This is a genomic window from Gallibacter intestinalis (assembly GCF_014982745.1).
In the GTDB taxonomy this organism is placed as follows: Bacteria; Bacillota; Clostridia; order Peptostreptococcales; family Anaerovoracaceae; genus Gallibacter; species Gallibacter intestinalis.
This window is the reverse complement of sequence record NZ_JADCKA010000010.1, coordinates 1-57,671: the sequence shown is the minus strand read 5'-3', so window position 1 is coordinate 57,671 and position 57,671 is coordinate 1. Positions and strand designations below refer to the sequence as shown.

The following is a 57,671-nucleotide window of genomic DNA, read 5'->3' as shown; positions in this document are numbered from 1 at the left end:
CATTCCATTGTTATACTAAAAAAAACAGGCACTCGCCTGTCTTTTTTACTATGGCGGAGGACAACGTTCGCTTAGCTCTCTCCGACTCGTGCTGTCGCACTCCCTGCTGTCGCATTTCGTTGCAGCTCTAACTCCTATCGTCGTTTTCGCTGACGAAATCCGCATGGGACTTTCTCTCCCACTCCGTGGGTTCTCGCCCCATCCCATTGTTATACTAAAAAAGACAGGCTTATCACCTGTCTTTTTTACTATGGCGGAGGACATGGGACTCGAACCCACGGGGCTGTTACACCTTACTCCCTTTCCAGGGGAGCTCCTTAGCCACTCGGTCAATCCTCCGTATCGCTATCTGTTTAGCATATTCACTTTTGCTGAACAAATGATAATATACCATAAAAATCGTCACTTCTCAAGGGGAAATTATGTATTTGCCCTCTGTTTTTTTGCAGTAAGGCGCTTCCATCTCCATCTGGTCATAACGCTAACTCGTATATCTCTTTTCTGGCCTATGAGCTCCGAATATGCACCTTCCACAGTAGTCCTGTATTTAAAGCCGCATTTTTCTTGGACTCTGGCTGACTTTGCATTTCCGGTAAAAGAGCCGCACCATATCTTTTTAAGGCCAAGATTTTCAAAGCCATAGCGAAGCATTTCCTCGACCGCTTCAGGTATAAGGCCATGTCCCCAATAAGGCACACCTATCCAGTAGCCGATTTCCGCTTCAGTTTCTGGAATACGAAAATTGCTGCGTGAGCCTATCATAAGACCGATGCTTCCCACAGGTTCGCCCGTTTCTTTAAGCACTACGGCGTAGGTTTCCGGCGCGGAAAGCACATCCTTTATTATTTCTCTACTGTTTTCTACGCTGGTATGGGGAGGCCAATCGGCTATTGGCCCCACATCCGGACTTTTAGCGTACTTGTACAGCGTTGGAGCATCCTCTTCATTCCAAGGTCTCAGTATAAGTCGTTTTGTTTCTAATTGTCTTTGCTTTTTATATTCCATATCATTTCTCACTTAAATTTTCGATTGTTTCTTCTTTGGTTTTCAGTCTTCCCAGGAAAGGGATTATCAGACTCAAAGCTACTATCATGGCGCCTAGGTCTGCAATAGGAGTTGCCCACACTATACCCTTCACTCCTGCCAGATGATTAAGCAGGAACATAAACGGAATATCCAGTCCGCCTTTTCTCAGCAGCGACAATATGCCAGGCTCAAGCTTTTTACCAACCGCCTGAAACATCGTAATCGACAGCATTGTTACTGCGATACACGGGCCTGTAATGCATATTATCCTCTGAAACAGCCTTCCGTATTCCACGGTCTGCGGATCGTTTATAAATGCCTGAACAATCGGGCCTGCGCAGGTAAACAGCAGCACTGATGTAATTATTGCCACAACAAAACTCAGCACGAAGTCCACCTTAAAGGCAGCCTTCATGCGCTTATAATTTCCCGCAGAATAGTTATAGGCTATCAGCGGCAGCACGCCCTGGGACATGCCCGTGGAAATGGCAAAGGTCATCATATCTATCTTCTTTGCAACGCCTATGCCTGCCAGTGCGGTATTTGCGTATTCTGCCATCAGCTTGTTTATAACAACATTTGAAAGAACTCCCATGAGGTTCATCAGACAGCTTGGTAAACCCACCAAAAGCACTTCCTTTGGTATACCCCTTGCTAAGGAATAATTTTTAGGATTAAAGGATATATCTGTTCCTTTACCTTTAAAGCAGATAAATACTATAAAATACATGGTAGCGATAACATTGGAAAGCATTGTAGCTACCGCTGCTCCGGCAATCTCCATTCCAAGAGGAAAGATAAATATCGGGTCCAAAATTATATTTAAAACTCCACCTAAAGCGACACCGAAGCTAGCTTGAGCCGAATGGCCCTCTGCCCTCACCAGATGCGCCAGCGTCTGATTTAAAACCGTCGGGACAGCTCCCACAACGATTGTCCAAAACAGATACTTTCGGCAAAACTCATAGGTCTGAGCATCCGCCCCTGCAACAGGAAGCAGCACTGACTCGGATAAAGCCAATATTATGCCATATACAAAGGCTGTAGCTGCAGCTGTCCAGATGCTGAATGCTGCTGTTTTCCTAGCTTTTTCTACATTTCCTACGCCCAGACTTCTTGCCATAAGGCTGGAACCACCTATACCAAAGAGGTTTGCCATGCCTGTCAGGAATATGAACATCGGCATACACAAAGAAACAGCCGCCACCTGATTTGGGTCTCCTATCTGACCGATAAAAAAGGTGTCTGCCATATTGTATATTACCGTAATCAGCTGGCTTATAACCGTCGGAACAACAAGAGACAGTACTGCACGGCTGACCGGAGCTTCTTCAAACAGGTATTCCTCTCTGGTTTTCAATTTCATCGCCTCCCCAAACGATGTCTTTATTTAATTCTATGCCTGACACAATCCCCTGTCAAACCTCGCCCACAGCAAAATAAAAACCGGGCAAAAACGTTTTCGTATCTGCCCGATTATATGCTTCTAAAAGGCTTTAATATTATCTCGATTATCTTGCCTATGAGCCTACAGACAATCCTTTACGGCCTGAGCCATCTGATCTATGTCAAGAACTCCCGTATGGAGCACAGGCTTTTTATCAAGATCCTTAAGTCCTGAAGGTACAGGTACTCCTGTCGCCTCGTTTACTTCCCTTACATATTCAAAGCCGTCCTTGCACTCTGCTAGGCCTATAGCCTTCGCCACGCTATCAGCAAACTTATATGGGCTTGCTGTGGAAGCGATTACTGCAGGAATTTTGTCTCCGGTGGCATTTTTGTAATCCTCATAAACCTTATATGCTACTGCCGTATGGGTATCCATCAGATAGCCGGCTTCCTTATATACCTTTCCGATGGTTTCGTTTGTTTCCTCCACTGTGGCAAATCCGCCGTAGAACACCTTGAGACCTTCCTTAATCTTATCGCTAACCTCATAGACCTTCTTGCCGTCAAGGTCTTCCATAAGAGCCTTTATCTGCTCTCCGTCATCGCCACTCAGATGGTAGAGCAGCCTTTCCAGATTGCTGGAAATAAGTATGTCCATGGAAGGAGAATTTGTCAGATGGAATTCCCTTCTTATATCGTAAACTCCTGTGTTGATAAAGTCTGTCAGCACTTTGTTTTCATTTGAAGCGCATATAAATCTGTTTACAGGTATTCCCATTTTATACGCGTAATACGCCGCCAGAATATTGCCGAAGTTTCCTGTAGGCACCACTACATTCATCGGCTCGCCGTTTTTAATGGCTCCTCTTTCCACCAACTTTATATATGCATATACATAGTAGGCAACCTGCGGCACAAGTCTTCCGATATTTATGGAATTAGCGCTAGAAAGCTTAACCCCCTTTGCTGCCAGCTCCTCTGCGATTTTATCGTCGTTAAATATAGCCTTAACTCCGCTCTGGGCGTTATCGAAGTTGCCATTAATGGCAAATACATGGGTGTTGGCGCCTTCCTGGCTGACCATCTGTCTTTCCTGAACCTCCGAAACACCTTCGTTAGGATAAAAGACTATTATTTCAGTTCCTTCCACATCTGCAAAGCCCTCCAGTGCAGCCTTGCCTGTATCGCCGGAAGTGGCTGTAAGAATGCAAATTTTATGGTCTTCCTTTTCCTTTTTAATCGCAGTCGTAAGCAGATATGGCAGGATTGAAAGGGCCATATCCTTAAATGCTGCCGTTCTGCCGTGATAAAGTTCTAGGAAATGTGTGTCCGCTGCATCAACTAGAGGCACAACATCCTCTGCCTCGAACTTTCCGTCATAGGCTCCGTCAACGCAATGTTTCATTTCCGTATCGGTATAATCAGGGAAAAAGGCTTTCATAACCCGAAAGGCAATCTCTTTATATGTCTTTCCCTGCATGTCCTCTATCTTAAAAGGCAGCTGCGGAAAGCTATCAGGAACATAAAGGCCCTTGTCTTCGGCCAGTCCTGCTATTATTGCCTCAGGCGCTGTCTTTGTATATATGCTTCCTCTTGTGCTCTTATACTTCATTTTGCTTCTCCATATTAACATTTGCTGTATCTTTCAGAATATTTTTATTATATCAACAGCCCCTGTATTCCGTCAATGTAGGTAACCGGACTTTTATCCCATTCATTAAATTTACTTTTCCCTTATACCGTTATATACTTTAAGCAGATAGCATATGGAGGTATAAAAAATGGAATATAAAAGAATAGATAACACTATCATTGCCCGCATCGACAGAGATGAAAGCATAGCCGAAAAGATACAGAAAATAGCTACGGCAGAAAACATTAAAACTGCGCAGGTGTCCGGTATCGGTGCTGCCAGTCATCTTGAAATTGGTTGTTATCAGGTTTCTGAAAAGCAGTATATTAAGCATGTCTACGACGGTGATTTTGAAATCACATCGTTATTAGGCAATATATCTCAAAAGGACGGAGAATTCTATTTACATCTTCACATAAATGCCGCAGACGAAAAAGGCACCGCCTATGCCGGTCACTTTAATGAAGGCATAATTGGCGGTACCTGCGAACTGTTTATAAATATTATAGATACTACCGTTGAAAGGCAGTATGATGATGAAACGGGACTAAATGTATTCAAATTTTAAAAGGGAGCCTTTATCAACTCCCTCTTTTTTTACATATCTTTTTGAACTTCCTTTATCGCCTGCTGCAGCTGCGCATCATTTGTATCCTCTGCACTCGTCCTTGTATCTTCTACAGTTACATCAGGCTCAATACCCTTCTCATGAATTTCTCGATCCTTCGGCGAAAAATATTCAGAAACCGTCAGCTTCACTCCGCTTCCATCAGACAGTGGGAAGAGCTGCTGAACAATACCTTTGCCAAAAGTCTTTGTGCCCACTATGCTGCCCAAATCATAATCCTGGATGGCTGCGGTAAAGATTTCCGACGCGCTGGCGGTATATCCATTGACTAGCAATGCTAGCGGCTTGTCGAAATAATGCTCGGCATCGGAGTCTTCCTCTTTGACATTGCCATTTTTATCCTTGGTGTAAACAATCTTACCTTCTGGAAGCAGCTGATCCAATATCTCACAGGTAGTTGTCACTACTCCGCCAGTATTGTCTCTAAGGTCTATTACAAGGCCTTCCATGCCCTGCTTTTCAAGTTTTTTAAACACCTCTTCAAACTGATTGTAAGTTTCATTGGTAAATTCGCTTATTTTAATATATGCGATACCGTCGCTCATCATCTTACCTGTAACAGTCTGAACTGTTATCTTTTCTCTTTTTACGGATTTAGTGTATTCCTCTCCGTTTTCTCCTTTAGTGAAAGTGAGCTTAACTTCTGTACCTTCCTCGCCTTTTATATTGGATGTTACGGCATTGAGATCTTTACCACTGACTTCTTCGCCGTTGACTTTAACCAGTATATCTCCCTGGGATATACCTGCCTTTTCCGCCGGAGAATCCTCATATACATTATTTACACTTATCTGCCCCGTATTCATATCCTGTGTGAACACCACACCGATACCGTAAAACTCACCGCTGATTGTGCTGTCCTGAAATGCGGCAAATTCCTCCGGAGTATAATAAACGGAATATTTATCTCCCAGTCCTGAGATATATCCTTTGTATGTTCCTTCCAAGAGATTATCCTCGTCCACATCGTCGGCATAGAGGAACTGACTTTCCACCAGGTTTTCCAGAGCATTCATCTTACTGTCCTCATCCATTCCAGAAGGCCAGAAATGTATACCTCCTGCCACAAGAGCAGTTGCTACAATGCCTAGAACAAACCCTTTCCAGAAGTTTTTATTGCGTGGCTTTTTCTCTTCCATAATCCTATCCTTTAATTAAAATTTCGTAATATCATATGGTGTATTCTGATATACGTAATAGTTAAGCCAGTTGGCAAAGAGCAGGCTGCCGCAGCCTCTCCATGTTATAACGGGCTCTTTTTCCGGATTATCATCCGGGAAGTAATTTTTTGGAATTGCAATATCGATGCCCTTGTTTACATCACGAAAATACTCCTGAGCCAAGGTATCTCTGTCGTATTCGTGATGACCCATAACATAGATTTCCCTGCCGTTTTCCGTGGAAATGATATGAGGTCCAACTTCATCGGATTCTGCTAAAATACGCAGTTCAGGGCACTTTAAGATTTCCTCCTTCGGAACCTCTGTATTTCTGCTGTGTGGTGCGTAAAACACTTCGTCAAAGCCTCTCATAAGCGGATTGTGAGGTCTTGTAACATTCATTGGAAATACTCCAAAAACCTTGTGGTCGAGAATCTTCTTCTGCAGCCCATGGTTGTAATAAAGTCCCGCCTGAGCGCCCCAGCAGATGAACATACGGCTATATACATTTTCTTTGCTGTATTCCATCAGCTCCTTAAATTCATCCCAATAGTCCACTTCCTCAAACTCAAAAAACTCCACTGGCGCTCCGGTAATTATCATGCCGTCAAATCTCTTCTTTTTTATCTCCTCAAGGGTCGTATAAAATGACTCCATGTGATCTTCAGACACATGCTGAGATTCGTGGCTTTCCATGCGCACCAAAGTCAGGTTAACCTGCAAAGGCGTATTTGACAACGCCCTTGCAAGCTGGGTTTCTGTGGCTATTTTTGTCGGCATCAGATTCACTATGGCGATTTCCAGAGGACGAATATCCTGAGTTACCGCCCTGCCTTCTTTCATAGTGAATATGTTTTCCTCCTGCAGTTTTTCGGCCGCAGGCAGTCCGTTAGGTATTATTACCGGCATTTTTTGCTCCTTCTTTTACTCAAATTTATCTAACTCAAATATTCTGTGTATATCCTATTTTACTTTTTCCAAAGCCTGTGCAAAGTCAGCTTCAATATCTTCGTAGCTTTCGCATCCCACGGAAACTCTTATAAGCTCAGGTCTTATGCCTCCTTTAATCTGGTCTTCTTCGCTGAGCTGTCTGTGAGTTGTGCTGGCAGGATGCAGAACGCTTGTCCTGATGTCTCCCACATGAACTACGATGCTGGCAAGCTCAAGGTTTTCCAAAAATTCCTCGCCGGCTTTTCTGCCGCCCTTAACGCCAAAGGAAAGTACACCGCTGGCACCCTTTGGAAGGTACTTTTTAGCCAGTTCATAATGCTTGTTTCCTTCAAGACCCGGATAGATCACCCAGTCAACTTTAGGATGGTTTTCCAGGAATTTTGCCAGCTTGTATGCATTTTCACTGTGTCTTTCCATTCTCAGCGGAAGTGTATCAAGGCCCTGGAAAGTGAGCCATGCGTTCATCGGGCTCATTGTGCAGCCTAAGTCACGGAGCATCTGCGCTCTCAGCTTTGTGCAGAAAGCTGTGTTTCCGAATTTTTCATAGAATTTAAGTCCGTGATAGCTTTCGTCCGGTTCTACCATTCCCGGGAATTTATCAGCGTATTTATTCCAGTCAAAGTTGCCGCCTTCCACAACCATTCCGCCTACGGAAGTTGCATGACCGTCCGCCCACTTAGTTGTACTGTGTGTTACGATGTCAGCACCGTGCTCCAGCGGTCTGCAAAGGTATGGAGAAGCCAAAGTATTATCAACTACCAGAGGTACTCCCGCTTCCTTTGCAAGGGTTGAAAACTTTTCAAAATCAAGCACGCACAGTGCAGGATTTCCTAAAGACTCTGCAAAGAGAGCCTTTGTATTAGGCTTAAATGCCTTTCTTATCTCTTCAATAGGTGCGTCCTGATCCACAAATGTTGTTTCGATACCCATCTTTTTGAGAGTAACATTAAACAGATTGTGAGTTCCGCCGTAAATTGCTGATGAACTTACGATATGATCTCCGCACTGGCATATATTAAGCATTGTTATCAGATTCGCCGCCTGGCCTGCGGAAGTTGCTATACCTGCAGTACCGCCTTCCAGCTTTGCCATCTTTTCCTCAAGGGCGCTTACAGTAGGGCTTCCCAGTCTGGAATACATGAAATCTGCGCTTTCCAGGTCAAAGAGCTTAGCCACATCTTCGCCGTTGTAATATCTGTAAGTTGTATTCTGCACGATAGGCAGCACCTGAGGCTGTCCGCTTTCCGCTTTATATCCTGCATGAATGCATTCGGTTTCGAATCTGTAATCCTTCATTTTGTCCTCCATTCTGCGCTTATAGCACAATTTCTGTCCGTTTTGCTCTGTCAAAAAAATACAATTTGATAACTGCCATTATACCATACCATCGACCTCTAATCTATAAAAGAATAGATTAGAAATCATATCCAGATGATATAAATTCAAATTAAGAAGTTAATTTAAGACCGATTATTCCCACTAAAAGCACCAGCGCAAAAAACAGTCTTGCAGGATTTGCCGATTCGTTAAAGGCTATAATCCCTACTATAACCGCTCCCAGCGCCCCAATTCCCGTCCATATGGCATAGGCTGTGCCTAAAGGCAAGCTCTTCGTCGCCTGAGCAAGAAAGGCAAAACTTAAAATCATCCCAAGTACTGTTATAATTGTGAATTTCATAATTGTAAACCCTTCGGAAAGCTTCATGCTCACCGACCATACAACCTCAAAAATTCCTGCTATCATTAAGTATATCCACTGCATGATTTAACCTCCTTTGCCTGCCATTAATTTATCATTATAAAGCAACAGGCGACCCGTTATCGAGCCGCCTATTCCGTTAGTTTGATTCTAAGTCTGTTATATTATTAGGATGATAATTATAAACTATTTTGTGTAGTTGTCGAAGTATCCCTGGATGTAAATGATCGGTGTACCCTTGTCTCCGGAACCTGAAGTCAGGTCGCACAGGGAGCCGATAAGGTCTGTGAGTCTTCTTGGAGTAGTTCCCTGAGCCACCATGCTGTCTCCCAGGTTTTCGTCCTTGTTTCTGATGTAGTCAGAGATTGCTTCCTTAAGCTCTTCTCCGCTGAGATCCGCAAAATCGTTGTCAGCAAGATACTTAAGCTTAACTTCGTTTGGAGTTCCCTCAAGTCCCTTTGTGTATCCAGGAGATACAACAGGGTCAGCAAGCTCCCAGATCTTTCCTATAGGATCCTTGAAAGCACCGTCACCGTAAACCATTACTTCAACAGTTTTGCCTGTGGCATTCTTGATGTTTTCCTGAATCTTGTAAACGAACTGAGTGCAGTCGTTAGGGAAAAGCTTGATAGTTTCCTCAGTTGCCTTGTTTGAACCAAGCAGACCATACTTTGTGCAGTATCCGCTGCCGTCAACGCTTTCTGTAAGAATCTGATCAAGACCATAAATCTTTTCTGCGCCTGCTTCTGCCAGAAGTCTCTTTGTTCTAGCTCTTGTATGAATATCGCAGTTAAGAACATTCTTTGTGTATTTAACAATTGCCTTAGGGCTGTTTGCAAAAATGATTTCCGCTTCAGCGCCTTCTTCTTCTATGATGCTCTTGTAGTATGAAACGTAATCCATTCCTGTAAACGGATGCTTTGATTTACCGAAAGCCTTTTCAAATTCTGCTTCAGAAAGCACATCGCTGTAAGGATTGATGCCGGCTTTGTCAACCAGGTCGATGTCAAGCAGATGATTTCCCACTTCATCGCTAGGATAGCTGAGCATAAGAATGATTTTCTTTGCTCCTCTTGCTATACCTCTCAGGCAGATAGCAAATCTGTTTCTGCTGAGGATAGGGAAGATTACACCAACTTCCTCTCCGCCAAACTTGTTTCTAATGTCTGCCGCAATCTGATCAACATTTGCGTAGTTACCCTGAACTCTTGCTACGATGGATTCTGTAATACCAACAACGTCTCTGTCGCCAATTACAAATTCTCCTGCCTTTTCAGCACCGAGAATCACATCAGTAACGATTTTTTCCAGGTCATCTCCTTCTCTGATGATTGGAGCCCTCAGGCCTCTTGATACAGTACCGATTACTCTTTCCATTTCCAAGTCTCCTTTTATATTCCTTATGGATAAACAATTCATATCAATTTAAGTACATTGAAACAACACATAGATTATATGTTATATGATAGCAGATAGCAATATAAACCGTTGTCAGATTGATATTATCTATAGGTTTCAGGCTGTCCTATAGACGCCCTAGGTGTTATACTTATGCCATTGCGGAGGTATATGAAATGAAATTTTATGTTATAGACACTTTTTCGTCGGCTTCCTTCGGAGGAAACCCTGCCGGCGTAATCATAATAGACGAGGGAAAGGACTTCCCAAACATCGATACCATGCTGGAAATGGTAAGCGATAATGGCTTTTCTGAAACGGTTTTTGTAAAGCAACTTTCCGATAAAGAGTTTCATCTTAGATATTTTAAAAACTCCTGCGAAGTGGATATGTGCGGTCATGCTACTATCGCAGCATACACAGCGCTCATGCGTGAAGAAGTCGTAACGGACGGCACATATATCAACATATCCCAAGCAGGCACCATGGAAATCTATATTTCTGAAGACTTTGTGACAATGCAGATGCCTGTTCCCGGAGCTGAAGGCGACTTTATAGACAGCCCGGAGCTAATTGATAGCATCTACAGCCGCATGAGCCTAAAATACGAAAAGGTTGTTACGGAAAGTCCTTCCAAGATGATGTCTGGTCATCTGCCCCCGATACTGGCAACGGCTCTACCGGATATAACGATGCCTGTTTTAAGCGGTGATGTGATGTCCCTTATCGCACCGGAGCTGCAACTGATGTCAGAAGATCTTGATATTGATTTAGAAATTCACGAAAACAACAATCCCGAAGAAGCCAAACGGCCTTCTCGCCTAATCGGTAAAACCGAGGAAGTCAACGGTATGGTAAATGTTCATATAGGCGGTGCCGGCATCGTACTGGCAGAAGGAAATATATTCGCATAAAAAAATTACAGTGACTTAAATAAATTTTTAACAAACCTATTGCATACAATAGTATTATGTGTTATCTTATTCCATGGTCGGAGCTTGCGAAATGACATAATTAAGTCGTTAGCGAGACGACGGCCACGCGATTTGATTTATACAGAGCCAGAAGTGAGAGTTCCACAAGTCAAGCATGAAAAGATGTACAACGGAGTGGAGATACTCTCCGGCATAAATTGGAATCCATCAACTATTAAACATCATAAAAGACAGGTCTTGTGACCTGTCTTTTTACATTTCTTTATTCAAGCCCTCTCTTATTAAAGTACTTGCTGTACTTGTCAAAGGCCATTTTATAATATCTGTTCACCCTGAGCTTTCTGAAAAGTCCTCCGTCCTTATCATACTTCAGAGTAAAATCGTACTTTCCTGCATCAATAAGACTCTTAACCTCGTCCTTTACCTCGCCAGGAGTGTATTCCATAACCAGTTTTTCAGGTACGTGGAGCCACAGGAAAGGATTATCGTGATAATGAATCTCCTGCAAAGGCTTCCCTTCTATTACATCCTCTGCCAAGATCTTTGCGATGTTACAGCCGGAAGCTGTCGTAAAATAAGAGCTTCTGCCCTGCCTTATGTTTATCTCAAAGACCTTAAACTTTCCATCTCTTTCATCGTATTTCATATCGAAATTGGAAAATCCCACATAGCCGATTTCTTCGAGGAAGTCTCTGTATCTTTCATAAACCGCCATATCTCCATGCTGGATGATAGCATTGTAATTTCCTATACCTGCAGGTGTGTAATCCTCAAGCACGCAGTGGCCTAAGCACATGGCTCTTACTTTGCCATCCAGTCCCGAATAACTGTTAAGCACCCACATGGTAGCATCATCCCCCGGAATGAAATCCTGAACTATGAGATTGCCATTGTATCCGGCAGCATAAATCATATTTACGATTTTTTCAAATTCTTCGTAGGTATCCGCCTTGTAGCCCTTTTTCTTTCCCTCAAAGGAAAGCTCAACATATTCGATGGAGTCGCTGGCCTTTACCGCCACAGGAAATCCAAATGGCAAATCATGGTGTTGGCTGTAGTTTTCCTTTGTAATTATGTATGTCTTAGGATAATCAAGGCCGTACTTTTCGCAAATTTTATAAAAGTCTTCTTTGTTTTCCAGCTGCTCTTTCATTTCCCTGGAAATATATGCGAACACAAAATATTTTTCCAAAAGCTCCCTGTTGTTGACTATAAGCTCCGTGTAGTGGTCTCCGCAGGCAATCAAAAGCAGCTTTTCATAATACTGCCCGTAGGTTTTACCCACTTCTTCCATTTTCTTTGCGAAGTTTTCCTGTCTGTCAAAGCCCGGCTCGGCATCAACTGTCACAATTTTACTGTTGGCAGTTTCCATAAGATTCATTACCCCCAAGCTCAGGGACTTAATACCGTAAGCCTTGTGAAATGATTTTGCCATACCGTAGGCATTAGCATCGGTACCCAGCAGCACCGGAAGGAATTTTTTATCCTCATTTTTTACCAGGATTTCCATAACATCTCCTTTGCTATTGCACATTCATCGTAGTTAAACGATTAAAATTTAAGCGTTCTTTTTAAGGGACGGATCATCTATAAAGTAAGCCTTGTACCATACTAGGAAAGCATAAACCGTATAGATTTTTCTTCCGTTATTCTTTTTCTGCGCATAGTGATCTTCCAGCAGCTTCAGTATTGCCTTCTGTTCAAAGAACTCGCTAACATAGTCCGCTGAGAATATGCCCTTTACATATTCGTACCATCTTTCTTCCAAAATCCACTTTGAGAACGGAACTGGGAAGCCCTTCTTAGGACGCTTTGCCCATTCTTCCGGCAACACTCTTTCTGCGGACTTTCTCAGAACATATTTGGTCAGAGGTCCGTGGAGCTTGTATTCCGTCGGAATGTGAGCCGCCAGTTCCATAACCTTCATATCAAGGAAAGGTACTCTTGCCTCAATGCAATGAGCCATTGTCATCTTGTCCGCCTTGAGCAGTATATCGTTTGGCTGCCACAGATGCAGGTCAAGATACTGTTTTTTGGACATTTCATCGTAGTCCTTTACCTTGTCGTAGAAAGGTTTTGTTATTTCCTTTGGCGTAGGGCCGTTTTTATATTCATCAGTTACTATCTTCTTTGCTTCCTTTTCGTCAAAGATAAACGCCTGACCTATATACCATTCCTCCACAGGAAGTCCGTTTCTTTCCAGGAAGTCTCTTCCCCTGAACTTAGGCAGATGTGTGGCAAATTTACCTGCCAGATGTCTCAGTCCCTTAGGCAGCTTTCTGTATTTCTGCTCGTAAGCCGCCACATTGTATGAATCATAACCGCCAAAGAGCTCGTCTGAACCTTCACCGGAAAGCACAACCGTTACATGCTTTCTTGCCATTTCCGCCAGGAAGTACAAAGGTACTGCCGACAGGTTGGCGTGAGGCTCATCAGAAAAATACTGTATCTTTTCTAGCTCTCCGAAAAATTCATCAGGAGTAACCGTCTTATTTACATTTTCCGCACCGAGAATCTCAGAAAGACCCTCTGCAAATTCCACTTCCGAAAAACCTTTATTTTCAAATCCCACGGAGAATGTCTGCTGAGGCTGCAGGCATCTTGTAATGTAAGAGGAGTCGATGCCACCGGAAAGGAATGACCCTACAGGCACATCGGATACCGCATGGTATTCAACGGACTCTCTCATAACATCCTCAATCTCCTGAACATAGTCATCAAAGGATTTGCTTCTGTCTGGATCAAAATAGAATTTATTGTATTCCTCAATATCCATTTTACCGTCTTTCCATGTGAAGCAGTGTCCCGCTCTCAACTTGTAAACACCTTTAAAGAAGGTTTCATCAAGAGCCGAATACTGGAATGTCAGGTAAGGCTTTAATGCATCTTTGTTAACTTCCCTTTCAAAGGAAGGATATTCCATAAAGCTCTTTATTTCAGAGCCGTACAAAAAGGATTCACCATTGTTCATGTAATAGAAAGGTTTGATGCCGAACATATCTCTGGCACCGAAAAGCTCTTTTTTTTCAATGTCCCATATTACAAAAGCAAACATTCCTCTGAGCTTATGAACCACATCCTTGCCGTATTCCTCATATCCGTGGACGATAACCTCAGTATCGGTATTTGTCTTAAAAATATGGCCCTTTTCTATAAGTTCTGCTCTTATTTCCTTAAAGTTATATATTTCTCCGTTAAAGGTAAGCACCAGATTGCCTGTTTCGTTATATATAGGCTGGCTTCCACCTTCCAAATCGATGATGGAAAGTCTTCTGAAGCCTATGGCAGCACGCTCCCCTATGAACATGCCTTCGCTGTTAGGGCCTCTGTGACGGATTCTATCCATCATTGCCTTTAATATAACTTCTTTTTCTTCTTTACTTCGGTTGTCGATAAAACCAACAATACCGCACATATTTGCACCTCATTTCCTACTGGTAGAAATAAAATCCTTCAGCCACTTCTCCGCCGATGGCGTTGACATTATGTTTTTCCATGACCTTAATGAATTTCTTAACAAGGCTTATACCCCTGTTGGAATCGTCATAGTCAGTTGTATCTGCAATGACTGTGGCAAGTTCATCTCCTCTTTCCTTTATAAAGGAATCGCTTGCCACAATTATATATGCAGGAATGTCGCTTTTAAAGTTTTCCTGCCACAGTGAAGCCAAATCAAAAATCACCTTGGCTTCCTTGTTTTCGTCAGTAACCTTTTTTATCTCATCGGTAGTTGCCAAAGAAATCGCATTGTAATATCCAGCCTGTGCAAGGAAAGTCTCCTCATCAGAAGTCCTAACTTGTCCACTGTAAAGGGTTCTATTGTTTGCTGCCAGCAGAGCTCTTAAGGCTTCCTCTGCCATGGTGTCCCCTTCAATGCCATATATAATATAGCCGCTTATGTCTGTCAGCTGTCCAAACTGTCCGTCCATGTAGTTGTTTTTAGCAAGCTGCCAATTTCCTGTGGAAACAGCTGTCACTGCTTTAAATCCTCCGTCTTCGTTATAGAGACTTGCAGCTTCAATTGGCGTCATAACCGCCAAATCAAAATTGCCTTCCTTTACAGCTTCGCTGATTTTTTCGGAATCCTGCTTCTTTACCTCATAGTCTCCCGGAAGCTCGGAAAGTTCAGCTATATTACTTTCCTCAGGAATCAGCATTTCAACTTCTCCGCTGAGGGCTGCTTTGTCCCCCGACGGCTCACTGGTCAATGATGATTCTTCATCACTGCCACATGATGTCAGCACAGATACGCACATCAACATGGCAGTCGCAAAGGCTGCGCATTTTTTAAGATGTTTCATAGGTTTTCTCCGTATATACTTTTAGGTATATCTTATTGCTTACTTTTGTCGCTTAATCTTCTTCCCTTGCAAGCATTTCTATTCTTAAGTTTGCTTCGCGGGCCATATCCTCAGCCATCTTATCAGGATATCCGCTTCTTACAACAATTCTGCTGATGCCCGCATTTATTATCATTTTGGCACAGATAATGCACGGCTGATGGGTAACATAGATAGTTGCACCTTCGATGCTCTGACCTAAAGTTGCCGCCTGAATTATGGCGTTTTGTTCAGCGTGAAGAGCTCTGCAAAGCTCATGTCTTTCTCCCGAAGGTACACCGAGCTTTTGCCTTAAGCATCCGCCCAGCTCCTCACAATGAGGAAGTCCCTTTGGAGCACCGTTATATCCCGTTGCTATTATGTGTTTATCTTTTACGATAATTGCGCCCACATTTCTTCTGAGGCATGTGGACCTTTTGGCGGTCAGCTCCGCCATCTGCATAAAGTATTCGTCCCAGCTAGGTCTGTTCATTTCACTCACCTCTGAATTTCTTTAACTTAATTTAATCAAAATATATTTCCTTTAGAAAAAGCCCCTGAGGCGGTGCGGTATGTCCCGCCTTGCACCTGTCAAGACTTTCTATGGCATCTTTTACTTCCTCCGGCTCCAATTTGCCAAGCCCCACATCGACAAGGGTTCCTGCGATGATTCTTACCATGTTGTAGAGGAATCCGTCTCCCGTCACCCTTATGGTTATATCCCTTGGAGCAAACCATCTGTCATCGCTTTCGTCAGGCATTGCCCTTTCCGGTGACCACTGGCTTACATCCACGGAAATATCCGACACAGTCCTTACGGTTGTACGCTTTTCCTCGCCGCCGCTGGCCTGAAAACACTTAAAATCATGGGTTCCCAAAATGTGCGCTGCGGCTTCCTTCATTTTATCGGTATCCAGCTGTCTGTTTACGAAATAACAGTAGTTTCTCTGGAAAGGATCGCACTCTCTGCCGTTGTGAATTCTGTACTCGTAGGTCTTGCCCTTACAGTCAAAGCGAGCATGAAATCCAAGCTCAACTTCTTTGACCTCCGTTATCTGAATCGCAGGGTTGAGCATGCTATTAGCTGCCCTTTTGATGTTTTCCGTAGGAATGGCAAATTCTCCTAGGAAGTTGGCTCTCTGCCCCAAAGCATGCACCCCAGCATCGGTTCTGCTGGTGCCGTTGATTTCTATATCATCGGCGCACAAAACTCCAAGCACTCTTTCCACTTCCGCCTGCACCGTCGGTACATTGGGCTGCCTTTGCCAACCGGAAAAATCCGTTCCGTCGTATTTAATTGTAAGAAGTATATTTCTTATCATATTTCAATCTTCTGCTTGTCCTTGTCGTGGGAACGTCTGTAGAGGGTAAACTTTCTTCCAATGGCCTGCACAAATTCAGCTCCCAGCTCATCAGCCAGCTGATTTGCAGTCTCCTTTGCCTTAAGCTCACTGCCTTCCTGGATTTTTACCTTTACAAGCTCCCTTGACTCAAATCCAGTCTCAAGTTCGTTCTTTATATTTTCAGTAAGGCCCGACTTGCCGATGAAAACCGTCGGCTCCAAGTCGTGGGCCAATTTTTTTAAATAACTTCTCTGCTTTCCTGTCAGCATATGTTCTCCTATTTATTGATTTTAAAGCTGCTCTTTAGGTCAACAATCTTGTTAAATACCTTTTCTGTATCGGTTGTCAGCTTAGTGTCCGCAATGTAATACCCATGTCTAAAGAACTGGAATCTCTCGCCTGGCTGTGCTTCCATCAGTGAAGGCTCAGCGTATCCAAAGGTTTCTTCTAGCGAATCCGGATTAAATACATCATCTCCGTTTTCGTCCTTTTTCATGAGAGTGCCGTAGTTTCTGATCTTTACCTTTACGGCCGTCTTAGCGTCTACCCAGTGGATTGTGCCCTTTACCTTTCTGCCTTCAAAGCCTTCTCCGCTCTTAGTGGCAGGGTCGTATGTGCACAGCAGTTCCTTTATGGAGCCATCTTCGTTTTTAACCACTTCGTTGCAAGTGATAAAGTAAGCGCCCTTAAAGCGAACTTCATTTCCCGGGAAAAGTCTAAAATACTTTTTAACCGGTACTTCCATAAAGTCTGCGCCGTCTATCCAAAGCTCTCTGCTGAAAGGAACCGTTCTTACTCCCAGCTCATCGTTATTTCTGTTGTTTTCCATTTCCAGCTGCTCTGTCTGATCCTCAGGATAGTTGGTGATTATAACCTTAATCGGGTCTTCAACAACATTTCTGGATTCAACCTTGTTCTGCAGATCGTCTCTGAGGCAGTATTCCAAAAGACCTTCGTCCACTGTGGAATTTGCCTTAGCTACGCCAATTCTTTCGCAGAAATCCCTTATGGATTCCGGAGTGTATCCTCTTCTTCTGATACCTGCGATTGTCGGCATTCTCGGATCGTCCCAACCTTCAACGCTGCCGTCGTCCACAAGCTTTTTAAGCTTTCTCTTGGACATGATTGTATTTGTTATATTAAGTCTTGCAAATTCAATCTGCTTTGGCGGAGTCGGCCACTTACCCACTTCGTTGAGAGTCCATTCATACAGCGGTCTGTGATCTTCAAACTCCAAAGTACAGATGGAATGAGTTATTCCTTCAATGGCATCCTCGATAGGATGTGCAAAGTCGTACATAGGATAGATGCACCACTTGTCACCGGTGTTGTGGTGGCTTGCGTGAGCAATTCTGTAGATAACAGGGTCTCTCATATTGATGTTAGGAGAGCTCATGTCTATCTTTGCTCTCAGCACCTTTTCTCCGTCCTTGTACTTGCCCTCTTTCATTTCCTCAAAGAGCTTGAGGTTTTCTTCAACGGATCTGTTTCTGTAAGGACTTTCCTTTCCCGGCTCCTTGAGAGTTCCTCTGTAGGCCTTCATCTCTTCGGCGGTCAGGTCATCTACATATGCTTTGCCTTTTTTAATGAGGATGATTGCGCTTTCGTACATTTCGTCAAAGTAGTCGGAAGCCCACAGTCTGTCATCCCATTCAAATCCGAGCCACTTTACATCCTCTTCGATGCTGTTTACATATTCTTCGTCCTCTTTAAGAGGGTTTGTGTCATCGTATCTGAGGTTGCACTTGCCGCCGTATTTCAGTGCAGTACCAAAATTAAGGCATATGGACTTGGCGTGACCGATATGCAGGTAACCGTTTGGTTCCGGTGGGAATCTGGTGTGCACCTTCTGTCCGTATGTGCCCTCCTCAAGATCCTTATCTATGATGTTATATATAAAGTTAGTGGTTTTCTTTTCTTCTGTCATTTATATATCCTCCGTACGGGTAGTAATTTAACTAATCAATTATATCATAAAGGGCGGGATTTTTATCACATTATTTAATTTTGACATTTTTCCAACTGTTTTTATAGGTACTTTTGACACTTTTCTAACCTTTTTTAATGTTGTTTTGACATTTTTCCAACTATTCGTGTGTGTATGATTTACTATCATATTTGATATAATAAACTTATCATTACAACATAGGAGAAATTACTATGATTAACCTAACCGACATATTCAGATACAAAACCCTAAACCTTTCAAAGGCCGTTGCCTTCGGCTTTACCAAGCCCGACGAAAATGGCGTTATACGATACCGCCGTATCATAAACGACGATCAATACGCAATAGATATCATCATCGCCAAAGATGGAAATGTTGACTACAGAGTAATTGACCTTGCTGATAACTCACCCTATGAGCCGGTAAAAATAGAAAGTGCCCACGGGGCCTTTGTAGGTGAGATACGCGAAAAATGCGAAGCTCTTCTTAAGGAAATTGCCAATTCTTGCTTTGATTTAAATCTTTTTCAGGCAGAGCAGGCTGGTCGCATTACAGACCTTATAAAAGAAACCTTTGGGGTGTCTCCTGATTTTCCGTGGGATGACTATCCCGACTATGCAGTTTTTCGCCATCAGGACAACAACAAGTGGTTTGCCGTTATCTTAACCGTGGATATAAAAAAGATATATCCAGAAAGCAAGGACAGCGGCAACATCAGAATCCTTAACCTTAAAGCTGCTCCACAAGTCGTGGCAGAGCTTATTGCAAGCTACGGCTATGCTCCTGCCTATCATATGAATAAAAAACACTGGTACACTGCGCCCCTCGAGGGTAGCTTCTCCGATGACGAGCTTATTAGGCAAATCAAAGAAAGCTTTGAAATCACTCTTACCGTCAAAAAGCGTCGGCCAATTGGCAAATAAAAAAGAAAAAACAGACCTTCCCGGTCTGCCTTTTCCGCATATTTAAGAGAAAATGAGTCTACATCGTATTTCGATGTCCGTTATTCTTAATTTCGCAGTCAGTTAATTTCTTTTGTCATGTTTTTTAAAGATCAGCGCCAATGCTATAGCTGCGAAAAATGTAAGTATCGCAACCGTAAGCATAAAGTCGCTGTCGTTATTGTAGCGCTCACCTGGCGCTAGGTATAAGCCTCCTGTCGAGAGTATGCTCTGCATATTTCCCGCTATAAGCACCAGTGCCAAAACCGCTACCCCTATGCCGGCCATTATGGTCAGCTTCCTGTTATCGAGTTTTCTGTTGTTCATTTCGATCACTCTCTTTCACTATCACTCATTTTCTTTGTTTTCTCTCTTCCTTTTACAGCTATATTTTCCCACCGAAAGCAACTACAAAAAAGCATGATAGTGTTAAAAACTCCGTTAAGTTTTTGCAAAAAGTGTTAAAAATGTTACGGAAATTTTAAGAGCTTACTAATGTCATCAAGACAACAGCCAATCTGGCAGATAAAAACGCAGGCCAATTAACAATTCAGCCTGCGATACATGTATTATCTATATTATTTTTAAATCTTACGCTCTTATAACCGTGCTTAAAAAGCTTTTAAGTCTTTCGTTTTTAGGATTTTCGAAGATTTCCTCCGGAGTTCCCTCTTCCACTACCTTGCCGTGATCCATGAAGACAACTCTATCTGCCACTTCTCTGGCAAAGCCCATTTCGTGAGTAACGACTACCATTGTCATATGCTCTTCGGCAAGTCTTTTCATTACCTCAAGCACCTCTCCTGTGATTTCAGGATCCAGAGCCGATGTAGCTTCATCAAAAAGCATAATATCCGGTTCCATGGCAAGAGCTCTTGCTATTGCAACTCTCTGCTTTTGGCCTCCGGAAAGGTGATTTGGATAGTCGTCAGCTTTGCTTGCCAAACCAACCATATCTAAAAGTTCCATGCCTTTTTTATATGCCTCTTCCTTGTCCATCTTTTTAACCTTGATTGGAGCATATGCCACATTCTTTATACAGGTCATATGAGGAAAGAGATTAAAGTGCTGGAATACCATGCCCGTAGTGCCGCGAAGCTCAATGCTGCCGCTGGTTATGGTGTTAAGCCCGTTTATACATCTCAAAAGAGAGCTCTTTCCAGAACCGGAAGGACCGATGATAGCTACGATTTCCCCTTTCTTAAGAGAAAAATCAACCTCATGAAGAGCCGTGCAGTTATCAAATTCCTTTACTATGTTTTTCATTTCCAGGATGTTTTCCATGCTACTGATCTCCTCTCTGGTCATATCTTCCGAAGTATCTTTCTATTTTATTTGCTCCGATTGTAAGCAGGAAAGTCAAAATCAGATAAATTGCACCTGCAACCACCAGTGGAGTTATGGAGCTTGTCCTGTTTACGATGCTGTTGGCGTTTTTCATTATGTCTGCCACGCCGCCTATGGACATTACCAACGCTGTATCCTTAACCAGTGTTATTACTTCATTAAAAACAGGAGGCAATATCGCCTTCATTGTCTGCGGAAGCAAAATGCCGAACATTGTCTGGCGCTTTGAAAGTCCCAGCGCAAAGGCAGCTTCATGCTGACCCCTATCGATGCTCTTAAATCCACCTCTGTAAATTTCCGCAAAGTACGCAGCGTAGTTTAATATAAATGTAAGTATTGCCGTAGGAAGGGCATCCAACCTTATATTAAGCACTATCGGGAAAAAGAAGTAGAAAAAGAACAGCTGAAGCATCAGCGGTGTTCCTCTAAATATCCACACATATGCTCTGCACAGGTATGCCAGAGGCTTAAATTTTACTTCCTCACCTAGGGCTATTGGCAGTCCCAATGGAAGGGAAAAAATCAGTGTTAGTGCAAATATTACTAAAGTTATTAAAAGGCCGTCCATAAGGAGCGGCATGTATCCGATTATCTCAGACATCTGCTTGTTTTCCTTTCAGTCATTTAAGTAAAAATTGCCTGCCGCCTTATCCCGTATCTTACGACATCATGGGCAGCGCGACCTGCATATTATAACACACACAGCGGCTGATTCAAAGTATCAGCCGCCAATGTAGTTATTCTTTTATCTTTTAATTTCCTGTAATATTATACTTCCTCAAAGATTACGATGTTTGTTCCGAACCATTCATTGCTTATTTCTTCTGCTGTTCCGTCATCTATGAGTTCTTTGATGGCATCGTTTACGGCATCTCTGAGAGCTGTATCATCTTTTCTGAAGCCGATAGCGTAAGCATCTTCACCAAGGGAGTATTCGCAAACCTTAAGTGCTCCGTCCATGTTGTTGTTCTTGTATTCACCAAGTACCTGGTCGATGGCTATTACATCAACTCTGCCTGCCTGCAGGTCGAGGATTGCTGTGTCGTAGCTGTCATAAGTAGTGATATTTTCTGAGAAAGTATCATATGCTTCATTTCCTTCCAGCATTTCCAGTGCTGCTGAGTCAACCTGAGTACCGATATTCAAATCTGCAAGCTGATCTGCGGAAGTTACATCCACATCGCTGTCAGAAAGAGTCATAAGGATGATGTTATTGTTCAGGTATTTGTTGGAAAGAGAATAAGCCTCTTCTCTTTCAGGTGTTACTGACATACCGTTCCAAATGCAGTCGATGTTGCCGGAGCTAAGTTCCAAATCCTTTGCATCCCAGTCTATAGGCTGGAATTCAACATCCACTCCCAGCTTTTCTCCAACAGCGTTGGCAAGGTCAATATCAAAACCTACCAAATCTCCGTTTTCATCTCTGAAGCCCATTGGGGCGAAGGTATCGTCCAAGCCAACAACCAGAGTTCCTTCGTTGGAAAGCTGGCTCATTGCATCGTCTCCTGATGAGCTGCTCTTGTCGCTGCCACAGCTTGTAAGGGCGAATGTTCCCAGTACCATTACTGCTGAAAGTGTAACTGCTGCTATTTTTTTCATATTTATCGCTTTAATTTTCATTTTATTTACTCCTTTGTACTTCCCGGCATCTGCCGTCCTTTGTGTTAACCGTTTTTGTTTTGTTTCGTTTGTTCTACTTTAATTATCTTGATTTTTTCTTAATTTCTTTTGTGGTTAATGTCGGGTTGTACAATGTCGTCTTGTTAAGTTTATGAGTTTCATCGTTTTACCTCTCTACCTCGTTATCGTGCTAAAGTGCTATCGACATGCTTTACTATAGCACTCTACTAAGGTAAAGTCAACACCCTTTTTCAAAAAAAATAAAAAGACTGCCAAAAGAACTTTACCCAAGTCCCTTTGACAGCCATATAAAGGTGTATCTTTAAGCTATTTCCAAAGATCCGTATTTGTTATGCCGACATCCTCTGCCTTGAATACAGGAGTTTCTTTTCCTGCCTTTCTCTGCTTTTCGTAGTCCTTGATAACCTTAACAGCTTTGTTGCCCAGTAGGAACAGCGCAATGATGTTTATTGTAGCCATGAAGCCCATTGTTACATCGGCCATGTTCCATGCCAAAGTCAGGTTGATGTTTGCACCTACGAAAATAGCCGCGATTGCCAGTATCTTCATAATCAGCATAAATGTCTTGTTTGTGCTGATGTACTTGATGTTAAGTTCTACATAGTAGAAGTTACCAATCAGTGAAGTAAAGGCAAACAGCACAATACTTACTGTTATAAAGTGTATACCTATCTGTCCGAACTGACTTTCCAGTGCAGCCTGCACGAAAGGAATACCGTTAAGCAGTTCGCCATCAGCTCCCAGAGCTCCTGTAGGACCTGCCAGGATAGCTATAAATGCTGTAGTTGAGCAGATTAGTATAGTATCGATGAATACTGACAGCACCTGTACCAGACCCTGCTGTGCTGGATGCTTAACATCAGCGGTAGCCGCAGCGTTAGGAGCAGAACCCATACCGGCTTCGTTGGAGAACAGACCTCTCTTGATACCCTGTACCACGCAAGAACCTGCAAATCCACCGAAAATTGCCTGCCAGTTAAACGCAGAATCAATAACTCTGCCTGCAGCCGCTGGCACCTTATCAAGATTCATAAACAGAACGATAAGTCCTACTGCAATATAAAGGATTGCCATAATAGGCACTATTATCGAAGAAATCTTACTGATTGCCTTGGAGCCTCTAAAGAACATCCATCCCGCAAGGGCAGCCACGATGATACCGATTACTATCGGAGCCATAGTGTGTGAAAAATCATCGATGTACACTTCAAAGGCTGAAGTCAATGTGTATGACTGCAGTCCGTTAAATCCAAAGGCATAAGTTATTATAAGTATGATGGCAAATATTATTCCAAGCCATCTCTGACCCAGAGCTCTCTGGATATAGTAGGCAGGACCGCCCTTGTATCCGTCTCCGTCCTTTTCCTTATACACCTGTGCCAGTGTAGATTCTGCGAAAGCCGAAGCACTTCCTATGATAGCCATAAGCCACATCCAGAAGATAGCTCCCGGACCACCAAGTACGATGGCTGTTGCCACACCGGAAATGTTTCCTGTTCCCACTCGGGAAGCGGTAGCAACCATCAGTGCCTGGAAGGAAGATACCTTTCCTTCCTCTCCCTTTTCCATAACACACTTGATAGAGTTAGGGAAAAGCCTGATCTGCGCAGCTCCGGTCCTTATTGTAAAGTACAGACCGCAGGCAACGAGTATTATGATCAGGAACTTACTGTACATGAAATCGTTGAGCGTACCAATGTATCCGTTCAACACATCCATTAGTTTATCCATTGTCACCTCTCCTTTAAACTTTTCAAACCATTGTCTCTGTAATATAATATCTTACACATGCTATATCATTATAATGCAAAGGAGATATTATGACAATAAAAAACTTGCAAAACGGCAGTGATATAAGAGGAATAGCCCTAGAGGGAATCCCTGGAGAAACGCCTAATCTGGGCAAAAAAGAAACTATACTTCTGTCCATGGGTTACATAAAATGGCTCACAGCAAAAACTGAAAAGCCTGTAACTTCCCTTAAAATAGCAGTCGGTACAGACTCCCGAATTTCAGGGCCGGAGCTTAAAAAATACATGCTAAATACATTTGCCTATTGCGGTGCAAATGTACTCGATTGTGATATGGCTTCAACTCCTGCAATGTTTATGTCAACCATTTTTGACGAAACCCTCTGCGACGGAGCAGTAATGATAACCGCTTCACATCTTCCTTTTAACCGTAACGGCTTTAAATATTTCAGTAAAGACGGCGGTCTTGATAAAGAGGATATCGCAGCAATTATCAAAACAGCAGAATCTCTCATGGACAGCTATGCCGATATTGAAGCTGCCATTGACGCCCACAGCACGGAATTTGAAAGCACCATTCCAAAACTGGATTTAATAGAAATATACGCAAATCACCTTCGCAGCCTCATCAAAGACGGTATCGGTAGCGCCTGCGATAATCAGGCAAAGCCTTTAGAGGGAATGAAAATAACAGTTGATGCCGGCAACGGCGCAGGAGGCTTCTTTGCGGATAAGGTGCTTGCCCCTCTCGGAGCAGACATCACGGGAAGCAGATATCTTGAGCCGGACGGCACCTTCCCTAACCATGCCCCAAATCCCGAAAACAAGGAAGCCATGGCTGCCGCCTGCGAAGCAGTTATTGAAAGCCATGCGGACTTTGGCCTCATATTTGATACGGATGTGGATCGCTCTGCGGCTGTGGACGGTAACGGTGAAGCTATTTCAAGAAACGAAATAGTAGCCCTTGCCGCCGCCCTTATATCCGACGAGCATCCGGGAACAACAGTTGTAACGGACTCCGTTACATCGGATCATCTAACCGACTTCCTTGAAGGCTCCCTAGGCCTTAAGCATCTCCGCTTTAAGCGCGGATACAGAAATGTAATCAACAAGGCAGTTGAGCTCAATGCCTCAGGCACAGACTGCCAGCTGGCTATAGAAACTTCCGGCCACGCAGCATATAAAGAAAATTATTTCCTTGATGACGGAGCATATCTTGCAACGAAAATAGTGATAAAAGCTGCCCTTCTCAAAAAGGCCGGCTCATCACTGGAAGAGCTCATTTCTTCTCTTAAGAAGCCTGCCGAATCAAAGGAATTTAGAATGAAGATAAAGGCAGATGATTTTGCATCTTATGGTAAGGATGTGTTGGAGGCACTTTCCTCATGGGCGGATAGCCACGGCAACGGAATTTCCAAAGTTCATCCAAACTTTGAAGGGGTGCGCATCAGCTTTGACGAAACCCATGGAAATGGATGGGCTCTATTGAGGATGTCTCTCCATGACCCTATTATGCCTCTTAATATTGAATCAGATACAAACGGAGGCACAGAAATCATAGGAAAGATTCTTAAGGATTTTCTCAGCGGCTACGCACAGCTAGATTCATCGGCTCTGTAAATGACAAGCCTCAATCCTATAAAAAGTAAAAGACGACGCCTATCGTTGTTTAACGATGCGTCGTCTCTTCTTTTGACCTATAACCACTTCTTTTATACTTAACCTATATTATTAACCCAAAAGCATGTATATGCCTAAAACCGCCATTACTGCACCTAAAACGCCTCTAAAAACCTTCCCGGCCTTTCCGCCTTCTCCTCCATTACACTGCAGCCTGTTGGCAAATCCCACGGAAGTTCCGGCTATTACTATAATCACTCCGTGACCGATGGAATAAAAGAGCAAAAGTATCACCGCTAGCATAAAGCTCCCACTTTGAGAAGCCAATGTCAGTAGCATAAGTATCACAGGTATGGCACAGTGGGATGAGAATATTCCTCCCAGCATCCCTGTAAAAAATACTCCCACAAAGCTCTTTTTCCTTTTTACCTTTGAATCTCCATGACAATGCTCATGCTCGCTCTCACCGTGAGCATGGGGGATGATATTTATAACTCCCCACATTTGCAGAGCCATAAGCAGCATCAAAATTCCCAGTATTATATGTAAAATTTCCGAATGTCCAAAGGCGATACCTGCTTCTGCAGCTAAAATCCCAAGTATTATGAATGTGCACGCAGCACCGATGGCAAAAATCAGTGACATTACAAGGGATCTTCTTGTGTCGCCTTCCCTATCGCCTGCTGCCACAAATCCCGTAATAAGCGGTATATTTGACAGACCGCAAGGCGTAAGAGAAGTGCACAGCCCGGCAATGAGCGCAAGCAATGGACCTATCCACATATTATCCTCTATCATAGATATTATGGTATGAGAAAACTCTTCAAACATAAATATTCCTTCCTTATCTCACAACTAAATTTCTGCCAAGATAAATTCCCACAACACACAGTAAAACACTTGCCGCTATATACAAAATAGCCGTTGCCAGTCTCCCGGAGTCTATTAATCCAACTGACTCCAACGCAAAGGTAGAAAAAGTGGTAAATCCACCGCACAATCCCACCTTAAGAAATAACATCAATTCACCGTCAACAGAAATGTATTTTTCAGAACAGCCAACAATCAAGCCTATAAAAATCGCTCCCAAAACATTTACTAGCAAAGTGTGAAATGGCACGCTTCCCTTTGTCAGTACTGGAATGCATCCCACCAGATACCTTAACACCGACCCTATAAATCCTCCGGAGCCTACAGCCAGACAGTTTATAAGCATATATCTTCCTCCAAATAAAAAGACCCCTGCTTCATTGCAGAAGTCATCAGCTCAACAGCGGTTTCGGCAAAATGCCGCGGGAGAACTTCATTCCCTTGATTTAATATTATATAGTCCTCATTTAAATATTTCAATATATGACAGAATATAAATATTAGAGTCACTACCCTGTCACCGTCATATATTATTATGAACTTGTAAATCAGAAATGAACAGCATAAACACCTCTCTTTAAAATGACTCATTTGTAAAAAGGCGGCCACAGAGCCGCTTTTTTTATCTCCTATAACCCCACCCTTTTAATTTATATCCCATGTTGTCTGTGACACATACCGTTTTTAACTTCCCTGATATCATCATCTCATAGTGAAAATGTAATAAGAAAGAAAGGATGATGATATATGAACGAAAAAATACATGGCCGCCGGCTTATGATAATACTCATATGCATGGCCAGCCAGGCTATTCCATTTACCATAGCTCAAAGTATACAGCCTCTGTTTGTGCCGTATGTTGTAAAGACCTTTGATTTTTCACTGGCCTCATACAGCTTGATTTTCACTTTCGGAGCTGTTTCATCGGCAATAATTTCTCCTATGATTGGAAAAATACTGCCAAAGATTAACTTTCGTGTGATATATCTGACAGGTATAATATTGTCAGCTATAGCTTTTGCGGGATTCGGACTGGCCCGAAGCCTCCCTCAGTTCTATGCTGTAGCCATATTTTGTATGATTGGCTCTGTATTCTTTTCGGGCCAGGGAATACCGTGGATTATCAACCACTGGTTCCCAGGCAAAGGACGAGGTACAGCCCTAGGTTTAGCCTTTGCAGGAGGCTCCATAGGCAACTTCTTTATGCAGCCTGTAGCAGCGGATCTTCTAAAATATTTCGGAAGCCCGCACTTGCCATACATCATACTCTCCGCGGCTATACTGGCTTCTGGACTGATAATTTCCTTCTTTATACGCCTGCCGGGCCCTGATGATATACCTCAGGAAATCGCAGACAAAAATGCACCTACCATTCCAGTGGATGCTTCAAAACGAGAAGGACGGGAAATCAAGGACATTATGGCGGACAAATGGTTTTGGATTTTCAGCATCGGCTATGTGCTTATAGGCATGGGAATCGCACCTATGGCTAACGATTACGCCGTATATCTGAAAGCTCACATGAGCATCAGCGTAGTAGGGCTGATAGGCTCGGTATTTGCCATCGGCTGCCTTATCGGAAATATCGGAGGCGGCATGCTCTTTGATAAATTTGGAAGCGCAAAGGTCATGGCCGCAGCAGGCATACTGGATATAGCAGCAGTACTGGCAATGCTGGCCGTAGGTACATCACCTGTACCGGCCACAGCAGGTTTTATCTTTGCCATCTGTTTTGGTCTGGCTGTGCTATCATATATGTCAGCTCCCGCATTTATGGCAGGAGATCTGTTCGGCATGAAAAACCAAGGAGTAATGCTAGGATTTGTAGGACTTTCCTACGCCATAGGCTTTGCTGTAGGCACGCCTCTCTTTGGTCTTATATCCGAAGAGTCAGGATTTGCAGGAGCATGGATAATCGTACTTGCTATGATAACCATAGGTTATGTACTGCTTGTGGCAGCAGCCGTAAAACTTAAAAGAAAAGTAACTCCAAAACATTTAAATAACGAAAGGAAAGCAACCATGAAAAACACAACCGAAAAATATAATACTGCATTTGAAGCAAAGAAATTCGATGCAAAAGGACTTGATGCCGGCTGCTCCTCAGTTGCATGGACAACGGAAGACGGCAAACATATCTGGGCCCGCAACTTCGATTTTAACAGGATAGCGGAGGGAAGCCTCGTAACATTTATTCCGAGAGAAAAGGACTACTATATCTGCGGAACCACCACAGAAGGCACAGCAAAACCTAAAAATCTCACAAAAACAAAATACGCTTCCATAGGTATTGGCTCCATAGCCTTAGGTTCAACACCAGTGCTCTACGACGGAATGAACGAAATGGGACTCATGGGAGGACAGCAAAACTATAGAGAATTTGCCTTCTTCCCGGAAAAGGAAAAACGAGGCACCAAAAGACTACAGCCACCTTTTGTTGTAACCCACGTACTTTCCCAGTGCGCTACCGTAGAAGAAGCTACCGCACTTCTTGAAAATGAGGTAACCATAGTGGCAGAGCCTATGCTCGGCACAGTACCTACACTTCACTGGGTATTTTCCGACAGAAGCGGCGAAACCATAGTAGTGGAATCCGATATCGATGGGCTGCATATATATAGAAACACCGTTGGAGTTATGACAAACAGTCCGGGATATTCCTGGCACAAGCTCAACTTGCTTAACTATGCCGGCATTCGCGATCTCGACCATGACACATACACCATAGATGGTAATACAATCAACCAGGCTTTCTCAGGCAGCGGAGCCTTTGGTATGCCTGGCGACTGGACTTCTCCTTCAAGATTTGTGCGGTTGGCCTTTTTAAAGGAATATTGCACAAAGGGTAAAACCGAAGAAGAAGGCATAACATATCTTATGCGAATCATGACAAACGCGGCCTTTCCTCTTGGTATGGTACGCGTATCAGATCCCGGTCATATAACCGAAAAAGAAAAAGATATAGTGCCATTTGACTATACAATATATACATCTGCAATGTGCGCGGAATCACTGAAATTTTACTGGATTAGCTACGAAAACCAGAGAATACAGTGTGTAGATATGAATATGCTGCTTGATGCAAAAGACTATATGCAATTCCCTCTCAAACGCGAAATTGATTTTGCTTATCTAACCGAAAAAGACAGCATATGATTCATGCCCACCGCAGCATGACAACGGCGAGGATTTCTCCCCGCCGTTTTTGTTTGCCTTCCTTTTATGCTTTTGAATACACTTTTTATGTTGTATCATGTACTTATGATAATAAATACAGGTAACAGAACGGACATACCTGCCTTTTACAGCAGATGGTTTATGAACCGCATTCGGGCAGGCTATGTTATGGTGCGAAATCCTTATGCACCTCAAAACATAACAAAATATCCATTGGTACCGGATGTCATAGACATCCTCTGTTTTGGTACAAAAAATCCGGAGCCCATGTTAAAGCATCTTTCCGAGCTCACCGCATATCATCAGTTCTGGTCTGTCACAATAACGCCCTACGATAAGGATATAGAGCCCCATGTGCCAGACAAGACAAAGGTTATAGATTCTTTTTGCAAGCTTTCATCTGTTGTGGGTATCAAATCCGTCAGCTGGCGATATGACCCTGTATTTCTAAATGAAAGATACGATATCGATTTTCATATTAGAGCTTTCTCAAGCATGTGCACAAAGTTTGAAGGCAACACCGATAATTGCGTTGTCAGCTTTATAGATCTTTATGAAAAAACAAAAAGAAACTTCCACGGTATAAGGGAAGTTTCCCATAATGAACAAGAATTTCTGATTGAAAAATTCGTTGAAATCGCCGCAAAACACGGCATCAAAGTAATTACCTGCTGCGAAGATCCCAAGCTTGCCTTTCTTGGTGCAGATGTTTCAGGCTGCATGAATAAAATCATTTTAGAAAGAGCCTGTGGATTTTCTCTGGATATTCCGCAATCCTCTCTTTCACGACTTATGACCAGAGAAGGCTGCAACTGCCTTATAGGAAACGACATAGGTGCATACAACACCTGTGGCCACGGTTGTCTTTACTGCTATGCCAATTACGACAGCAAAACCGTAGCTGCCAACATAAAAAAACACGATCCCGAATCTCCTCTTTTAATTGGAAGACCGGGACCGGAAGATATAATTCGTGACGCACGCATCGAAGTATATAGGGATTTACAGATTAAGTGGCTGTAATACCTATTTTAATATAGCTCCTTTATCTGCACTGAGTACATCCCTTGCATATCTTTTAAGGTAACCTGTAAGTTCTTTTGGCTGATAATGCCAATTATCCTTACGCTTTGCTAATTCTTCATCGGAGACATGAAGTATCAACTCTCTGTTTATTACATCTATTGTTATTTCATCGCCATCCTCTATTAAAGCAATTGGACCGCTCGCCGCTGCCTCTGGCGAAATATGTCCCACAAAGCATCCGTTGTTTGTGCCGGAAAATCTGCCGTCTGTAATGAGGGCTGTGCATTTATTAAGTCCTTGCCCGTATAGCAGCTTCATCGGTTTAAACATCTCCGGCATACCAGGAGCCCCTTTAGGTCCCACATATCTGATAACCACCACATCTCCGGCTTTTATTTTCTGCTCTTCAATGGCCTGATTAGCTGCTTCTTCACTATCAAAGCAAACAGCTCTTCCTTTAAATACACGTACTTCTTCCGAAATTGCAGCAGGTTTTGCAACAGCCGTATCCGGTGCAATATTTCCGTGCATTACCGCAAGTCCCGCCAAAGTTGAAAAAGGCTTCTCCAGAGAAGTTATAACTTCTTCGTTTTTTCCATAAAGATTGATGTACTCATTGTAATTTTCTTCGGCCATTTTACCCGTTACTGTCATACATCCCTTTTCAATGATGCTGTCTATTTCCTTCTGAACTGCAGGTACTCCTCCCGCCTTGTAGAAATCCTCCGCATCGTATTCGTAAGAAGCAGGATTGATTTTTGCAATTAAAGGTACACTTTGACCGTATTCCTCAAACCATCCCATTACCTGATCTGTAGAAAGACCGATTTCATGGGCTATGGCGCAGATGTGAATAATGCAGTTTGTGGAGCCTCCCACCGCCATCATCAGTTTTATGGTATTTCTTATGGAAGCCGGCGTTATTATATCTCTAGCAGTCAGCCCCTTAAGCACCATCTCTACAATGGTCTCTCCCGTTTTAAATGCAGCTCTGAGTCTTTCGTTATACACCGCCGGAATCATCGCTGAACCCGGAATGCTCATCCCCAATGCTTCGGCAATGATGCACATGGAGTTAGCTGTTGCCATATGCTGGCATGAGCCTGTTGTAGGACAGCATGCATCTGAAATATTCATCAGTTCCTCATATGAAATCTTTCCCGTCTGATACATTCCCTGGGCTTCTTGTGCCGATGTGGAATCCGATTTTCTTTTTTCTCCGAAGGCAGGACCTCCCAGCATGCAACCACCTGCAATAAAAATGCTCGGTATGTCCAGACGCGCCGCTGCCATAAGCATCCCCGGAACTGTTTTATCGCATGAGCCCACAAGTACCAGTCCGTCCAGTTTATGAGCCCTTGCCATAATTTCTATCCCATCAGCTACAATATCTCTGGAAGGCAACGAATAATTTGCACCTTCATGAGTTGTGCATACGCCGTCGCAAACCGCTATACATCCGAACTCAACAGGTGTACCTCCTGCTCTGTAAATGCCGTTTTTTACTTCCTGGGAAATCTGTCTGAGATTATTATGTCCCGGCACTATATCGGAAAATGAATCGCATATGCCTATAACTGGTCTTTTAAAATCATCGTCGGTAAAGCCGTTGGCTTTGTACAGGGTTCTGCATGAGAGCATTTTATCGCTGTCAAAGGTTCCTTTATTAAATTTATCCTGCATGTCAATTCCTCCTTGTTGATGTCTGCGTATATTATAAACTAGTATAAGAAAATAGAGAACTATTACACATAAAAACATAATCCCGAACTTCCTAAATAATAGGAAATTCGGGATTCTATCCGTTCATTATTATTTCACTTATTTTTCACTGACTCAAAATGCAGTCCATCTGTAATCTGTTTAAAAAAATCTAAGTGCCGTTCCACCATAGAAGGCAACTTTCTGAAAGAAGCCCGCTCGAGAAAGTCCACATAAAACAATTTCCTGCATAATTTCTTTCATAGCATTTTTCTGATCATATATATTGTCTATCTTATAATTTTTCAACATTTGCTCAATCGCCGTATTCATCTTTTCATCCTCCGCAATAATGATGCCATTTTCCTTACATTTCCAGAATGATAATGATCTGCTAAAAATGATATTTTATCTGCATCTAACTTACACAATTCTGTTTTCTCTATTCGCAGATTCTCTGTGAGCAGCTCAAAGAGTTCTTTATGATTCGCTACTGGGTGCATTGTATACAGTTTGTCACACAATGCTTTTTCAGGTTCTGCTATACGGTAAAAATACTCATTTTCCCGTACGATTTTAAGATTCAACGGAAAAGCCTCAGATGGAACATCGCGGTAAATAAATGTTCCAAACATTGTCTCATATCTCTTTTTCTTCTTTTTTTCAAAGGTAGCACATGTGATAGTATAGACAGTTTCTGGAATTAAATTATAATATGCGAGTGCATAATCAAACGAAATATATGACGGTCCATAGATACTGCCAGCCAATAGGTATCCCGGAACTGTTCGCTCTGGCTCATATAATCCTCTTACAATTGGAAAACACTCTCCTTGTTTTGCCATCCGGGAAAGCTTTGCCATCGGGTGAAAATCAAGCATTTATTTATAGTTGACCAAGTTATACTGTGCTCATTAAAAAAAAAGAAAACCTCGGATAAAATCCGAGGTTTTGCAGTCTTTGCCATACGTCGTTGGTCGCCGCAACTATCTCTTTGAGAACTGGGAAGCTTTTCTTGCCTTTTTCAGACCGTACTTCTTTCTTTCCTTCATTCTTGAATCTCTTGTCAGGAATCCTGCTGCCTTCAGCGGAGCTCTGTAGCTTTCGCTGTCAGCCATGCAGAGTGCTCTTGAGATACCGTGTCTGAGAGCTCCGGCCTGTCCTGTGTATCCGCCACCTTTAACTGTAGCGATAACATCGAACTTACCTTCGCATCCTGCGATCTCAAAAGGTCTCTTTACTTCTCTCTTAACGATTTCCAGTGGAATGTACTCGTCCAGAGACTTCTTATTGATTGTGATGTTTCCAGTGCCCGGGATAAGTCTAACTCTGGCTACTGAAGACTTTCTTCTTCCTGTTCCATAATACTGAATGTTTGCCATCTGTTATACCTCCTCCCTTAAAAATTCCATACTTCCGGTTTCTGAGCCGCATGTTCATGTTCAGGACCTGCGTAAACCTTCAGTTTCTTGTACATCTGTCTGCCGAGTTTGCCGTTAGGCATCATGCCCTTGATAGCATGTCTTACAACTTCGGTTGGATGCTTTTCCATCAGCTGTTCGAAAGTCATCTCTCTGAGTCCGCCTGGATATCCAGTATGTCTCTTGTAGATCTTTTCCTTTCTCTTCTTGCCTGTAACCTCTACCTTTTCAGCGTTTACGATGATTACATAATCTCCGCAGTCAACGTGTGGTGTGTAGATAGGTTTTTTCTTACCTCTGAGAATAGAAGCCGCTTCAGATGCCAGTCTTCCGAGAGTCTTGCCCTCAGCGTCGATGACATACCATTTACGCTCTACTTCATGAGGCTTTGCGATAAATGATTTCATTTCTTTTCCTTTCTTCCTACTGGGATACTTTCGTATCTTTTTCGGACGTGTCTACTGAGATTCCGAAGAATCCTTTTCGATACCTTACTAAAATAACTTTAGCGCAGAGCCACGGACGGAATCCCATCCTGCACTCATGCCTTTATATTTTATATGCTTGCAATTGCAAAGTCAACACAATTTGCAATCCGGCGGTAATATTTTTTATTTTTGGCATATGCCGTTTTTATTATTGACATATGCCATTTATGAGCGTAAGATAATTTATGGAAGGAGGCTGATGTGATATGCCAAGACCATGTAAAAAACGAATGATATGTTGTCATCCGGGAGAAAAGTTCTTCGGTCCCAAGGGCAACCGTACGGCACCTACTGTGGAAATGACCTTAGACGAATACGAAACCCTAAGGCTTATAGATGTTGAAAACTATACCCAGGAGGAATGTGCAAAGTCCATGGATGTGGCAAGAAGCACTGTGCAGGCCATATACGCATCTGCAAGATACAAACTCAGCAATGCCCTTGTAAACGATATGAACATTGCAGTTAAAGGTGGCGACTATGAAATCGCCGGAGGCAACGAGTAAGTCAATAATAATCAATAAAGGAATTTAATATACACGGAGGTAACAAAATGAAAATAGCGGTAACTTATGAAAACGGTCAGGTGTTCCAGCATTTCGGACATTGTGAAAACTTTAAGCTCTACGAAGTGGAAGACGGCAAGGTAGTTTCTTCAGAAGTCCTCGGTTCCGATGGACAGGGTCACGGTGCCCTCGCTACACTTCTTGGCGCAAACAATGTTGATGTTCTCATCTGCGGAGGCATAGGCGGCGGCGCCAAGATGGCCCTTGCAGAAGCTAATATCGAACTTTATCCTGGAGTTAACGGGGATGCAGATCAGGCAGTAGAAGCTTATCTTGCTGGCAATCTCGTATTTGACCCTGACACTTCCTGCAACCATCATCACCACGAAGGCGGAGAAGGTCACAACTGTGCTCACGGACACTGCGGAAAATAAACATACTTTTTCTTTATATACGAAAACGGCATGATGCTCTGCACCTTGCCGCTTTTTCGTTTTTGAGTTTTATGGATTCTTATTTAGGATAGAATTATCAGTTCGATTTTTTCTTTACACCTGCTGCAACCATTGTAACTCCCGCCACTGTCATAAGCAGCATCAATGCCATTACATCTGTGCTATCTCCGGTTATCGGTGTATTAGTAGATGTATCCGTCTGATTATCTGTTGAGCTACTATTTGCATTTGTCGCCTTTGCTAATGTTGTCTGATCTGTTTCATCGTCAACAAATGGTGTATTTGAACCTAATATTGCATATTCGCTCAAGTGGTCAGTTACAAATACCAGTATATCCCCTTTTACTGTCGCATTTATTTTTTCTACAATCTGTCCGTTTTCAAGATATGCCACCTGATAGTATTTATATCCCTTCATTTCTTCCGAAAGAGGTATCTGTATTTCCATAAGGTTATCTGAGATAGGTATTATATTTCCATCTTTAAGTGCGCTTATATCAACTACTGCCAAAAGATTATCTATACCTTCATATGCGTCGTTATTAACATCTTTAAATTCAACTGTTATCTGACTTCCTTCAGGCAGTGGATTAGTGAATTCAACTGTAACATTAGTACCTGTGTCTACAAAGTTTGTATCGCTGCTTTCAGGCGCCGCTACTTCCTTAACCACCATGGAAGTTGAATACTGTTCAGTTTTTGGCTTGTCAAAGGTTCCTGCGATATTTGCTGTACCAGTTCCTACACCCTGGGCAGAAACAAGTGTTGCATCTGCAGGTGCTATTACCGCATAGTCATTTGCCGCATATCCTGTTGTCTGTGTTATAGTTCCGTCAGCTTTTTCAAATACGTATACGATTTCATCGTAAAGATATGAAAGCTGTTCAGTATCCGCTGCAACTACTTTGCCGTTTTCTGCATCCTCATAGTATTCAAGAACCTTAGTAAACTTACTGTCTATGGCTTTAGCAATACCCTTTGATACCATGTTTGTGCATTCCACATGCCTGTCGAGGCTGTAGTTATCTACCATGTTGTCTTTATATGTGTGGTTTATATCTTCAATGTCATCTGATTTATCTGTAACCCTAATCATGCTTGCTGCATCTATGCCGCTATCTTGGAAGGATTGATGATCTGAAGAACCATACTTAAACCACCTGAGGTTTTCAGTGCCTTCTATAAACTGCATGTCTTCTGAGCCTGTTATTATCAGTGCTGCAGCGATATTAAATGTAGCAGACTTCCCTCCGGCAATATCAAGGCTTACCGCATTTAGTTCTTCACCGTAAAATGTTCCTGTAGAAGAAAGCATATCCATATTGAAGTTAATGGCGATGGCCTTGTCTTCTTCAGGAATCTGACTTACAAAAGCTGCTGAGCCGAGAAGGCCAGCTTCTTCACCACCGAAAGCTACAAAATGAATTTCAACTCCACCAGTATCAACATCCTTATACTGCTTTGCCAGTTCCAATACCGCTGCTACCGCAGATGCGTTGTCAGTAGCACCCGGCGCTCCCATTACACTATCTAAGTGGCTTGTTACATAGATAATGGATTCAGGCTCTTCTGTGCTAGCTTCCTTAACTGCTTCTACATTCCAAGATATAGGGCGCTCTACTTTGCTGATGCTGATATTTCCTGCATTGCTTATCAACTCTTCACCTATAACCGTATTAGCTCCTATTACTGGAATTGTGTTTCCGCTAACTTTTACACTCTGCGACCTAAGGCCCGTATCGTTATATATTACAATGGCTGACGCATTTGCCTCTTCAGCTTTATCTACTGCTTGATTTATGAAATCAGATGACTTCAGCGCTGTTTCTGTCCCGTCAGTTTCCGCCTGCACCTTTGATAATGCCTCAAGATCACTGAACAAACTGCTGTTTACAACAACTAAATCTCCTGCACTGATATTCCATGTAGATATAACATCCAAATCTTCTTGTGTAGGCTCACTTAATGTGCAATTACTGATATTAGGATTTATTATTTGATTCATTTCACCAGCATAATAATAATTTGCGTAATGCTGTTTTTCTCCTATGTCAATTGCCGCAACTGCAGACGCATTTATTGTATACTCTGAAATCTGTCCATCATATCCGTAACTATCCAACTGACCTTCTATATATTCAGCTGCTGCATATTCATTAGGAGTACCCATGAGTCTGACTCCGATGTCCTCCGAAAGCGCTGTTACATGCTGTTTTAAACTTGCTGCGTCCGCGGCTTTATAAACATTTGCCGCTCCGGTATCCGCCATGGCTGATGCGCTGCTTGCCATAAGTAATGTACATACTGCTGCTGCCATGGTCATTGCCACCGGCTTTTTGATTTTCTCTGTAAAAATCATGGTTACCTCCTTTTACTCATTTTAGTTTTATTAAATCGTCAATATTTATACTTTGTTATGTATATTTATTGGCATGATGTGAGTATAGCACAAGGAAATTCTCAATGCAACAACTTTTTAAATATTTTTTCATAATTATTTATATTTATTCCATTGTATACAAAAAAACACACCTGGCCAAGGGTTTTAGTCAGGTGTATTTGAATATTTACTGTATGTTATTTACTTATGCGTTCTTCCATAGCTTCAACTTCCTTTGCCAGATATTCAGGAAGCTTGTCGCCGAATTTTGCATAAAATTCCTTTATGCTCTTGATATCTTCCTTCCAGTATTCCTTTTCCACCTGAAGGATTCCTGTAAGAGCATCAAGGTCTATATCGCAGCCTTCAATGTTTATATCCGAAGGTTCAGGAATAAATCCGATTTCTGTTTCCCTTGCTCCGATTTTACCATCTGCTCTCTTGAGTATCCATTCAAGAACTCTCAGGTTGTCACCGAAGCCAGGCCAGATGAAGTTACCTTCTTCATCTGTTCTGAACCAGTTTACATTGAAGATTTTAGGCGGATTTGAGATTTTCTTTCCCATATCAAGCCAGTGCTGCCAGTAGTCTCCCATGTTGTATCCGCAGAACGGAAGCATTGCCATAGGGTCTCTTCTTACTACTCCAACCGCTCCTGTTGCCGCCGCTGTTGTTTCGGATGCCATGATTGAGCCTACGAATACGCCGTGATCCCAGTCTCTTGACTGATATACCAGCGGAGCAGTCTTTGCTCTTCTGCCTCCGAATACGATTGCTGACAGAGGCACGCCTTTTGCATCATCAAATTCAGGTGCGATGCAAGGGCAGTTCTTTGCCGGTGCTGTAAATCTTGAATTTGGATGAGCCATAGGTTCACCTAAAGCAGGATCCCACTTCTTGCCTGTCCAGTCCAGTGAATTTGCAGGAGGGTTCTTATCCAGCTTTTCCCACCATACTGTATTGTCATCCAGATTAAGTCCGACATTTGTAAAAATTGTGTTCTTTCTTGTGGCTGCAAGGGCGTTAGGATTTGACTTTTCGTTTGTTCCCGGAGCCACACCGAAGAATCCGTTTTCAGGGTTTGTAGCCCAGAGTCTTCCGTCTTCACCTATTCTGATCCAAGCGATATCATCGCCTACGCATGTAACCTTCCATCCGTCTTTTCGGTATCCTTCCGGTGGTATAAGCATCGCCAGATTTGTTTTGCCGCATGCGGAAGGGAATGCCGCTGCAATGTATCTCTTTTCTCCCTGAGGATTTTCTACGCCGAGGATAAGCATATGCTCAGCCATCCAGCCTTCCTTCTGTCCAAGATATGAAGCTATTCTCAGAGCCAGACACTTTTTACCCAGAAGTACATTTCCGCCGTATCCTGAATTGATGGACATGATAGTGTTGTCTTCAGGGAAGTGAACGATGTATCTTTCTTCCGGATCAAGGTCAGCTTTGGAATGAAGTCCTTTTGTAAACTCGCCGTCTTCACCGATGGCATCAAGAACCTGTGTACCGATTCTTGTCATTATGTTCATGCTGACTACTACATAGATGGAATCTGTAATCTCGATGCCGTATTTGGCGAAAGGAGATCCCACAATACCCATGGCAAAAGGAATGATATACATTGTTCTGCCCTTCATGCAGCCGTCATACAGCTTGTTGAGCTTTAAGTACATCTCCTGCGGATCCATCCAGTTGTTTGTAGGACCTGCGTTTTTTTCTTCCTTGCAGCAGATGAAGGTTCTCGCTTCAACTCTTGCCACGTCTCTGGTATCGCTTCTGTGCAGATAGCAGCCCGGAAGCTTTTCTTCATTAAGCTTAATCAGTTCACCGGTGCTGCAGCCTTCCTTTCTAATCTCTTCCAGCTGCGCTTCTTCTCCGGTAATCCATACGACTTTTTCCGGTTTTGTGAGTTCGGCAACTTCCTGCACCCAATCAAGAAGAACTTTATTGTTTGTCAGACCGTTCTCCTTAATTCCATAATTTTTCACTTTAATATCCTCCTAAATAACTAACGGTAATAGTAACTTTTTATCAAAAGGCACTTACTTTGTGCCATAGAGTCTGTCTCCTGCATCGCCAAGTCCTGGCAATATGTATGCGTTTTCGTTGAGTCTTTCGTCCTTTGCTGCAATGTAAATGTCCACATCAGGGTGAGCTTCGCTTAATGCTTTGATGCCTTCGGGCGCTGCGATAAGGCACATAAATGTAATGTCCTTTCCACCCTTCTCCTTTACCAGAGAAACGGCATCTGCCGCAGAACCGCCTGTTGCCAGCATCGGGTCAACTATGAAAATCTTTCTTTTATCTATATCCTGAGGCATTTTGCAGTAATATTCCACCGGCTTATGAGTCTCAGGATCTCTGTAAAGACCTACATGTCCTACCTTTGCGTTTGGAACCAGTGACAGCATTCCGTCTACCATTCCCAGACCTGCTCTAAGGATAGGAACTATAGCTATATCCTCTCCTGCGAGAACATTCACTTCTGTTTCACACATAGGCGTCTTAATAGTCTGTTTTTTAAGTTCCAGTTCTCTGGTTGCTTCATATCCCATGAGCATTCCTATTTCTTTAGCCAGATCTCTGAAATCCTTTGTAGTAGTGTTTTCGTCTCTAAGCAGTGCCACCTTGTGCTGAATCAGCGGATGATCAAATACATATATCTTTCCCATTTTCTTTCCTTTCTCCATTTCTTTTTTAATAACTGTTCAGCTGATCCACCCTTCTTTGGTGTCTGCCTCCCTCAAATTCAGTATATAGGAAAGCGTTTACTATGCCAAGTGCCTGTTCAGGAGTAAGAATTCTTCCTCCCAGAGCCAGTAAATTGGCATCGTTATGCTTTCTTGTAAGCTCTGCCATTTCCACGCTAGTGCAAAGGGCACATCTAGCACCCTTAACTTTGTTTGCCGCCATGGAAATTCCTATGCCTGTACCGCATATCACTATGCCTAAATCAGCATCTCCGTGAACAACAGCCATTGCACATCTGTGTCCGTATTCGGGATAGTCAACCGATTCGGTGCTATTGGTACCTAGGTCAAAAATATCATGGCCCATTCCCAGAAGGAATCCTGCTATCATTTCCTTAAGTTCATATCCGCCGTGGTCACATGCCAAAGCAATCTTATACATCTCACTCTCTCCTCAATTATACTTTAATTACATTATTACCTGCAGATTTAAGCATACGGTTCATTACCGCATATCCAAGGCCTGTTTTTTCAACGGCTCCTGCCAGTATCACATCAACCTGCTGCTCGTCCATTTCTCGCAGCCTTGCAAACAGGTCATGAGCCGCTTCATCAAAGTCCTTTGTTCCGAAAAAAATAACGCCGACCTTTTTCCCTTCGCTTTCCAGGTCTTTTTTTCTCTTTTCTATTTCTGCCTTTACTTTGTCGGCTTCGCCTTCGATGACAAGCATCTCCGCATCAGGAGCGTAATGCCTGTATTTCATTCCCGGCGCCATAGGTTTAAAGTCCTTATCATCATTATCTGAAGAACCTTTACCCTTTTCATCTTTGTCCAGAGCGATTGCTGGGTCCACGGAAACCTTAAGTCCCGTTACAGCCTCCATATCGGCCGCAGTAATCTTTCCTGGCCTTAATATTACTATCTCATCGTCTTTTACCGATACAACCGTAGACTCTATTCCCACGGCACAATCACCGCCGTAGATTATGGCATCAATCCTGCCATCCATATCGTGAGCTACATGACTTGCCTTTGTAGGACTCGGCTTTCCGGAAAGATTTGCACTCGGTGCTGCTATAGGTACTCCGGATTCCTTTATTAACGCCCTTGCAGTGGGATCCGAAGGCATCCTTACTCCCACCGTATCAAGGCCCCCTGTTGTCACATCAGGCACTTTGTCATTTCTCTGAAATATCATGGTGAGCGGTCCGGGCCAAAAGGCCTCTGCCATTTTAATTGCGTTATCGCTTATATGATCTGTTATTTCCTGCAGCTCCGAAAGCTCGGAAATATGCAGTATCATCGGGTTGTCGCTAGGTCTGCCCTTAGCTTTATATATGCCCGCTGCCGCCTTAGCGTCAAGACCGTTTGCCCCAAGGCCGTATACTGTTTCTGTCGGGAAGGCCACAAGCCCGCCTTTTTTTATTATTTCGGCGGCTTTTTTTATATCTTCTGCCGTCTCTTTAAGATGCAAAGTTTTCATACTATCACTTCTTTCTTAGAAGTTCTTCATCTTTTCCGCCTGATCGCTGGTGATAAGGCCGTCGATTATCTCGTCCATATCTCCATCTAGGAAGTTATCTAGCTTATAAAGTGTAACTCCTGTTCTGTGATCAGAAACCCTTCCCTGTGGGAAGTTATACGTTCTAATTCTCTCAGATCTATCTCCAGACCCAACCTGGCTCTTTCTCTGCTGTGAAATCTCGTCGTTCTGTTCCTGCATTTTCAGGTCATAAAGTCTCGATCTGAGAACCTTAAAGGCCTTTTCCTTATTTTTAATCTGGGACTTTTCGTCCTGGCATGTAACAACAAGACCTGTAGGCTCATGGGTAAGTCTTACCGCAGAGTCCGTAGTGTTTACGCACTGGCCACCGTTACCGGAAGCTCTGTATACATCCACTCTTACATCGTTTGGATTGAGATCAACTTCCACATCATCCACTTCTGGAAGCACTGCAACCGTTGCCGCAGAAGTGTGCACTCTGCCTGATGATTCGGTTTCAGGCACTCTCTGTACCCTGTGGGCACCGGACTCATATTTGAGTCTTGAATAAGCACCTTTACCTTTAATGAGCATAACGGCTTCCTTAACTCCGCCAATGCCTGTTTCATTGAGCTCCATCAGTTCTGTTTTCCAACCGGCTCTTTCTGCGTATCTTGTGTACATTCTAAGGAGGTCTGCGCCAAACAGCGCCGCTTCATCTCCTCCTGTGCCGGCTCTGATTTCCAAGATTACATTCTTATCATCGTTAGGGTCCTTTGGAAGCAGCAGCACTTTAAGCTCTGATTCCAGAGGTTCAACCTGGGCCTCGAGTTCCGAAAGCTCCATCTTTGCCAGTTCCTTAAGCTCATCGTCAAGACCACTTTCCCCAAGAAGTTCCTTATTATCGGCTATGCCTTCCTTGACTTTTTTGTATTCTTCATATTTTTTTACGATCGGTTCCAGCTCTCCCAGTTCTTTGGCGTATTTCTGCCATTTGCTCTGGTCTGCTATGATATCCGGATCGGACACTTTTTTTGTAAGCTCATCATATTTCTCTGAAATAAATGAAAGTTTATCGAACATTTTTTAATTCACTCCTAATTTTTCCACAGTTTTCGACAGTCTATTTTATCATAGGGGCAAACTTATTGCAATAAAACACAAGTCGGGATTTCAACTGTTCCCGACCTGTTATCTTTAGTTTATTTTACATTGCCTTCGGTGTCAAATACAGGAAGCGGTGCAAGGACCGTTATATCATCTCTTTCCATGGCATCCCCTTCACCGAGAATTGCCATTTTGCCGACGATTTTAGCTCCCGCTTCATTGGCAAGGTTTTCCAAAGCCTGTAAAGATTCTCCTGTGCTTATAACATCGTCTACTATAAGCACTCTTTTTCCGCGAGCTCTGTTCACTTCATCTTCTCCCAGATACAGATACTGCTGTCCGTGGGTTGTGATGGAGTTTACCTTTACGGAAATAGGCTCCTTCATATAAACCTTTACACCTTTACGGGCGATTATATAATCGTTCATGCCCGCCTGAGAAGCCATCTCATATACCAATGGAATACTCTTTGCCTCCGCAGTCATAAGAAGGTCAAACTCCGGTGCTTTTTCAAGAAGCTCTTTTGCTGCAGCCTTTGTCATTTCCACATCGCCGAAGATTATAAATGCTGCAATCTGTGTTTCCTTGTCCACCGGAAAAAGAGGCAGCTTCCTCTTAAGTCCGGCAATTTCCATTTCATAAAACATTATCTATCACCTCTTACTTTATTATAAGTGTGACTATCTTAAGCGCAAACAGTGCCGCAGATATCCACATAACAGGGTGAATGTCCTTTACTTTACCTGTAAATACCTTGATGATAACGTAGGCCAGTATACCGAACATGATACCGTTGGCGATGGAGTATGTGAAAGGCATCATTATGATAGCCAAGAATCCGCCAACTGCACCTGCCATATCTTCGCTAAAGTCCATATTCTTTACGGAGCTTATCATAAGAAGTCCTACAAATACCAGTGCCGGTGTAGTTGCAAAGCCTGGTATAGCTATGAATATAGGCGAGAAGAAAAGTGCAACTATAAACAGACCTGCAGCTGTAACCGCCGTAAGACCTGTTCTTCCTCCCTGAGCTACGCCTGCGCTGGATTCAACATAGGATGTAACTGTGGATGTACCCATGCAGGCACCTACTACGGTACCGATGGCATCGGACATCAGCGCTCCGCCTACCTTAGGCAGGTTGCCATCCTTATCCAGCAGATTAGCCTTTGAGGCCACACCTATGAGAGTTCCTGCAGTATCAAACAAGTCCACAAACAGGAACGAGAATACGATTACCGCAAAATCTATCAGATGACCTGATACATATGAGAAATCGAAGGCAAACATGGTTGGTGCTGTAGGTGCAAAGCCTCCGTCAAAGCTTGGGAACAGTGAACTGTTACCGGCTTCAGGATTTACAACATACCAGCCTCCTACCTGTGCTATCATGCCAAATATCCATGTTACCAGGATACCTATGAGGATTGATCCCTTTACATTGAAATGATACAGCACTGCAATGATAATCAAACCTACAAGTGCCAGTACAACCTGAGGACTTGATACATCACCGAGAGTCAAAAGCGTTGATGGTTCAGATACTACTATGCCTGCTCCCTTCAGCCCTACAATGGCGATAAACAGTCCTATACCCGCTGTGATTCCCAGTTTCAGATTTGCAGGAACCTTATTTACCAGCGTCTCTCTGAATTTTACCAGGGAAAGAAGTATGAAGATTATACCTTCAACAAGTATAGCCGCCAAGGCTATTTTCCATGGGTCCTGAATACCCTGTTCCGCCAGTTCCGTACATACTGTGTATGAGAAGTACGCATTAAGTCCCATACCTGATGCAAGGGCTATAGGATAGTTGGCTAAGAATGCCATAAGCAGTGATGCAATCGCTGCAGACACGGCCGTTGCAGTAAATACCGCCGCAGGGTCCATTCCCGCATCACCTAAAATACTAGGGTTTACAGCAAGAATGTAAACCATCGACAGGAATGTGGTAAGTCCTGCCGTCAGCTCGGTCTTAACCGTGGTGTTGTGTTCTTTGAGTTTGAACAGCTTTTCCATGTTTTCCTCCTTTATATAAACACTCTTTTCATCGAAATTCCGGCATTCTCCGGAAAATATAATTATATTATATCTTTCTATCCGGTGCAATTATCCATAGATAGAAATTATTCTTAAACTTTATTTGTATATTTTTTTAATATATAAGCCACAAAATAAGTGTAAAAGACTTGCATTTTCTGTAAAAAAGTGTAACTTTTACTATAGTCCCTAATGTAATAATCTATTAGTTTTTGTGAGTTTCGTTTAAAATACACTTATGTTTTTTGTTCATTAAAGGAGTTGTGTCTGAATGGTAAAATTAAATGCTTTAGAATTATTACAGAAAAAAGGTAAGACAAAATACTGGCTCTATAAACAGCTGGGTATGAGCTACCAGAATTTCAACAGAATGGTAAATAACGAAACAAAATCGATTCAGTACGAGATGATCGACGCAATGTGCACAATATTTGAATGCACACCAAACGAGCTGCTTACCTTCGAAGAAGAGAAATAAGCGGAAAGGGATCGTCTTGCCCCTCTTGGCGGTCCCTTTTTTCGTTGAGAATTTCTGTTGACAAAGAAATTTTTCAGTGTTATTGTAAAAACAGTCAAATACAAAACCGTTGATGGGGGAATAAAACCGATTAAACGGCTTACAGCGAATCCGGGATGGTGGAAGCCGGAAAAGCGACAGTTTCGGTAAATGGGCCCCAGAGGGCGAAATGAACAGCCGGTCAATCTGGCTCAGTAGTGGAGACGCGAAGCCGGCGTTACGGGCTGGGAGTGTGATAGCACTCTGCTGAGTGGGCAGTTTTACTGTCAATTAAGGTGGCACCGCAGGTTTAACACCTGTCCTTAAGTTTAAGGACAGGTGTTTTTTTATGAAAGGAGATATCATGACAGAAAAAAATACTCTAAATGCAAAACCAAGAGATATTTTCTCCTCCAAATTCGGATTCATCATCGCATGTATCGGATCTGCCGTAGGTATGGGTAATATCTGGCTGTTCCCATATCGTGTAGGTCAGTTCGGAGGAGCAGCTTTCCTTATTCCGTACATCATATTCGTAGCACTTTTAGGTATGTCTGGAATCGTAGGAGAAATCACCTTAGGAAGAACCATGAGAACAGGTCCTCTGGGCTCATTTAAGAAAGCCCTCGAAATGCGCGGGCTTAAGGGCGGCGAATTTATAGGTCTGATACCTGTAATCGGCTCCCTTGCCACAGCCATAGGCTATACCGTTGTTATGGCATGGGTTCTTAAATTCTTTATAGGCTCTGTAAGTGGAGAAATGATTAAGTCCGAAGACAGCGGTGCATATTTTGGTGAAATTGCCACTGATTTTGGCTCAGTGCCATGGCACATTATCGTATTGGTTGTAACTTTTGCTTTTATGGCCTTCGGCATCTCAAAGGGTATAGAAAGAGTAAACAAGGTTCTTATGCCTCTGTTCTATCTCCTATTTGTAATCATCGCCATAAGAGTTGCATTTTTACCGGGTTCAGGTGCAGGCTACGACTTTATGTTCAACCCTGATTGGAGCGCCCTGGCAAATCCTCAGACATGGGTATTTGCTCTAGGCCAGGCATTTTTCTCACTGTCACTGGCAGGCTCCGGCACTGTGGTTTACGGAAGCTATCTGAGCAAAAAAGAAGATATCGTATCCAGTGCAAAATACATAGCAATCTTTGATACTCTGGCATCCATGACAGCTGCCATGGTAATAATTCCGGCGGTATTCGCCTTTGGTACAGACCCTACTTCAGGTCCTCCGCTGCTGTTCATAACTATGCCAAGTATATTTAAAGCAATGCCTTTAGGTCAGATAATAGCTATAATATTCTTCCTGGCGGTAATGTTTGCAGGATTTACTTCTCTTGTAAATCTTTACGAAACCTCCGTGGAAGCAATCCAGAACAAGTTTGGACTTTCCAGAAAAATATCTGTAGGTCTGATACTGCTGCTGGGTCTGGCTGTAGGTCTGTTCATAGAAAACGGCGACACAGTATCCACATGGATGGATATTGTATCAATTTACATCGTGCCTCTGGGTGCTCTCCTTGCAGCCATAATGACATACTGGGTTTGCGGCAAGAACTTTGCGAGAGAAAATGCACAGATTGGCCGTGAAAAGCCTATCGGCAGATGGTTTGAACCACTGTCAAGATATGTGTTCTGCGGTGTAACTATCGCCGTATACATTCTGGGAATATTCTATGGCGGCATAGGCTGATAACTAACAAAAATAAAAAAACTATATGCAACAAATAACCTCCGGCTATCGGATTTCTATCTATCCGCTTCCGGAGGCTTCTTTTTCTAAATATCCACTTTTACATTAGCATAGCTTATTTCCATTGGCAATTAACTTAAACTTATAGCCAAGTACTTCTGAAGCCCGCCTACACATCATCATACGCTGTAAAAATATTTCGAAATAGTCCATCACAGTACACATGCTATCGTCCAGCTCCAGTTCCATTTGAATTATCTTTTTATCCTGCCTAAATTTCAATGATGAATTCAAAGCTGCATAGTTTACACGGTCATGTATATCAAAGCCTGAAATAACAGGATTTTGCACCCTGTTTCTGCGCACGTCAGTTTTATCTGCAAGAATCAGTGCTGCCGATACCACATCAACTGCTGTACCGGTTTCTTCATCATGATGTCCTATTGCCGTAACTATGGTTAATATATCGTCAAAGGGCATTTTCATTTCGTTGAGTATTGTATAGGCAAGGATAGCACCGCTCTGAGCATGGGCATGTCTGTTTATGCTATTTCCTATATCGTGCATGTATCCTGCGATTTTTGCAAGTTCGACGATGTGCCCGCTGTATCCAAGCGCTTCCAAAATTTCACCTGCTCTGTGAGCTACCTTTGCCGCATGTTTTTTTGAATGTTCCGTGTAACCTATCTCCTTAAGCACACTGTTCCCTTTTTCCAAAAGGCCATTGATTTTTTCGTTTTCTCTAATTACCTCGTATGTTATCTTGTTTTTCTTATCAGCCAATATTAATTCCTCCTTTACAGTCGCTGTATAGCATCCATTGCCAGTTCGGATCTTTCACATTCCGAAGCGGTGAGTGTTATTTGCCAACACAGACTGCTTCCTTTCATATGCTCTGCTGCATAGCTCAGTCCATTTGTCCTCTCATCGAGAAACGGTCTGTCTATCTGATTAGGATCGCCTAGCAAGATTATTTTTGTTCCTTTACCTGCTCTTGTTATGATTCCTTTCGCCTGTGCAGGCGTCATGTTCTGCGCTTCATCTATTATTAGGTACGTTTTTACTATAGATCTTCCGCGAATGTAGTTTAAAGCTTCAGCTTGAATCATACCTCTATCAAAGATTTCATCTATCTTTCCAGCAAGTTCCATTTCATTAACATATCTTTCATTTTCGTCTGAATCTATCAGCTGCTCAAGATTATCTATCACTGGTCGCAATAACGGCGATATCTTTTCCTGTTCATCTCCCGGTAAAAATCCAATGTCTTCATCAAATTGAGCATTTGGTCTGCATATCAGTATCCTTCGATATTCTTCCCGCTGTTCATTCACAACCTTTTCGAGCCCTACCGCCAGAGAATAAAAAGTTTTACTGGTGCCTGCCATTCCTTTGATTATAACCAACGGCGCTTTATCCGCAGGCTGCATCAGAGCTTCCTGCATAAAATACTGGCCGGAATTCCTTGGAGAAACTCCGTATGGTTTTTTCTTTTGAAAGGCTAGCTTGCGTATCATGCCTTTTTCCACTCTACCAAGGTGCGTCTTTTTCGATGATTGATCGGCTTTGAGCACTATAAATTCGTTTTCATAAAGCTCAGGAGTGTATTTTTTTCCATTTTCATCAATGCAATAGACTTCTTCTATCTTTACACCTTTTTTCTTAAATTCAGAAAAGCATTCTTCCGGTACAAATACCTCTTCTCTTCCTTTGTACTGAACTTCGTGTTCTACAACCTGTTCTGTTATAAAATCTTCTGCGTTTATACCTATAAGCTGTGCTTTAATTCTCAACAAAATATCCTTAGTTACCAACACCACTGGTTCTTCTGAAGTCGATACAAGCCCTTTACACACTTTTAATATTCTGTTGTCTGATTTGTGTTCGCTGAAATCCTCTGGCAGTTCCACATCATGAAAATTCGTTTCCACTCTGAGCGTGCCTCCGTTATCCAATAAAACACCATCCTTTATTATATCTCCTTTTTCTCTGAGCTGTTCAAGCATCCTTATGGCTTTACGAACATTAGCTCCCCGCTCGCCATCATCTTTTTTGAGATTATCCAGTTCTTCCAATACCACCATCGGAATCACAACAGTATTTTCCTCAAAACACTCCATAGCATAAGGAGCCTGTATTAGGACATTTGTATCCAGAACATATTTTTTATTCATATCATTACCTCTTTTCCGGTTTAAGATATATTTTGGGCAATAAATCCCTTATATATTAAATATATCAACCAAAGATTAAGAAAATAGGCTTGCTTCTGTTAAAATACGGTAAAAAAAGAAGCGCAATCCGAAGATTGCGCCCTTCTGTCGTTGTTAGTCCAGATTGTACTTGTTCTTGAACTTTTCAACACGTCCACCTCTGTTGATGAACTTCTGCTGACCTGTAAAGAACGGATGGCAAGCTGAGCAAACGTCAAGTCTCATTTCTTCTGAAGTTGACTTAGTCATAAATGTGTTGCCGCATGCGCAAGTTACTTTACATTCCTTATAGTCAGGATGGATTCCCTGTTTCATGCTTCTACCTCTTTCCTGCTCAGGCTGTGCCTTTGCATAATTTATTTGCTGTTTTCTAACAGCTTATCTAATATATCACAATCGATTTGGTATTTTCAATAGTTTTACTTGTTTTTTGACAAAAATGTTTCTATTTTTTCTTTTTGCCAGCAAGATATGCCTTAACTGCTCTGTCATGCCCTGCCAGATCCTTTGTTATTTCAATATCTTCAAAGGCTCCCGATGCCTTTAACAGTTCAGCAACGGCAGTTCCCTGATTATATCCGATTTCAAATATGATGCGTCCCTTCTTTTTTAGATGCTCCGGCGCTTCGTCAATTATCCTTTTATAGAAATCAAGGCCGTCCTCTCCACCGTCAAGGGCTGTTAAAGGGTCATAATCCTTCACCTCCACATCCAGCGTCGGGATAACATCACTTTCAATATACGGCGGATTTGAAACGATAAGATCATATTTCTTTTTCTTAATCGGTTCAAATAAATCCCCCTGTGTAATTTCCAAGCGCACTCCATTAAGCTGAGCATTTTCTGCAGTGAGTGCCACGGCTTCCTCGCTCATATCCGATGAGGTAACCTTCAAAGTCTTTTTATTTTCGGCGGCTTTTTTCATAAGAGCAATACCTATGATGCCGCTGCCGCAACATAAATCCAGGACGCTATCCTTATTCTGGGCGATTTTTTCCGCTTCTTCAACTACCACTTCCGTATCCATTCTCGGAATAAGTACATTTTCTCTTACTTTAAAAGGATAGCCCATAAATTCCGTTTCACCGAATATCAACTGAATCGGTTTGTGAGTCGCCCTTTGGGCCACTAATTTAAAATAGTTTTCCGCTTCAATTTCTCCGGCTTCCTTGGACCACTGCATAAAAAACCTCATTTTATCGAAGTTTTTCATAAGGCAGTAAATCTGCTCCGCCTGCTGCTTTGCCTCGTCTATACCGGCATCATGAAGCTGCTTTTCCGCCATTTTTATAATGTCTGATACTAAAAGATTAGCCATTTATCTGTTTTACCCCTCTTTATTGTATTTTAGTTTACTCAAAACGCAGTTTATCTATAATGTCGACAAACTCCTTATTGTTCTTTGTAAGCATAAGATTGTCGATGATGGTTTCTGTGATTTCCTGAACTGTTCCCGAAGAAAGAGCCTTTCTCATGCGCCATACAGCAGCAAGCTCATTTTGATCCATCAGCAGATCTTCCCTTCTTGTTCCCGATCTATTTAAATCTATGGCAGGGAAGATTCTCTTTTCCGACAGACTTCTGTCCAGATGAAGCTCCATATTGCCTGTGCCCTTAAATTCCTCGTATATCACATCATCCATTCTGCTACCCGTATCAACCAGCGCAGTTGCTAAAATTGTGATGCTGCCGCCTTCCTCGATGTTTCTTGCCGCTCCGAAAAATTTCTTAGGCTTGTATAAAGAAGCAGGGTCAAGACCTCCAGAAAGAGTTCTGCCAGATGCAGGCACCACCAGATTATATGCTCTTGCCAATCTTGTGATGCTATCCAAAAGCACTATTACATCTCTTCCGTGCTCCGCCAGCCTCTTTGCCCTAGCCAGTACCATCTCCGCAACCTTTACATGATGAGCCGGCTGCTCGTCAAATGTGGAATATATAACCTCGCCATCGTTTTTAAGACTGCGTTTCATATCGGTTACTTCTTCTGGACGTTCATCAACCAAGAGAATTATAAGTTCCGCTTCAGGATGATGCTTTTCGATGCTACATGCAATCTTTTTTATAAGAGCAGTTTTTCCCGCTTTAGGAGGTGCAACGATAAGCCCTCTCTGTCCAAAGCCTATTGGTGCCACCAAATCTATCAGTCTCATGGAAAGATCTGCCCCGTCCTCCAGATTTATTCTCCTGTTAGGGAAAATCGGTGTCAGCTTATCAAAATCAGGTCTCAGCTTAGCCTTTTCAGGATCTTCGCCGTTAATTGCCTCTATCATCAAAAGAGCTCCAAATCTTTCACCCTGTCTCGGCCCTCTTGTTGTACCTCTTACCTTATCTCCTGTTTTAAGGTTAAATCGTCTAATTTGGCTGTTTGCCACATATACATCATCATCACTGGTGAGGAAATTATCAAATCTTAAAAAGCCGAAACCGCCCTCTGCGATTTCAAGTATGCCTTCTATGGTTTTTTCGGTATGCTTTTCCGCATCCTTTTCTATATTCTTTTCTTCGTTGTTGATTATTTCAGTCATACTAATTTCTCCATCAAATATCCAATAAACAATTTATTATACCACACTATTCGCCGATTTTTTTCCATTCTTTTGTTGAAAAATCCTGTGCGCCGACTTATAATATCTGCGTATTGTATTATATCTCAGCTATTACGAGAATGATAACAAGGAGACAGAAAAATGAATACTTTAACACAACACGGTACATCAAAGCGTACCCTCGGGCTGGTTCAGCTTTCGCTTTTCAGCGGTATTATAGTCATAATGGCATTTACGCCTTTCATCGGCTATATACCTTTAGGCTTTACAAGGGCAACCATAATACACATTCCTGTGATAATAGGTTCTCTGATGATGGGTCCAAAGAACGGAGCGATTCTGGGCGGGGTGTTCGGCCTGACAAGTCTTATTAACAACACCATCAATCCGACGGCAACGTCATTTGTATTCTCACCATTTATTCAGATAGGAGATATACATGGCGGTCTTGCCAGCATCATAATTTGCTTTGTGCCTCGTATACTGGTAGGTGTGATTCCTTATTATGTTTACAAGCTTATAACTAAACCGGGAAAAGGCGAAGTCAGCAAAAAACGCCAGAGCATCGCTCTCGGTTTTGCAGGAGTTTTAGGCTCACTGACAAATACCCTTTTGGTAATGAACATGATATATCTGTTCTTTAAGGATGCCTATGCTCAGGCTAATGAGGTTGCAAGCAGTGCGGTTTACACATTTATCATGGGAATAATCGGCATAAACGGCGTTCCGGAAGCAATAGTGGCCGGTATAATAGTAATCGGTATAGGTGCCGCTCTCATGAAAACAAAATTTGCTATAAAATAAAGAATATCATACAATACATTTTATAAAAGCGTTCCATGCGGACGCTTTTATTTTATCTGACGTTTGACAGTCATGTTTTTTGTGATAAATTATATGTAGTTATTAAATAAGAAGGAGGCTTTACCATGCATTGCGTAAGAAAAGTTACTGATGATATCTACTGGATAGGCGCCAACGACAAGCGTCTTCATCTTTTTGAAAATATCCATCCAATCGAGGATGGTGTTTCCTACAACTCATATGTTCTGCTTGATGAAAAGACAGTTCTTCTGGATGCAGCAGACTGGTCTGTGGGAAAGCAATTCATTGAAAATCTTGAATTCGTATTAAACGGTCGTCCTCTGGACTACATGATTATAAACCATATGGAACCGGATCACTGTGCTTCTATGGAAGAAGTGCTTTTAAGACATCCTGAAACAAAAGTCATTTCCACCGCAAAAGCTTTCAAGATGATGGAACAGTTCGGATTCTGCAATCTGGGAGAAACCATCACCGTCAAGGAAGGTGATGAGATGAACTTCGGAAAGCACACATTCACTTTCATCAGCGCGCCTATGGTTCACTGGCCGGAAGTAATGGTTACCTTCGATACAACAGACGGAGTTCTCTTCAGTGCCGATGCCTTCGGTTCATTCAAATCTCTTGACGGGAAACTCTTTGCCGATGAAGTTGATTTTGACAGAGACTGGATCGACGAAGCCAGAAGATACTACACAAACATCGTAGGTAAATACGGCCCTCAGGTTATGAATCTCCTTAAGAAAGCCGAAGGCATAGATATCAAGATCATATGTCCGCTTCACGGTCTTGTATGGAGAAAGGGCATCGGTTACTTCATCGACAAGCACATCAAATGGGCAACTTACGAACCTGAAGAAAAGGGTGTGCTTATTGCCTACGCTTCAATGTACGGCAATACCGAAAACGCAGCGCAGATACTGGCTGCGAAACTGTGCGAAAAAGGCGTAACAAACATCAGGATGTACGATGTATCAAAAACTCATGTATCATACCTGATAAGCGATGCTTTCAAGTACAGCCACATAGCTCTGCTCTCAGTTACATACACTAACGATCTTTATCCGCCTATGGAAGAATTTATCCGTGATATGCAGCGTCTTTCTCTGCAGAACAGGACTTTTGCCATAGTGGAAAACGGCACATGGGCTCCGCAGGCCAACAAGGTTATGTGCAAGATGATAGGAGAAATGAAAAACATGACCCTCCTCAACGAAAAGCTGTCCATGCTCTCCTCCGTAAAGGAAGATACATATGAAGCTTTGGACGCACTGGCCGATACAATTGCAGAATCATTGAAATAGCAGATTCTTTTAGAACAGCACCATAAAAGGAGGGGTTATAGGACAAAAAGTGTTGATAGACCCTAGTCCCAATAACTAGGGTAGTCACCTGATCTATGGAATTCAGTCCATACGATTGCATCTCCCCATCCAGGAATTGAATCAGATAGTTTTTCCTGTCTAGTCATCTTCCTGTAAATGTCGGAGATACTCTTATCTGTTGGCATAACTTTCAATAATTCATTAGCTGAAAGCGGCTCTGGTGAGTGCATATAGCACCACCAGAAGACCGCTTTTATTCGTCTTTCAATAGAAAGGCCTCTATGACTCCTCAACATTTCTCTAAGTCTTGCATTTACTCCACCTTCAATTTGATTAGTCGTAGCTGGTATTCTACCGATTTCTTCTATCAATTCCTCATCTAAATATGTGAATAGGGTTCCTTCCTTTATGAGCTTTAATGTAGACCTCTGCGCTTTAATTAATCGCTCATGTGTTGGTCTTCCATTTCCAAATTCATCATATGTCATTTGACTTAAGAAGCTGTTGTATCTTCTCATCCAATCAATGAAACGGAGTGTCCATTCCTCTGCTTCTTCCTTGTTTTTTAAATGCAATAGATCCTTTGCTAAATTGTAAAGTTCAAATCCTGCAGAAGTCTTTGGTTTTGTTGTTGTGTACCGTCTAATCTGACAAAAGGCATGAAATGTACATCTCTGGTGTTCTGCTTGGGGCCATATCTGTCTAAGTGCTTTTGGAAGACCTGTTCCTCCGTCTGATACTACTATTCTTGGTTCTGCTATTCGAGATAAAAGAGCTTTCCAAGCCCGAGAATGTTCATATCTACACAGATACCATCCTAGAACATGTTTATCATCGCAACATATTAAAACACAGGCTTTACGACCAAGATAAATTCCATCTACATAGAGTACATCTTTTTTAGATTCAACAATTGGAGGCATTGGCCAAATATCCCAAAACATTGATGTTTTCCTTCTAAAAGTTCTACCTTCGCCGGGCATTTCCCTTTGAGTTTGCTTACTAAATAACCATTTCAAGAATATCTTTAACTGCTTTGCTGAGTTGTCGATTTTCTGTGTAAAAGTAGCGGAACAACTTTTACACAGCCATCTTTGAGAACCAGATGCTGTTTTGCCATTTCTAACACAATTATTACCACAGACAGGACAAATTACATGTTTCATATATCTTCCTCCGTAACATGTTGATTTCTAAGAAGATATATTGCGAATTTGCATTGAATTTTCAATCTTTTCAACGAATTTTATCAACACTTTTTGTCCGCCCTATAAGTTGTCAAAAACAACTTAAAACCGCCATAGCCATTGAAAATTCAATAGCTATAGCGGTTTTCATCAACACTTTTTGTCCTATAACCCAAAAGGAGCCGATTGTGTTTCGGCTCCTCTTTTATTTTCATAGGATCTTTATGATTCCACCTTATTTGTTATATACGAAGAATCCTTCACCTGTCTTCTGTCCCAGCTTACCTGCTCTTACCATCTTCTTGATAAGTACATGTGGTCTGTACTTAGGGTCACCGTATTCAGTGTAAAGTACGTTCATGATAGCCAGAACAACATCAAGTCCGATCAGGTCGCCCAGTGCCAGAGGTCCCATTGGATGGTTAGCACCAAGTTTCATAGCGTTATCGATACCTTCAGCGTCAGCAACTCCGTCTGCCAGGATGCCTGCAGCTTCGTTGATCATTGGGATAAGGATTCTGTTTACAACGAATCCTGGAGCTTCTTCAACTTCTACAGGAGTCTTGCCCAGTATCTTTGCAAGTTCAACTACTGTGTCTCTTGTTTCGTCAGAAGTCAGCATACCCTTGATGATTTCAACCAGCTTCATTGCAGGTACAGGATTGAAGAAGTGCATACCTACAATCTTATCAGGTCTCTTTGTAGCTGCTGCGATTTCTGTGATGGAAAGAGAAGAAGTGTTAGTAGCTATGATAGCTTCAGGTTTGCAGAGTTCATCCAGTTCTGCAAAGAGAGCCTTCTTGGATTCCATTTCTTCTGTAGCCGCTTCAATGATAAGATCTGCGTCCTTAACGATTTCGATATCTGTTGAGCCATGGATTCTGGAAAGGATTTCATCTTTTTCTGCTGCTGTAATCTTTTCCTTTGTAACCATCTTTTCAAGGTTCTTTGTAACCTTTGCGATACCGCCGTCAACAGAAGTCTGTCTTCTCGCTCTGAGTACTACTTCGTATCCGTTCTGCGCAAGTACCTGGATAATTCCGGCACCCATTGTACCAGTTCCCAATACGCCAATTTTTTTCATCGGTCTGTCCTCCTTAAAATAGATATTTCCATAAACATGATAGATTGTTAAAAAATCGTCAATCTGTATCCTTATTATAACATAAGTAATCACCTTGTAAAGCGGTATTTGAAAATAATATTGATTTTATATTTATGTGGAGAGTATAATTTGAGCCAAAGAAACAGGGAGAAAACCGATGTAATATAAAAGGACTGGAGGGATAAACATGAAGCTGAAAGTTTTAGTTGATAACAACACCTTCATCGATCAATACTATTTCGGGGAACCGGCATGGTGTTGCTACATTGAAGAAAGCGGAAAGAAAATACTTCTAGATACCGGTTATTCGGATATCTTCCTAAAAAACGCCGAGCTTATGGGCATAAACCTGGGAGATATTTCAACCCTTGTCATTTCCCACGGCCACAACGACCACACCTGGGGAATGCCATACCTCTTTGACCGCCACGACATGTCCAAAGTGGACCTTGTGGCCGCTCCCGGCTGCTTTGACCCAAAAAGATTTGAAAACCTTGAAATCGGTTCACCTTTTTCCAAGGACGAACTTGCCCAAAAGGTCAACCTCATCGAAACCGACATACCTTACGACATAACGGACAACCTGGTATTCTTAGGTACGATTCCGGACATCTTCGATTTTGAAAAGAGACTTGTCATAGGAGAAAAGCAGGTCAACGGTAAATGGATAGAAGACACCAACATGGAGGACAGTGCCCTTGCCCTTAAAACAGATAAGGGACTTGTTATAATCACCGCCTGCTCCCACAGCGGCATATGCAACATCACCGAATACGCCAAGGAAGTCTGCGACGACAAGCGCATCCGCGGTGTCATTGGAGGTTTTCATCTCTTTGATGTGGATGAAAGATTAGAAAAAACCACCTACTATCTGGCCGCGCAAAATCCTGAATTTATGTATCCGGCTCACTGCGTTTCCCTAGCAGCAAAAATATATATGAGCAAGAAGCTGCCGGTAGGCGAGGTTGGAGTGAATTTCGAACTGAATATCGATTAAACTTATAAAACATCACAAAAGCAGGGCTTTAAACCAAACCCTGCTTTTTGCATGCTTTAATATTCCTTTTAGGGTTATAGGACAAAAAGAGTTGGTGACACCCTAGTCCCAATAACTAGGGTAGTCACCTGATCTATGGAATTCAGTCCATACGATTGCATCTCCCCATCCAGGAATTGAATCAGATAGTTTTTCCTG

The 57,671-nt window shown here is 42.6% G+C and carries 54 protein-coding genes, 1 tRNA gene, 1 pseudogene and 1 riboswitch; of the genes and pseudogenes, 13 read left to right on the top strand and 43 right to left on the bottom strand.

What is annotated here, in order from left to right; translation table 11 throughout:
• Positions 1–251: 251 nt before the first annotated feature.
• The 4 genes from INF20_RS06375 to thrC all read right to left on the bottom strand — a co-directional run bounded on the left by INF20_RS06375 (position 252) and on the right by thrC (position 4,027).
• Positions 252–339: transfer RNA gene (locus INF20_RS06375), tRNA-Ser, on the bottom strand.
• Positions 340–420: 81 nt separating this feature from the next.
• Positions 421–1,005 carry a GNAT family N-acetyltransferase gene (locus tag INF20_RS06370; protein WP_226385542.1) on the bottom strand — a complete coding sequence of 195 codons (585 nt, stop codon included), beginning with the start codon at positions 1,003–1,005 and terminating at the stop codon, positions 421–423.
• Between the two features lies 1 nt (position 1,006).
• The gene (locus INF20_RS06365; RefSeq protein ID WP_226385541.1) at positions 1,007–2,386 is read right to left on the bottom strand and encodes an MATE family efflux transporter; all 1,380 of its coding nucleotides are present in this window, start codon (positions 2,384–2,386) and stop codon (positions 1,007–1,009) included.
• Positions 2,387–2,554: 168 nt separating this feature from the next.
• On the bottom strand, positions 2,555–4,027 hold the full coding sequence (gene thrC / locus INF20_RS06360; RefSeq protein WP_226385540.1) for a threonine synthase: 1,473 nt from the start codon (positions 4,025–4,027) through the stop codon (positions 2,555–2,557).
• A 169-nt stretch (positions 4,028–4,196) separates the two neighbouring features.
• On the opposite strand from thrC, the gene INF20_RS06355 reads away from it, so the two are divergent.
• A complete protein-coding gene (locus INF20_RS06355; RefSeq protein ID WP_226385539.1) occupies positions 4,197–4,616 on the top strand; it encodes a PPC domain-containing DNA-binding protein in 420 nt (139 codons plus the stop codon).
• Between the two features lie 29 nt (positions 4,617–4,645).
• On the opposite strand, the gene INF20_RS06350 is transcribed toward INF20_RS06355, so the two are convergent.
• The 5 genes from INF20_RS06350 to INF20_RS06330 all read right to left on the bottom strand — a co-directional run bounded on the left by INF20_RS06350 (position 4,646) and on the right by INF20_RS06330 (position 9,863).
• Positions 4,646–5,815 (bottom strand): S41 family peptidase, encoded by a 1,170-nt coding sequence (locus tag INF20_RS06350; protein WP_226385538.1) that lies wholly within the window; start codon positions 5,813–5,815, stop codon positions 4,646–4,648.
• Between the two features lie 15 nt (positions 5,816–5,830).
• Positions 5,831–6,745 (bottom strand): homoserine O-acetyltransferase MetA, encoded by a 915-nt coding sequence (gene metA / locus INF20_RS06345; protein WP_226385537.1) that lies wholly within the window; start codon positions 6,743–6,745, stop codon positions 5,831–5,833.
• Between the two features lie 54 nt (positions 6,746–6,799).
• Positions 6,800–8,083, bottom strand: coding sequence for an O-acetylhomoserine aminocarboxypropyltransferase/cysteine synthase family protein (locus tag INF20_RS06340; RefSeq protein WP_226385536.1), 1,284 nt, complete (start codon positions 8,081–8,083; stop codon positions 6,800–6,802).
• 151 nt (positions 8,084–8,234) lie between these two features.
• Positions 8,235–8,549, bottom strand: a complete 315-nt coding sequence (locus INF20_RS06335) for a DMT family transporter (RefSeq protein WP_226385535.1) — start codon at positions 8,547–8,549, stop codon at positions 8,235–8,237.
• 123 nt (positions 8,550–8,672) lie between these two features.
• Entirely contained in the window at positions 8,673–9,863 is a 1,191-nt protein-coding gene (locus INF20_RS06330; RefSeq protein WP_226385534.1) for a coenzyme F420-0:L-glutamate ligase, read from the bottom strand.
• 197 nt (positions 9,864–10,060) lie between these two features.
• On the opposite strand from INF20_RS06330, the gene INF20_RS06325 reads away from it, so the two are divergent.
• Positions 10,061–10,798: a PhzF family phenazine biosynthesis isomerase gene (locus tag INF20_RS06325; protein ID WP_226385533.1), complete on the top strand. Its 738-nt coding sequence runs from the start codon at positions 10,061–10,063 to the stop codon at positions 10,796–10,798.
• A gap of 283 nt (positions 10,799–11,081) precedes the next feature.
• Here the strand turns inward: INF20_RS06325 and INF20_RS06320 are convergent, their stop codons facing one another.
• From INF20_RS06320 to INF20_RS06290, 7 genes are read right to left on the bottom strand one after another with little or no spacing between them, the layout of a single operon-like run.
• On the bottom strand, positions 11,082–12,329 hold the full coding sequence (locus INF20_RS06320) for a carboxylate--amine ligase (RefSeq protein WP_226385532.1): 1,248 nt from the start codon (positions 12,327–12,329) through the stop codon (positions 11,082–11,084).
• 48 nt (positions 12,330–12,377) lie between these two features.
• Positions 12,378–14,234 (bottom strand): asparagine synthase (glutamine-hydrolyzing), encoded by a 1,857-nt coding sequence (gene asnB / locus INF20_RS06315; protein WP_226385531.1) that lies wholly within the window; start codon positions 14,232–14,234, stop codon positions 12,378–12,380.
• 16 nt (positions 14,235–14,250) lie between these two features.
• Positions 14,251–15,120 carry a substrate-binding domain-containing protein gene (locus tag INF20_RS06310; RefSeq protein ID WP_226385530.1) on the bottom strand — a complete coding sequence of 290 codons (870 nt, stop codon included), beginning with the start codon at positions 15,118–15,120 and terminating at the stop codon, positions 14,251–14,253.
• Positions 15,121–15,172: 52 nt separating this feature from the next.
• Positions 15,173–15,631 carry a deoxycytidylate deaminase gene (locus INF20_RS06305; protein ID WP_226385529.1) on the bottom strand — a complete coding sequence of 153 codons (459 nt, stop codon included), beginning with the start codon at positions 15,629–15,631 and terminating at the stop codon, positions 15,173–15,175.
• A 31-nt stretch (positions 15,632–15,662) separates the two neighbouring features.
• Positions 15,663–16,460 carry a tRNA pseudouridine(38-40) synthase TruA gene (truA, locus tag INF20_RS06300; RefSeq protein WP_226385528.1) on the bottom strand — a complete coding sequence of 266 codons (798 nt, stop codon included), beginning with the start codon at positions 16,458–16,460 and terminating at the stop codon, positions 15,663–15,665.
• On the bottom strand, positions 16,457–16,750 hold the full coding sequence (yhbY, locus tag INF20_RS06295) for a ribosome assembly RNA-binding protein YhbY (RefSeq protein ID WP_226385527.1): 294 nt from the start codon (positions 16,748–16,750) through the stop codon (positions 16,457–16,459). The genes truA and yhbY overlap by 4 nt, the downstream gene beginning before the upstream one ends.
• Positions 16,751–16,758: 8 nt before the next feature.
• Positions 16,759–18,408 (bottom strand): glutamine--tRNA ligase/YqeY domain fusion protein, encoded by a 1,650-nt coding sequence (locus INF20_RS06290; protein ID WP_226385526.1) that lies wholly within the window; start codon positions 18,406–18,408, stop codon positions 16,759–16,761.
• A gap of 233 nt (positions 18,409–18,641) precedes the next feature.
• Between INF20_RS06290 and INF20_RS06285 the strand changes: the two genes are divergently transcribed.
• Positions 18,642–19,352 (top strand): MmcQ/YjbR family DNA-binding protein, encoded by a 711-nt coding sequence (locus INF20_RS06285; protein WP_226385525.1) that lies wholly within the window; start codon positions 18,642–18,644, stop codon positions 19,350–19,352.
• Positions 19,353–19,454: 102 nt separating this feature from the next.
• On the opposite strand, the gene INF20_RS06280 is transcribed toward INF20_RS06285, so the two are convergent.
• The 5 genes from INF20_RS06280 to INF20_RS06260 form a co-directional block, all read right to left on the bottom strand.
• Positions 19,455–19,697 (bottom strand): hypothetical protein, encoded by a 243-nt coding sequence (locus INF20_RS06280; RefSeq protein WP_226385524.1) that lies wholly within the window; start codon positions 19,695–19,697, stop codon positions 19,455–19,457.
• Positions 19,698–19,961: 264 nt separating this feature from the next.
• A complete protein-coding gene (locus tag INF20_RS06275) occupies positions 19,962–20,645 on the bottom strand; it encodes an amino acid ABC transporter ATP-binding protein (protein WP_449757713.1) in 684 nt (227 codons plus the stop codon).
• Positions 20,646–20,655: 10 nt separating this feature from the next.
• A complete protein-coding gene (locus tag INF20_RS06270; protein ID WP_226385523.1) occupies positions 20,656–21,318 on the bottom strand; it encodes an amino acid ABC transporter permease in 663 nt (220 codons plus the stop codon).
• A gap of 167 nt (positions 21,319–21,485) precedes the next feature.
• Positions 21,486–22,337 carry an amino acid ABC transporter substrate-binding protein gene (locus tag INF20_RS06265; protein ID WP_226385522.1) on the bottom strand — a complete coding sequence of 284 codons (852 nt, stop codon included), beginning with the start codon at positions 22,335–22,337 and terminating at the stop codon, positions 21,486–21,488.
• 327 nt (positions 22,338–22,664) lie between these two features.
• Entirely contained in the window at positions 22,665–24,077 is a 1,413-nt protein-coding gene (locus INF20_RS06260; protein WP_449757712.1) for an alanine/glycine:cation symporter family protein, read from the bottom strand.
• Positions 24,078–24,178: 101 nt separating this feature from the next.
• Between INF20_RS06260 and INF20_RS06255 the strand changes: the two genes are divergently transcribed.
• Positions 24,179–25,729 carry a phosphohexomutase domain-containing protein gene (locus tag INF20_RS06255; RefSeq protein WP_226385520.1) on the top strand — a complete coding sequence of 517 codons (1,551 nt, stop codon included), beginning with the start codon at positions 24,179–24,181 and terminating at the stop codon, positions 25,727–25,729.
• A 111-nt stretch (positions 25,730–25,840) separates the two neighbouring features.
• Here INF20_RS06255 and INF20_RS06250 read toward each other — a convergent pair whose 3' ends face one another.
• Complete coding sequence (locus tag INF20_RS06250; RefSeq protein WP_226385519.1) at positions 25,841–26,560, bottom strand: cytochrome c biogenesis CcdA family protein; 720 nt, start codon at positions 26,558–26,560, stop codon at positions 25,841–25,843.
• Between the two features lie 13 nt (positions 26,561–26,573).
• Positions 26,574–26,945: a fluoride efflux transporter CrcB gene (crcB, locus tag INF20_RS06245; RefSeq protein ID WP_226385518.1), complete on the bottom strand. Its 372-nt coding sequence runs from the start codon at positions 26,943–26,945 to the stop codon at positions 26,574–26,576.
• A gap of 30 nt (positions 26,946–26,975) precedes the next feature.
• Positions 26,976–27,049, bottom strand: a riboswitch (Fluoride riboswitch).
• Between the two features lie 297 nt (positions 27,050–27,346).
• Between crcB and INF20_RS06240 the strand changes: the two genes are divergently transcribed.
• Both INF20_RS06240 and INF20_RS06235 read left to right on the top strand, forming a co-directional pair.
• A complete protein-coding gene (locus INF20_RS06240) occupies positions 27,347–29,755 on the top strand; it encodes a conjugated bile salt MFS transporter (RefSeq protein WP_226385517.1) in 2,409 nt (802 codons plus the stop codon).
• Positions 29,756–29,821: 66 nt separating this feature from the next.
• Positions 29,822–30,799 (top strand): DUF1848 domain-containing protein, encoded by a 978-nt coding sequence (locus tag INF20_RS06235; protein WP_318959511.1) that lies wholly within the window; start codon positions 29,822–29,824, stop codon positions 30,797–30,799.
• Positions 30,800–30,802: 3 nt separating this feature from the next.
• Here INF20_RS06235 and ilvD read toward each other — a convergent pair whose 3' ends face one another.
• The 5 genes from ilvD to rplM all read right to left on the bottom strand — a co-directional run bounded on the left by ilvD (position 30,803) and on the right by rplM (position 34,331).
• Positions 30,803–32,485: a dihydroxy-acid dehydratase gene (ilvD, locus tag INF20_RS06230; RefSeq protein WP_226385515.1), complete on the bottom strand. Its 1,683-nt coding sequence runs from the start codon at positions 32,483–32,485 to the stop codon at positions 30,803–30,805.
• A gap of 180 nt (positions 32,486–32,665) precedes the next feature.
• Positions 32,666–32,836, bottom strand: coding sequence for a nucleotidyl transferase AbiEii/AbiGii toxin family protein (locus INF20_RS06225; protein WP_226385514.1), 171 nt, complete (start codon positions 32,834–32,836; stop codon positions 32,666–32,668).
• Positions 32,833–33,348, bottom strand: coding sequence for a type IV toxin-antitoxin system AbiEi family antitoxin domain-containing protein (locus INF20_RS06220; protein ID WP_226385513.1), 516 nt, complete (start codon positions 33,346–33,348; stop codon positions 32,833–32,835). Before INF20_RS06220 ends, INF20_RS06225 begins: the two co-directional genes overlap by 4 nt.
• Positions 33,349–33,489: 141 nt before the next feature.
• Positions 33,490–33,885: a 30S ribosomal protein S9 gene (gene rpsI, locus INF20_RS06215; protein WP_226385512.1), complete on the bottom strand. Its 396-nt coding sequence runs from the start codon at positions 33,883–33,885 to the stop codon at positions 33,490–33,492.
• Between the two features lie 17 nt (positions 33,886–33,902).
• Positions 33,903–34,331 carry a 50S ribosomal protein L13 gene (gene rplM, locus INF20_RS06210; protein ID WP_226385511.1) on the bottom strand — a complete coding sequence of 143 codons (429 nt, stop codon included), beginning with the start codon at positions 34,329–34,331 and terminating at the stop codon, positions 33,903–33,905.
• A 287-nt stretch (positions 34,332–34,618) separates the two neighbouring features.
• Here rplM and INF20_RS06205 point away from each other — a divergent pair, with 287 nt between their 5' ends.
• Positions 34,619–34,918, top strand: a complete 300-nt coding sequence (locus tag INF20_RS06205) for a DUF134 domain-containing protein (RefSeq protein ID WP_226385510.1) — start codon at positions 34,619–34,621, stop codon at positions 34,916–34,918.
• Between the two features lie 47 nt (positions 34,919–34,965).
• Positions 34,966–35,352, top strand: coding sequence for a NifB/NifX family molybdenum-iron cluster-binding protein (locus INF20_RS06200; RefSeq protein ID WP_226385509.1), 387 nt, complete (start codon positions 34,966–34,968; stop codon positions 35,350–35,352).
• Positions 35,353–35,449: 97 nt separating this feature from the next.
• Here the strand turns inward: INF20_RS06200 and INF20_RS06195 are convergent, their stop codons facing one another.
• From INF20_RS06195 to INF20_RS06160, 8 genes are all read right to left on the bottom strand, one after another.
• Positions 35,450–37,732, bottom strand: a complete 2,283-nt coding sequence (locus tag INF20_RS06195; RefSeq protein WP_226385508.1) for a M20/M25/M40 family metallo-hydrolase — start codon at positions 37,730–37,732, stop codon at positions 35,450–35,452.
• Positions 37,733–37,950: 218 nt separating this feature from the next.
• Positions 37,951–39,726, bottom strand: coding sequence for a phosphoenolpyruvate carboxykinase (GTP) (locus INF20_RS06190; protein ID WP_404812928.1), 1,776 nt, complete (start codon positions 39,724–39,726; stop codon positions 37,951–37,953).
• Between the two features lie 69 nt (positions 39,727–39,795).
• Entirely contained in the window at positions 39,796–40,425 is a 630-nt protein-coding gene (upp, locus tag INF20_RS06185; RefSeq protein ID WP_226385507.1) for a uracil phosphoribosyltransferase, read from the bottom strand.
• 25 nt (positions 40,426–40,450) lie between these two features.
• On the bottom strand, positions 40,451–40,885 hold the full coding sequence (rpiB, locus tag INF20_RS06180; RefSeq protein WP_226385506.1) for a ribose 5-phosphate isomerase B: 435 nt from the start codon (positions 40,883–40,885) through the stop codon (positions 40,451–40,453).
• Positions 40,886–40,901: 16 nt separating this feature from the next.
• Positions 40,902–41,927 carry an L-threonylcarbamoyladenylate synthase gene (locus tag INF20_RS06175; protein ID WP_226385505.1) on the bottom strand — a complete coding sequence of 342 codons (1,026 nt, stop codon included), beginning with the start codon at positions 41,925–41,927 and terminating at the stop codon, positions 40,902–40,904.
• 15 nt (positions 41,928–41,942) lie between these two features.
• Positions 41,943–43,010, bottom strand: a complete 1,068-nt coding sequence (prfA, locus tag INF20_RS06170) for a peptide chain release factor 1 (RefSeq protein ID WP_226385504.1) — start codon at positions 43,008–43,010, stop codon at positions 41,943–41,945.
• Between the two features lie 119 nt (positions 43,011–43,129).
• Positions 43,130–43,681, bottom strand: coding sequence for a phosphoribosyltransferase family protein (locus tag INF20_RS06165; protein WP_226385503.1), 552 nt, complete (start codon positions 43,679–43,681; stop codon positions 43,130–43,132).
• A 13-nt stretch (positions 43,682–43,694) separates the two neighbouring features.
• A complete protein-coding gene (locus INF20_RS06160) occupies positions 43,695–45,053 on the bottom strand; it encodes an NCS2 family permease (RefSeq protein WP_226385502.1) in 1,359 nt (452 codons plus the stop codon).
• Between the two features lie 292 nt (positions 45,054–45,345).
• Here INF20_RS06160 and INF20_RS06155 point away from each other — a divergent pair, with 292 nt between their 5' ends.
• Both INF20_RS06155 and INF20_RS06150 read left to right on the top strand, forming a co-directional pair.
• Positions 45,346–45,552, top strand: a complete 207-nt coding sequence (locus tag INF20_RS06155; protein WP_226385501.1) for a helix-turn-helix domain-containing protein — start codon at positions 45,346–45,348, stop codon at positions 45,550–45,552.
• Positions 45,553–45,934: 382 nt separating this feature from the next.
• The gene (locus INF20_RS06150; protein WP_226385500.1) at positions 45,935–47,272 is read left to right on the top strand and encodes a sodium-dependent transporter; all 1,338 of its coding nucleotides are present in this window, start codon (positions 45,935–45,937) and stop codon (positions 47,270–47,272) included.
• Positions 47,273–47,377: 105 nt separating this feature from the next.
• On the opposite strand, the gene INF20_RS06145 is transcribed toward INF20_RS06150, so the two are convergent.
• From INF20_RS06145 to rho, 5 genes and pseudogenes are all read right to left on the bottom strand, one after another.
• Positions 47,378–48,055 (bottom strand): HD domain-containing protein, encoded by a 678-nt coding sequence (locus tag INF20_RS06145; RefSeq protein ID WP_226385499.1) that lies wholly within the window; start codon positions 48,053–48,055, stop codon positions 47,378–47,380.
• Between the two features lie 14 nt (positions 48,056–48,069).
• Entirely contained in the window at positions 48,070–49,446 is a 1,377-nt protein-coding gene (locus INF20_RS06140; protein ID WP_226385498.1) for a PhoH family protein, read from the bottom strand.
• A 153-nt stretch (positions 49,447–49,599) separates the two neighbouring features.
• Positions 49,600–49,800 (bottom strand): 50S ribosomal protein L31, encoded by a 201-nt coding sequence (rpmE, locus tag INF20_RS06135; protein WP_226385497.1) that lies wholly within the window; start codon positions 49,798–49,800, stop codon positions 49,600–49,602.
• Between the two features lie 130 nt (positions 49,801–49,930).
• Positions 49,931–50,803 (bottom strand): peptide chain release factor N(5)-glutamine methyltransferase, encoded by an 873-nt coding sequence (prmC, locus tag INF20_RS06130; protein WP_226385496.1) that lies wholly within the window; start codon positions 50,801–50,803, stop codon positions 49,931–49,933.
• A 34-nt stretch (positions 50,804–50,837) separates the two neighbouring features.
• Positions 50,838–52,004: pseudogene (gene rho, locus INF20_RS06125) on the bottom strand (transcription termination factor Rho); the annotation flags it as partial.
• Between the two features lie 171 nt (positions 52,005–52,175).
• Here rho and INF20_RS06120 point away from each other — a divergent pair.
• Complete coding sequence (locus tag INF20_RS06120; protein WP_226385494.1) at positions 52,176–52,838, top strand: ECF transporter S component; 663 nt, start codon at positions 52,176–52,178, stop codon at positions 52,836–52,838.
• Positions 52,839–52,963: 125 nt separating this feature from the next.
• Positions 52,964–54,163 (top strand): FprA family A-type flavoprotein, encoded by a 1,200-nt coding sequence (locus INF20_RS06115; protein ID WP_226385493.1) that lies wholly within the window; start codon positions 52,964–52,966, stop codon positions 54,161–54,163.
• A gap of 62 nt (positions 54,164–54,225) precedes the next feature.
• Here INF20_RS06115 and INF20_RS06110 read toward each other — a convergent pair whose 3' ends face one another.
• Entirely contained in the window at positions 54,226–55,350 is a 1,125-nt protein-coding gene (locus INF20_RS06110; RefSeq protein ID WP_226385492.1) for an IS1249 family transposase, read from the bottom strand.
• 256 nt (positions 55,351–55,606) lie between these two features.
• Positions 55,607–56,455: a 3-hydroxybutyryl-CoA dehydrogenase gene (locus INF20_RS06105; protein ID WP_226385491.1), complete on the bottom strand. Its 849-nt coding sequence runs from the start codon at positions 56,453–56,455 to the stop codon at positions 55,607–55,609.
• Positions 56,456–56,663: 208 nt separating this feature from the next.
• On the opposite strand from INF20_RS06105, the gene INF20_RS06100 reads away from it, so the two are divergent.
• Positions 56,664–57,473 carry an MBL fold metallo-hydrolase gene (locus INF20_RS06100; RefSeq protein WP_226385490.1) on the top strand — a complete coding sequence of 270 codons (810 nt, stop codon included), beginning with the start codon at positions 56,664–56,666 and terminating at the stop codon, positions 57,471–57,473.
• Positions 57,474–57,671: the final 198 nt, after the last annotated feature.

Coding starts and splice junctions, on each gene's coding strand:
- rpiB (WP_226385506.1), bottom strand. CDS start 40,885: ATGTATAAGATTGCTTTGGCATGTGACCACGGCGGATATGAACTTAAG.
- INF20_RS06110 (WP_226385492.1), bottom strand. CDS start 55,350: ATGAAACATGTAATTTGTCCTGTCTGTGGTAATAATTGTGTTAGAAAT.
- INF20_RS06250 (WP_226385519.1), bottom strand. CDS start 26,560: ATGTTTGAAGAGTTTTCTCATACCATAATATCTATGATAGAGGATAAT.
- INF20_RS06370 (WP_226385542.1), bottom strand. CDS start 1,005: ATGGAATATAAAAAGCAAAGACAATTAGAAACAAAACGACTTATACTG.
- rpsI (WP_226385512.1), bottom strand. CDS start 33,885: ATGGCAAACATTCAGTATTATGGAACAGGAAGAAGAAAGTCTTCAGTA.
- crcB (WP_226385518.1), bottom strand. CDS start 26,945: ATGCTTATAAACTGTCTGGCTGTAGGCTCCGGAGGATTTATAGGGTCG.
- INF20_RS06100 (WP_226385490.1), top strand. CDS start 56,664: ATGAAGCTGAAAGTTTTAGTTGATAACAACACCTTCATCGATCAATAC.
- INF20_RS06270 (WP_226385523.1), bottom strand. CDS start 21,318: ATGTCTGAGATAATCGGATACATGCCGCTCCTTATGGACGGCCTTTTA.
- INF20_RS06120 (WP_226385494.1), top strand. CDS start 52,176: ATGAATACTTTAACACAACACGGTACATCAAAGCGTACCCTCGGGCTG.
- INF20_RS06140 (WP_226385498.1), bottom strand. CDS start 49,446: ATGAATAAAAAATATGTTCTGGATACAAATGTCCTAATACAGGCTCCT.
- prmC (WP_226385496.1), bottom strand. CDS start 50,803: ATGGCTAATCTTTTAGTATCAGACATTATAAAAATGGCGGAAAAGCAG.
- INF20_RS06160 (WP_226385502.1), bottom strand. CDS start 45,053: ATGGAAAAGCTGTTCAAACTCAAAGAACACAACACCACGGTTAAGACC.
- INF20_RS06340 (WP_226385536.1), bottom strand. CDS start 8,083: ATGAAGGATTACAGATTCGAAACCGAATGCATTCATGCAGGATATAAA.
- INF20_RS06285 (WP_226385525.1), top strand. CDS start 18,642: ATGATTAACCTAACCGACATATTCAGATACAAAACCCTAAACCTTTCA.
- INF20_RS06255 (WP_226385520.1), top strand. CDS start 24,179: ATGACAATAAAAAACTTGCAAAACGGCAGTGATATAAGAGGAATAGCC.
- rpmE (WP_226385497.1), bottom strand. CDS start 49,800: ATGAAACAGGGAATCCATCCTGACTATAAGGAATGTAAAGTAACTTGC.
- INF20_RS06235 (WP_318959511.1), top strand. CDS start 29,822: ATGCTTTTGAATACACTTTTTATGTTGTATCATGTACTTATGATAATA.
- INF20_RS06155 (WP_226385501.1), top strand. CDS start 45,346: ATGGTAAAATTAAATGCTTTAGAATTATTACAGAAAAAAGGTAAGACA.
- INF20_RS06290 (WP_226385526.1), bottom strand. CDS start 18,408: ATGACAGAAGAAAAGAAAACCACTAACTTTATATATAACATCATAGAT.
- INF20_RS06330 (WP_226385534.1), bottom strand. CDS start 9,863: ATGGAAAGAGTAATCGGTACTGTATCAAGAGGCCTGAGGGCTCCAATC.
- rplM (WP_226385511.1), bottom strand. CDS start 34,331: ATGAAATCATTTATCGCAAAGCCTCATGAAGTAGAGCGTAAATGGTAT.
- upp (WP_226385507.1), bottom strand. CDS start 40,425: ATGGGAAAGATATATGTATTTGATCATCCGCTGATTCAGCACAAGGTG.
- INF20_RS06310 (WP_226385530.1), bottom strand. CDS start 15,120: ATGAAACATCTTAAAAAATGCGCAGCCTTTGCGACTGCCATGTTGATG.
- INF20_RS06325 (WP_226385533.1), top strand. CDS start 10,061: ATGAAATTTTATGTTATAGACACTTTTTCGTCGGCTTCCTTCGGAGGA.
- INF20_RS06195 (WP_226385508.1), bottom strand. CDS start 37,732: ATGATTTTTACAGAGAAAATCAAAAAGCCGGTGGCAATGACCATGGCA.
- INF20_RS06220 (WP_226385513.1), bottom strand. CDS start 33,348: ATGGCAAAACAAGGAGAGTGTTTTCCAATTGTAAGAGGATTATATGAG.
- INF20_RS06350 (WP_226385538.1), bottom strand. CDS start 5,815: ATGGAAGAGAAAAAGCCACGCAATAAAAACTTCTGGAAAGGGTTTGTT.
- INF20_RS06265 (WP_226385522.1), bottom strand. CDS start 22,337: ATGAAAATTAAAGCGATAAATATGAAAAAAATAGCAGCAGTTACACTT.
- INF20_RS06240 (WP_226385517.1), top strand. CDS start 27,347: ATGAACGAAAAAATACATGGCCGCCGGCTTATGATAATACTCATATGC.
- INF20_RS06115 (WP_226385493.1), top strand. CDS start 52,964: ATGCATTGCGTAAGAAAAGTTACTGATGATATCTACTGGATAGGCGCC.
- INF20_RS06205 (WP_226385510.1), top strand. CDS start 34,619: ATGCCAAGACCATGTAAAAAACGAATGATATGTTGTCATCCGGGAGAA.
- INF20_RS06320 (WP_226385532.1), bottom strand. CDS start 12,329: ATGGAAATCCTGGTAAAAAATGAGGATAAAAAATTCCTTCCGGTGCTG.
- INF20_RS06335 (WP_226385535.1), bottom strand. CDS start 8,549: ATGCAGTGGATATACTTAATGATAGCAGGAATTTTTGAGGTTGTATGG.
- INF20_RS06225 (WP_226385514.1), bottom strand. CDS start 32,836: ATGAATACGGCGATTGAGCAAATGTTGAAAAATTATAAGATAGACAAT.
- INF20_RS06150 (WP_226385500.1), top strand. CDS start 45,935: ATGACAGAAAAAAATACTCTAAATGCAAAACCAAGAGATATTTTCTCC.
- yhbY (WP_226385527.1), bottom strand. CDS start 16,750: ATGCTGACAGGAAAGCAGAGAAGTTATTTAAAAAAATTGGCCCACGAC.
- INF20_RS06355 (WP_226385539.1), top strand. CDS start 4,197: ATGGAATATAAAAGAATAGATAACACTATCATTGCCCGCATCGACAGA.
- INF20_RS06175 (WP_226385505.1), bottom strand. CDS start 41,927: ATGAAAACTTTGCATCTTAAAGAGACGGCAGAAGATATAAAAAAAGCC.
- asnB (WP_226385531.1), bottom strand. CDS start 14,234: ATGTGCGGTATTGTTGGTTTTATCGACAACCGAAGTAAAGAAGAAAAA.
- INF20_RS06280 (WP_226385524.1), bottom strand. CDS start 19,697: ATGAACAACAGAAAACTCGATAACAGGAAGCTGACCATAATGGCCGGC.
- truA (WP_226385528.1), bottom strand. CDS start 16,460: ATGATAAGAAATATACTTCTTACAATTAAATACGACGGAACGGATTTT.
- ilvD (WP_226385515.1), bottom strand. CDS start 32,485: ATGCAGGATAAATTTAATAAAGGAACCTTTGACAGCGATAAAATGCTC.
- INF20_RS06165 (WP_226385503.1), bottom strand. CDS start 43,681: ATGTTTTATGAAATGGAAATTGCCGGACTTAAGAGGAAGCTGCCTCTT.
- thrC (WP_226385540.1), bottom strand. CDS start 4,027: ATGAAGTATAAGAGCACAAGAGGAAGCATATATACAAAGACAGCGCCT.
- prfA (WP_226385504.1), bottom strand. CDS start 43,010: ATGTTCGATAAACTTTCATTTATTTCAGAGAAATATGATGAGCTTACA.
- INF20_RS06200 (WP_226385509.1), top strand. CDS start 34,966: ATGAAAATAGCGGTAACTTATGAAAACGGTCAGGTGTTCCAGCATTTC.
- INF20_RS06305 (WP_226385529.1), bottom strand. CDS start 15,631: ATGAACAGACCTAGCTGGGACGAATACTTTATGCAGATGGCGGAGCTG.
- metA (WP_226385537.1), bottom strand. CDS start 6,745: ATGCCGGTAATAATACCTAACGGACTGCCTGCGGCCGAAAAACTGCAG.
- INF20_RS06260 (WP_449757712.1), bottom strand. CDS start 24,077: ATGGATGTGTTGAACGGATACATTGGTACGCTCAACGATTTCATGTAC.
- INF20_RS06105 (WP_226385491.1), bottom strand. CDS start 56,455: ATGAAAAAAATTGGCGTATTGGGAACTGGTACAATGGGTGCCGGAATT.